This is a genomic window from Streptomyces sp. HSS9-12 (genome assembly GCF_054963655.1).
In genome coordinates this window covers 1-56,629 of sequence record NZ_JBUEGC010000006.1, presented here as the reverse complement: position 1 = coordinate 56,629, position 56,629 = coordinate 1, and the positions used below count along the sequence as shown (strand labels likewise).

The window sequence follows — 56,629 nt, the reverse complement described above, 5'->3', positions numbered from 1 at the left end:
ACGAGCTGCCCGATACGGCGGCTGCGCCAGTTGCGGGCCCGCCAGTCCTCCCCGGCATCGAGCATGGCTCGCAGCCGCTGAGGCGTACTACCGGACAGCAGCTGCGGCTCCTTCTCAGCGAATCTCCGCAACTCCGCTGCCGTGTACAGCCATACGACCGCGCGGTAGCGATTGACGTAGAACTTGACGGGGCTGAAGCAGCCGACCCTGGCGAGACGGGTGAACCGCCCGGGCCCGATCCCCATCAGCTCGGCTCCCTCCGCCGTGCCGACCAGCCGGAGCCGGTCACGCAGCGCATCGGGAAAGCCGTCGGCCGCCCGAAGCCGCTCCACTTCCGCCCGCGGCACCCGCCGTCGCCCGGTCCCGGCGACGGCCACGGTGCGTACCTCTTCCAGTAGCACCGCGGTCTCCAACTCGCGTGGCTTCAGGTCCAGCTCGTCCGCCGCCCTGCCGAAGGCGAGCGTCTCCTCCGCACCCTGCGTCGCGCGCCGTTCCTTCACCGCCATGACGGTCCTCCCCCGCTGCGATCCGATCACTCTCGGTGATGACCGTAGCGGGGAAGGCCGATCTTCCGCTCCCCCTGTGGATAACTCTGGAGTCGGCGGCTCTGGTCAGAGCTCGGCCACGCTCCCGCCGCGTTCCCGGGCGGCGACACCGAGATGTTCACCGACCCGGTTGACCAGCAGTGTCATCTCGTAGGCGACCTGGCCGATGTCGGCGTCCCCGGTGCTGAGCACGCACAGGCAACTCCCGTCGCCCGCCGCCGTCACAAACAGCACCGCGTCCTCAAACTCGATCATCGTCTGGCGTACCCGCCCAGCCCTGAAGTGGCGCCCCGATCCCTTGGCGAGACTATGCAGTCCCGACGCGACCGCGGCCAGATGCTCGCCGTCCTCCCGGGCGAGCCCCGCGCTGGACGCTGTCACCAGTCCGTCGTTCGACAGCACCAGCGCATGCGACACGTACTCGACCCGCTTCGTCAGGTCATCGAGCAGCCAGTCGAGCCCCTTGTCAAGTGCCATGCGCAGCCTCCCCGTTTCGGCATGTCCCCTCACCTGCCGTGCCAGCCTCCATCACCTGGGCCGTCTCGGCAACCCGCCCTGCCGCCGGGAGCTCAGCTCACCGAGTCGAGCAGTCGCAGCAGAGTGGAACCGCCCTGCGTACTCGACCAGCCGGATCAGAACCTCCTTCCCCGAATCGCGGTGTCCCGCGCGTTGCACAGCACTACCGGTGTGCCGCGGTCGAGATCCAAGGCGCGCGACACCTCGTGCGCGCCATACGACCGGGAATCGGGGAAGCAGTTGACCGCCACCACGAAGGGTACGGACCGGCGCTCGAAGTAGTCGACCGCCGGAAAGCAGTCCTCCAGCCTGCGGGTGTCCGCGAGAACCACGGCGCCCAGCGCGCCGGTCGCCAACTCGTCCCCAAGAAACCAGAAACGATCCTGCCCGGGTGTGCCGAAGAGGTAGAGCGACAGGCCGGCCCTGATGGTGATGCGCCCGAAGTCCATGGCCACGGTGGTGCTGATCTTCCGGTCGACGCCTGCCGTGTCGTCGACCGACTACCCGGCCTCGCTGAGCAGTTCCTCGGTACACAGCGGCCGGACCTCGCTGACCGAGCCGACATGGGTGGTCTTGCCCACCCCGAACCCCCTGCCACCAGAATCTTCAGGGCAAGGGCAGGCTCAGCGGCGTCAGAGCGCACGGAGTCCATCAATCACCTCTCTCAGGATGTTCACGTCGGTCAGCCGTGCCAGCGGGGCGGGCCCACTGACGCGGACGTATTCCAGTTCCAGCAGTTCGCTGAGGAGAACCCGCACCATCCCAAGGGGCCGGCCGGCGTCATTGGCGAGGTCGGCCGCCGACCGGCTCTCGTCTCGGCAGAGAGATCCCCGCGTACCGCCGTAGATGGCGCACCGCCAGGATCCCCGGTGGCCACCGGGGAGGGGATGATGGAACCATGGACTACGACCACGCTGATGTGCGGGAGTTCTTCGCGGCCCGCGCCGACGACTGGGATACCCGCTTCCCTGACGATGGCCCGGCCTACCAGGCGGCAGTGGCGGAGCTCGGCCTGCGCGCGGGTGACTGCGTTCTCGACGCCGGCTGTGGCACCGGCCGGGCGCTGCCCGCGCTGCGTGCGGCGGTGGGCCAGGACGGCACGGTGCTGGGCGTCGATCTGACCCCGGAAATGCTGTGCACCGCGGTCCGCGCCGGGCGGGACCACATCGCACGGCTGGCCGTCGCCGACGTCGCCCGGCTGCCGCTGCGGGACGCCTCGCTGGACGCGGTGTTCGCGGCCGGTCTGGTGACGCACCTGCCGGAGCCCGCGGCGGGACTGCGGGAACTGGCCCGCGTGGTACGGCCGGGCGGTCTGCTCGCGCTCTTCCACCCGGTGGGGCGGGCCGCGCTCGCCGCCCGCAAGGGGCATCAGATCACCCCCGACGACCTGCGCGCAGAGCCGAACCTGCGCCCCCTGCTGGCGACCGCCGGCTGGCAGTTGGCCTCGTACACCGACGAGGACACGCGCTACCTGGCGATCGCGGTCCGTCAGCCCGGCTCCTGAGCCCCCTCCACCCGCGCGACGGGGCAACCGGGGCTGCCCGGCCCTGGGAAGGTGCCGAGCTCGGCGATACGGAAGCCGTTCGGGTAGCCCTTGATCTGCGGGTTCTGGCGGGCGTAGTGCGGTGTGCGGCGCGGCGGGAGCAGCCGGACGGCCCTCGCCCGAAGCCGTAGCGCACCCCGCACCAGGGTCTTGGTGACGGGCTTCGGCGGCTCGTAGCGGAAGGCCCACAGCAGAGAGTCGTCGAGGAGCGCCATACTCGCGCCGCGGACCAGCGGTGCGAGGGGGCGCGGGTACCAGGACGCCATCAGATCGAGGGTCGCGTCGGAGACCCTGCGCGCCCCCTCGTCCCAGCCGAAGTGCTCCCGCTCGTAGGCATCCAGACAGCGTTCGAAGTCCTCGTAGGTGTGCGGCAGTTCCTTGATGCCCATGCGTTTGCCGAGGGTGCGGTAGTACGCCGCCGTGGCGCGCAGCTCATGGTCACAGAGGCGGCGCCAGCCGTACGCGTCCAGCCACCGCTTCGGCACCACCACGAACGTGCACAGGACGTAGCGCATGTCGTCGTTGCTGATGTCGTAGCTGCGGTGCATCCGGTTGATGCGGCGGATGGCCGTACGGCCGTCCTCGCTGTCGAAACCGTGCTCCAGGACCGCGTCGAGGAGCAGGGCCGTGTCGTCGTACCGCTTCTGCGAACGGCCGGTCAGCTCGGCGGTCTCGGCGAGCAGCCCTCCGATGCTCGGCACCGCGTAGGTGCGGTAGAGGGCCAGTTCCAGCGCGCGCGTCACATCCCAGGGGAATTCGTACGTCACCATGATGCGGTAGATCCTCAGGAAGTCCTTCTCCGGATCGAGCCGCAGGATCTCCTTGAGCCAGTCGTAGCGCTTCACGCCGACCTCACCCCATTTGTCCGCCAGCTTGTCCAACTCTACACGGTTCACGAGCACTTGACCGTTTTCATGGCATCCCCGCCCGAGGTCCCGGCGCACTGGGGAGCGGGCAGGCAGTGGCTGGGGAAGGCACCCCGGGCCGTTGGGCTTGCGCTGACCGACCGATTCCGGGTAGGTGCAGGTCGGGCTGGTCGCGTCAACCTCTCGACGGCAGGGTTACCCAGTGGTTAGGGTTCGCGCACCACCGAGCGAAGGGATAACCGACGGTGTCCGCGACGGACGACGCCCAGGACAGCGACGACGCGCTGTTCGTGCTGACCGCGGTGCTGCTTACGCCCGCGCAGTTCCCGAGCGTGCTCGGCGACGACTACCCCGAGGCCTGTTCCGCGCTCGGCATCGAACCGTACGACCACGGGTACGGCCTGGTGCTCGGCCAGGACGGTGAAGGCGCCCGGTGGACGGTGATCATCGACGACGTGTCGCTCGTCGCCTGTGCCATCGCGGCCTGGGACTGCGGCATGGAGTACGACCTGTCCCCGGACGAGCGCAGCGTGGTGCTTGCCCTGCCCGGCTGGCCGCTGGCGGTGGCTGTCGCGGCGCCGGGCGTCCCCGCACCCCACGATCCCGCGCCCGACCCGGAGTTCGGCGATGCGGACCGGTCACCGCTCGCGCCGCCGGACTCCGAGCAGTGGGGACCGGCGCAGCGCAGGCTCGGCGCGGACGAGATCGCCTTGCAGTGGGCCATGTGGCGGGAGCAGGTCGACGGCGAGGTGGAGTTCGTCGAGCCGGGCGAGCGGCCGAACAGCGCGGTGCGCAGAGTGCTCGAGGAGGCGCGCGCCTATATCGACACGCCCCCGCCGCCCGGCCGTATCCGCTCGGCCTACGCCTCGGGCGGCGCCAGGACGCTGCGCGTGGACGGGCCGGGCTGGAGCCTTGTGGCGCGTACGGACGACATCGCGTTCGTGCTCCTTGACGACGAACCGGGCGAGGTCCTTCCAGTCGGCCGCGGGCCGGAGTTGCCGGAGCTCCTCAAGGCCCTCGACGAGCTGGCGGTACGGCCTGCCTGACCTCAGGCCCGCGCACAGCGTGCAGTGCATCGGCGTGGCGCGGGAGCACGCCTGGCGGATCGTGCGCTGCGCAGGCCGGCGAGCGCTGATGTGGTCAACTTCCACACGGACGCGGCCGGTGGACGCCCGTCGGCTAGACGCGCTCAAGCGGAAGGTGCGGTCCCTCCGGGAGCTCGACGCCGATCGCGTCACCGGGCCGCACCTCTCCGCCCGCCACCACGATGCCCATGATGCCCGTCTTACGGATGAGGTTGCCGTCCTCGTCGCGCCCCACCACCTGTCTGAGCAAGCCGTCCTGGAAGAAGTCGATCTGGAGACAGGGATTACGCAGGCCGGTCACCTCCACCACGGCCTCGTCGCCGAGGCGCAGCAGCGTGCCGGCCGGGAGCGCCAGCAGGTCGAGGCCGCTCGTGGTGACGTTCTCACCGAGCTGTCCCGGCCGGACGGTGAAGCCCGCGGCGGCCACCTCGGTGAACAGCTGCGCATCGATGAGGTGCACCTGGCGCAGGTTCGGCTGGGTCGGGTCCTGCGCCACGCGGGAGCGGTGCTGAACCGTTTCGCCCAAGTGCGCGTCGCCCTCGACTCCTAGCCCCGCCAGCAGACGGATGCTGGGCTGTCCGGACTTGCTGAACCGGTGCTCCTGGCTGCGGTTCACTGCCATGACCGTTCCGCCCATAAGTTCCCCCACTTTCCCTCACGTCGTCTCTACATTATCTGCCACCGTTGATCACCTCCGACCCTAGCGGGAGACCCGTCGCGGGAAGCCAGAATCCGCAAGTCGGCGTCCGCAGCCATCAGTCGGTCGGCTTCGCGGGCCGGTTCCGGCCGCGACACCCGGACCCGTTTCAGCGCCCCAGTTGCTTGCGGCTCACCCCGCGGAGCCTGCGCCGCTGCGAGGGGTCCAGCAGCAGATAAGCGGCCACCGGCACACCGACCATGACCAGCAGGGCTGCCCAGGTCGGCAGCAGCGACAGCAGCAGGATTCCGACCACCACTCCCCCGATGGCGACCTTGGCCCTGTTCGACATCTCCGACACCTCCTTCGCGGCGGCGACCGCCGCAGTCACCCGGTGAACGGACACGCGCGCGCGCCGTTCCTCGGCACGCTCGGCGCGTCCCACCACCAGTGTCGCCCCGCAGCCGCCGTGACGGTCCTCATGCACGCACTGTTTCCGGCAAGCCGCAATGTTGGGGTACGCCCGGCCACTCCGGCTCCACTGGTCAAATTTGAGGAGTTTGGGCCCCGTGACCCCGCTCCCTGCGGCAACACCCTCCCAGGTCTTTGAACTCTCCCGTTGCGCGGCGGGGTCGCCTTCTGGCACCCCGGCCTCCCCGCTCCGGCCCTGCGGCTCCGTCGAGGAACTGACCGTGGCCGTGCCGAAGGCCGCCGACGTACACCAGCTGACCGTGCGGGCCCTGGTGCTGCCTGTCCGCGAGGCCGTGCCCGTCCTCACCCGGGCCCGCGCCGCGCATGGCGACCCCGCAGCCGTCTTCTGGGGCGCGGCCGCCGCCCTGCTTGCCCTGCAACTCGCGGCCATGGGCCGCCTGCTGCCCGGCCTCACGGCCACGGACCACGACGCCTGGCGGGCCGGCCCGCTGGACGCGGACCTTACTGCCGGGGGAAGACCTCGAACGCAACGGAGAGCCGGCCCCCGAAGCGGGCCGCCGCGGCCTCGGCGTTGGCCGTCAGGAACCTACGGCAGTAGGTCTCCGGGTCCTCGTCCGTGAGCGCTGCGATATAGCTGCGGTGGGCCAGCAGGGACTGCACGCCACGGTCGAGGCCCGCCGTCACATCCGCCGCATGAGTCGGCTCCGGCGAGGCTGCGACGGCCACCCAGCGCACCCCGTCCCACGGCTCCAGGCCGTGCTCCTCGATCGGTTCGGGGAAGATCCAGCGGTTTCCAGCGTCGGCGGCGGCGTCCAAGGCGGCCCGGCCCACCGCGCGGTGGTCCGGGGTGTTCCAGAAGGTGCCGCCCCACGTGTCGCGATGGTTGAGGGTCAGAACCAGTTCGGGCCGGTGCCTGCGGATTGCTGCGGCCAGGTCGCGGCGCAGCGCTGTGCCGTACTCGATGACACCGTCGCGGTGGTCGAGGAAGTCCACCGAGGTCACCCCGACGGCCGCGGCGCCGGCCCGCTGCTCCTGCTCGCGCAGCGGACCGCACTTCGCCGGCTCCAGGCCGTCGATGCCCGCCTCACCGCGCGTGACCAGCAGGTAGCGCACCTCGGCGCCGCGGTCGACCCAGGTGGCGATGGCCGCGGCCGCGCCGTACTCCAGGTCGTCGGGGTGGGCGACGATCGCCAGACAGCGCTCCCAGTCGGTGGGCATCGGCTCCAGTTGCTCGGTCATCAACCTCTCCCGGTCCGGTCTCGCACGGCAGGGCCCGTCGGCGGACGCCCGGTCGTCGAACGATCCATTGTCCAACGATCCCTTCCGGAGCGGCTCGTTCCGTGGACAACGGGCTGTTGTCGTACCCCGTGCCGCGGGCCACGATGTACTCAGCCGCGGTGACTTTCCATCCGAATGTCCCGAGCCGATTGTCCGAACCGACCGGATCTGCGGGGACGACGACATGAATCCATGGATTGCCCTGGAACCGGGCGCCGACCCAACCGAGCGGGTCGACGCCATTCGCCGTGCCCATGACGCCTTCACCACGGCCGGTACCGCCGAGAGGCCCGTACGGTCCGTACGATCCGTGGTCGCCGACTCCTGGCGCCGCTCAGTGCGCGCCCATGTCAGTCCGGACACCACCGCCCGCGTCGAACTCACCGACGGGGACCTGGGCACGTACCGCGCCGACCATCCCCTGGCCCCGTTGATGCCGCTGTTCCGCGAGCTGATGGGCACCTTCGCCATGGACGGCGAGCATCTGCTGGCCGTCTGTGACACGCAGGGCCGGCTGTTGTGGGTGGAAGGCCATGCGGCGGCTCGGCGGCGGGCGGACCGGATGAACTTCGTGCCCGGCGCCCGCTGGGCCGAGACCGCGGTCGGCACCAACGCGCCGGGCACGGCGGTGGCCGTCGACCGGCCCGTGCAGGTCTTCGCCGCCGAGCACTTCAGCCGTCCGGTCCATGCGTGGACGTGCGCGGCCGCGCCCGTGCACGACCCGCGGACCGGTCGGCTGCTCGGCGCGGTCGACATCACCGGCGGCGACCGGCTGGCGCACCCGCACAGTCTCGCGTTCGTGCAGGCAGTCGCCCGCGCCGCCGAGTCCCAGCTCGCTCTGCTCGCGCCGCCGCCGGCCGGCCGGACCCTGAAGCTGACCGCGCTCGGCCGCGACGAGGCGCTGCTGGTGCGTGACGGCCGGCCGCTGCGGCTCAGCCGTCGGCACAGCGAGATCGTGCTGGTACTGGCCTGCCATCCCGAGGGGCTGAGCGGCGAGCAGCTGCTGCTCGCCCTGTACGAGGAGGAGTCGACGACGCCCGTGACGCTGCGGGCCGAACTGTCGCGGCTGCGCCGCCTGCTGGGCCCGGATGTGCTGTGCTCGCGCCCGTACCGGCTGACGGTGCCCGTCGAGACGGATGTCGATATTGTGCGGCGGCGGCTGGGCTCAGGGGCGTGCGCCGAAGCGCTCGCCGCGTACGGCGGTCCGCTGCTGCCCACTTCGCAGGCACCGGCCGTGGTCCGGCTTCGGCGGCACGTCGAGGACCAGTTGCGGGCGGCCCTGATCGCCCGCCGGGATCCGGATCTGCTGGCCGCGTGGACCGGCAGCCCGTGGGGCGAGGACGACCTGGAGGCGTGGACGGCGCTCGCGGCGGCTCTGCCGCTCGGCTCCGTACGCACGCCGTTGGTACGCGCCCGGCTGCGGGCACTCGACGCGGAGCTGGGGTGACCGGCAGTCCGGCCGGGCGTCGTGCCGGCCTGAAGGCGCAACGTGGTTGCAACGTCACGGTCATTAGCGTCCCACCGGACGCCGCCCAACGGGGGGCGGCGATGTTCCGTGGAGGCCACCGAGATGACCCGTTACTCCGCGCCCGGAACCGACGGCGCGATCGTCTCCTATGAGTCCCGCTACGACCACTGGATCGGCGGGGAGTACGTCAGGCCCGCGCTGGGCGGGTACTTCGAGAACCCGAGCCCGGTGAACGGCCGACCGTTCACCGAGGTCGCCCGGGGAACTGAGGCCGATGTCGAGGCGGCCCTGGACGCGGCGCACGCCGCCGCGCCCGCCTGGGGGCGTACCGCCCCGGCCGAGCGGGCCGGCATCCTGCTGAAGATCGCCGACCGGATGGAGGCGCACCTCGAGGAGCTCGCGGTCGCCGAGAGCTGGGAGAACGGGAAGCCGGTTCGCGAGACGCTGGCCGCGGACATCCCGCTCGCCATCGACCACTTCCGCTACTTCGCGGGCGCGCTGCGCGCCCAGGAGGGCAGCCTCAGCGAGATCGACGACGACACGGTCGCCTACCACTTCCACGAGCCGCTGGGCGTGGTCGCCCAGATCATCCCGTGGAACTTCCCGATCCTGATGGCCACCTGGAAGCTGGCCCCGGCCCTGGCAACGGGCAACGCCGTGGTCCTCAAGCCGGCCGAGCAGACCCCGGCCTCGATCCACGTCTGGATGAAGCTGGTGGCGGATCTGCTGCCGCCTGGCGTGGTCAACATCGTCAACGGCTTCGGAGTGGAGGCCGGGAAGCCGCTGGCGTCCAGCCCGCGGGTGGCGAAGGTGGCCTTCACCGGGGAGACCACGACCGGGCGGCTGATCATGCAGTACGCCAGCGAGAACATCAAGCCGGTCACGCTCGAACTCGGCGGCAAGAGCCCGAACATCTTCTTCGACGACGTGTCGGCGGCGGACGACGAGTTCCGCGACAAGGCCCTCGAAGGGTTCACGATGTTCGCCCTCAACCAGGGCGAGGTGTGCACCTGTCCTTCGCGTGCGCTCATCCAGCAGGGCCACTACCAGGAGTTCCTGGAGGCGGCCGTGGCCCGTACCGAGACGATCGTGCCGGGCCACCCGCTGGACACCGACACGATGATCGGCGCCCAGGCCTCCAACGACCAGCTGCAGAAGATCCTTTCGTATCTGGACATCGGCCAGCAGGAGGGCGCCAAGGTCCTCACCGGCGGGCAGCGCCTCGAGCACGGCGGCGAGCTGGCAGGCGGCTACTACGTCCAGCCGACGATCTTCGAGGGCGGCAACCACATGCGGGTCTTCCAGGAGGAGATCTTCGGCCCGGTGGTGTCGGTGACCTCCTTCGCCGACTTCTCCGACGCGATGGAGATCGCCAACGACACGCTGTACGGCCTGGGTGCCGGGGTGTGGACCCGCGACATCAGCACCGCTTACCGCGCCGGCCGGACCATCCAGGCGGGCCGTGTGTGGACCAACTGCTACCACGCCTATCCGGCGCACGCGGCCTTCGGCGGCTACAAGCAGTCCGGCATCGGGCGGGAGACCCACAAGATGATGCTGGATCACTACCAGCAGACGAAGAACCTCCTGGTGTCGTACTCGCCGAAGAAGCTGGGCTTCTTCTAGACGCAGGATAAGGGCGCCTGACCAGGGCAGATGCCCGGCAGGCGCCCCTATCAGGGTCACCCGAGGCCGCGAAGCGAAATTCGGCCTTACTCCCGATTCATTTCGCCCATGTCCCACCTCTGACCAGCTGTTCCGGGGCATTTCCGGGCCAAGCCCGGGCTAACGCGCCCTCTGCAGCGTCCTCGCGCTCGTCCCCCCGCCGCACGGAGTCCTCGATGAGACGGTTCGCGTGATGACGCGCCTCGGCGAGGAACTTGGCGTAGCAGCGGGAGAGAACCTGGATGCTCTGCCCCGCCGGGAGGTCCGCGCCCCACGGTGGATCCATCCCGACCAGCTGCAGCAGCACGCGCCATCGGTGTGGTCAACTCCGCCCTCTCCGCGTGGTCGACCTCTCGCGCCGGGCGCCTGGAGCCGATGGTCGAGCGGATCGCCACCACCCAGTACCTGGCCGCCGCCGCAAGTGTCGAGTTGGAAGCCATCGACGACCCCGACTCGCGAGCTTCAGGAGGAGCGGCGCAAGCTGCGAGAAGCAGCGAAACAGTTCGCGCGTGTCGTCCACGTCCTTGAGGTCGAGAACCAGCAGCTGCGAGAGCAGAGCCGTCCCACAGACACAGTCCGGCCGGTGCCCGGCAGGCGCCGTCCGCAGCCCGTCAGTTAGGGCGTGTCTCAAAGTCAGCTGCCCTACTGCGCAACCTACGGCCCTCGCCTGGCGGCCCGGCCAGGCGAGGGACTGAAATCTCCTCGCCCCTGCTCGCCCCACCCGGTACGGTCGCGAGGGTGTCCTCACTGCAGGGAGCCCATGAGATCCGCCCGCGGCCACCCCGGCAGTTCCCACGCTGAGAGTAGGTTTCGTCAATGGCATGCCGTATCAGTGAGCTGGTGCTCGGTTGCCGCGACCCCGAGGTGCTGGCGCGGTTCTGGTGTGAGGTCCTGGACTTCATCGTGCTCGATCGCGAGGAGGGCTGCATCGAGATTGGGCCGCGCGAAGGGTTCGGCGGCCCGCAGCCGACGATCATCCTCAGCCGCAGGGACGAGCCGGAGAGCGGCAAAGCCCGGCTGCACATCGACGTCAACGCCACCGACCGCGATCAGGACGCCGAGCTCGAGCGCCTCCTGAAGCTCGGGGCGCGTCCGGCCGACATCGGCCAGACCGGCGAGGAGCCCTGGCACGTCCTCGCCGATCCCGAAGGCAACGAGTTTTGCCTGCTCAAGGCCCGCCTCGACCCACTCTGACGGCCCTCGTCGGCAACGAGGGCCGCCCGGGTGGAGGGTGTGTGGGGCGCACCGCCGGCCCGACTACCGCGTGCCGCACTCCGACAGCGACGCCGACCTCCTGGACTTCGCGCAGCACGACCTGCAGACGCTTTACCACCCGCGGGAACATGCGCCATTGGGCCAGTGGTTGACCCCGAGTTGCGGGTGCACGAGGTGACCGGACTCCGGGTGGTCGACGCCTCTGTATGCCGACGGTCGTCCGCGGCAACACCAACGCACCGACGATCTTGATCGCGGAGAAGGCCGCCGATCTGATCCGCGGAGTCGGCCCCCCACGTCCCCCGATGCCACGAACGTATGACGTACCACCATGAGACGAAGAACCTGCTGGTCAGCTACTCCCCGAAGGGCTCTGCTTCTTCTAGGGGTGGCCGTAGGCCCTCTGACACGCAGTGATGCCGGTCAGAGGGCCCTTGCCGTCGTCAACGTGACTGCCGCGCGCCATCGCGGGGACGGTGCGCGGCACGGTGTCCGGACAACGTATACACGTCCGTCAGGCGCAGGTCCTCAGGCGTACGGTGGTACCCACCGCCCCGGTCCGGACGCGCACGATGTCGCACAGCATTCCGACTCCCCAGAGTCCGAATCCGGCTTCCAGGGCGGATTCCGGCGGTGCCCAAGTGAGCAACTCCTCGGGCTGCCAGTGGCCGGAGTCGGTGATCTCGCAGATCAGCCCGTCGTCGGGCCATGCGCGCAGCGTCACCGGCGAGCTGCCGTGGCGGATGGCGTTGGTGGCCACCTCGGTCACGGCGACGAGCAGGTTGTGCAGCGCGTCGCCTGCCACCCCGCAGCGCTTCGCCTGCTCGGCGACGAAGGCCCGCACGGCGTGCAGGTCGGTGGGCCGGATCTGCATCGAGGCGGCGGAGTGCGGGGAGGGCGGCATGGGCTGCCGGTCGATGCCGGCGACGAAGGACTCGGGGTCCCGGTAGTCCGGGTTTTCTCGCAGTGCCCCGCCCTCGTAGATCTTCGGGTGGGTCTGCCGCACCATCGCGATGGCCTCAGGCGACAGGTTCTCGGCGTTGTAACAGCAGAATCCCCGGAATTCCATGCCGGCGAAGGCCAGGTTGACGATCGAGTCGTAGCGCAACCACTCGGCCACATCCGGTTTCGTCGACCAGTCGTCCGCTATCAGCACCCATGCCGGGCGTGGGCCGAGCGTCTTGGCGACGGCGGTGAAGGCGGCCATGGCCCGGACGGGGTTCTTGTAGAGCTCCGACGGCTCCATGAACTGTACGGCGGAGGCGTCCTGTCCGAGCGAGTCGCGCAGTACCTCGGCCTCCCTGCCGGGTGCGACCGCGAACGTGGCATCGCCGGCGTCGACGCCCGCGCGCAGGTGTGGAAGGGCGGCAGCGAGGAACTCCGGCTCGCCGCGGTACAGAAGCGCCTGGTGCTCGAGCGCATACTGCTTCTTCTGGCCGTCTTCCACGGGCAGGTCCGCATGTGCCCCGGTCGTCATGACATCCCCTTCCGCCCCTGGACGAGCCCGGGCAGACGTTCCCAACCCACTGTCTCGATGAGGTTTTCCACATCGGGCGACAGATTGTCCAGGACGAGCCGCACTCCGTTGTCGCGGCGTACCACGAAGCCCGTCAGCACACTGAGAGCGCCGAGGTCGATGAAGCTCAACCTGGCCAGGTCGAGCCGCACTTCACTGCTCTCGGCCACCAGTGAGGACAGCGCCTCGGTGACGTCGCTGTGCCGCGTCGCGTCGAGTTCCCCCTCCAGTCGAAGGCCGGGGGGATCGACCATCCGGGTGATCCGGAGGATTTGCTCGTCCGATTCCGGAATGACTTCCATAAAGGCCTGCCCAGTCCTGGAATGTTGATTTCGAGGTGAGCCGCGCCTGACCGTAGAGGAGGGCGGGGCCTGCCGGAAGTTCCCGAACCGAAGCGCGCGGTGGGACCTCCCGGGGGTTTCGCGGCCGGCAACGGTGTTACCACTGTGCGTACGACCGGTATAGCGGCGGTAGAACCGGTGGACCGAACTCACTGCGCCCCCAGGCTACCTGAGAGATCGTCAAGGTGGCGCGTTCAGGGTTTCCGGCTCGATCAGCGGGCTCAGGCAGGCGGGGAAGAACGCGCTCCACGCGTGCCCGCGCCAACTCACGTACGCCGTGGGGCTGTCTCCGACAACGGCGCCGGCGCGCCCGAGGTACTCCTGTGCCTCCTGGATCCTGCCCTGGTCGATGCAGACCAGGCTGATCTCGCGGAGCGCGAAACCCTGCAGGACCGCGTCGCTGGTTTCCCGCGCGTGCTCGAAGCTCTCCTCCAAGCACGCCAGGGCGTCTTCGGCGCGCCCCAGGCCGCGGTACGCACGCCCGAGGCTGCCCAGGCAGGTCACCAGGGCCAGGCGGTCGCCTGCCTCGCGGGCGAGAGTGAGCTGCCGCGTCTGCACGGCGACGGCCTCCTCGTACAGCTCCCGTTCGGCCAGCGCGTCCGCGAGGTTGCACAGAGAACGCAGCTCTCCGTCGCGGTGGCCGATCTCGCTCCAGATGGCGAGCGCAGACTCGAGGCACTTCCGCATCTCGTCGTACCGACCGTGCAGCCAGTACACCGCGGACAGGTGGTCCAGGCCCCACGCCTCGCTCTCCCGGTCTCCCAGGCGCCGAGCGGTGTGGATGGCCAGCTCGGCCAGCGTCCGCAACTCCCGGGCACGGGCGTGCGGGTAGAGGTACCACTGCAGCGGCCGCGTCAGCCGCACCGCAAGGCGCGCCGTGGTGTCGGATTGCGTGGCGGCGTGGGTGATGGCGGCCATCAGGTTCGCGCGCTCGGTTTCCAGCCATGATTCGGCCTCACGGCCGCTTCTGATCGTCTTCGCCCGGCCGGCGGGCGTGGTGGCGCCGTCGGCGTACGAGGGGTCATCCGCGGGCCGGGTCGGCTGCGGCGGAACGTCGAGGAATGCCACGGCCTGCTGTGCCGTGGCGAGATAGAAGCGCAGTATGCGCTCGAAGGCCCGTTCGCGCTCCCTCGCCGGTTCCTCGGCACGCACCTGCTCGCGCGCGAAGAGGCGCAGCAGGTCGTGCATCTGATAGCGGGAAGGGGCAGGGCTGTACAGCAGATGCGCATCCACCAGCCGCTCGAGTGCGTCCTCGGCCGCCCACTTCTCCACGCCGAGCAGCGCGGCCGCGGCCGGCAGGCTCATGCTCGACCCCGGTACCACCCCTAAGAGACGGAAGGCCCGTGCGGCGGCCTGGTCGACGGAGTTCCCGCTCTGGCAGAGGGCGTCGTAGCTCGCATGGAAGCTCGCGCGTACCGATACATCGCCGACGCGGATCTCGTCGAGGCGGCTCTGGGCGTCGGTCAGCCGCTGGACGAAGGCGCCCAGGGACCAACTGGGGCGGGCTGCCAGCCGGGCCCCGACGAGCCGCAGGGCGAGAGGAAGACCGCCGCACATCCGGATGATCGCGTCCGCCGCCTCGGGGGCGGCCGCGACCCGCTCCGGACCGACGAGCCGCTCCAGCAGGGCTGTCGCCTGGTCGTGAAACATCACGCCGAGGTGGAGGTGGGTGGCGCCCTCCAGGGTGGTGAGCATCTCCCGGCTGGTGATCAGTACGGCGCAGCCCGGCCCGGCGGGCAGCAGGGGGCGTACCTGCTCCACACCGGCGGCATTGTCGAGCACCACCAGCATGCGGCGGTCGGCGACCAGTGAACGGAATTTGGCCGCTGCCTCGTCGGTGCCGGCTGGTACGGCGACATCCGGAATCCCGAGTGTGTTGAGGAAGCGCTCGAGCACCTCAGCCGGTTCCAGGGGCGTCAGCCCGGCGGTGGATCCGTGCAGATCGACGTAGAACTGGCCGTCCGGGAACCGGTCGGCGACCTGGTGGGCGGTGTGGATGGCCAGGGCCGACTTGCCTACCCCGCTGGTGCCGTCGATCGCGGCGATCGTCACCTGCCCCTCGCCACTGCGCTCCAGCAGCCTGTGCAGCACTGAGCTTTCGCTGGTGCGGCCGACGAAGGCGGTGCTGATGTGGGGAAGCTCCCTCGGCACCACGGACGGCATCCGTACCGTGATCTCCGGGCGGTCGGCGGGAGGCTCGGGTTCAAGGAGCAGTGAGGTGTCGGCGGTGAGGATCTGCTGATGGAGCTCCTGTAGCGGCGGGCCCGGCTCGATTCCCAGTTCCTCGGCCAGATGGTTACGCAGGTCCCGATAGGCGGCCAGCGCCTCGGCCTGCCGATTGCCTCGGTACAGCGCCAGCATCAACTGACCCCGCAGGCCCTCCCGGAGTGGATGCTCGGCCACCAGCGCCTCGAGCTCGTCCAGCACCGCCTCATGGCGGCCGAGCCTCAGCCGCGCTTCGATGAGCAGTTCCCGCGCTTGTGTGTGGCATGCCGCCAGGCGCGTTGTCTCGGCCTCTACGGCCGGCGTCGGCGGCACGTCCGCGAAGGGGCTGCCGCGCCACAGGTCCATCGCTTCGCCGAGCCGGGCAGCGGCAGTCTCGGCCGAACCCCGGTCGAGTCCCTGCCCGCCCCGCTTGATCAGTTCGACGAACCTGTGCGCGTCGACCTCGTCCGGTCCGACGACCAGCCGGTAGCCATGGGCCCGGTAACCGTGTACGTGAGTGACCAGCAGCCGGCCTGACTCGTCGCCCAGCGCGCGCCGCACCCGAGAGACATAGCCTTGCAGGAGCTTGCTCACGCTTTGCGGGGGCCGGGTGCCCCACAGTTCCGCGACCAGCCTGTCAGTGGAGACCACCTGGTTGGCGTCGCACAGCAGCACCGCCAGCAGCATCCGCCACTTCGCCGGGGCGAGTGGGATCTGCTCGCCGCCGCGCCACAGCCCGAGCGGCCCAAGGACCCGATACCGCATGCCATGCTCCGTAAGTCGTCACCCGGACAGGGAAGGCGTGGTGCAAGCGCGTTGCGGGATCGGATGCGGGCGAGGGCCGGCTGACCGGACCTGGCCGACCGTCATGTGTCCCTCCCGGGGCGACGAGAACGCGGAGCGCGGCGATCCGGACATTCTCGGGCCGGACTCCGCTGGATAGCAAGCTACTTCGCTTTCATGGGGGTGCACCAACGGCGGCCGCGGCCATAGCGGTTGTGCGTGTGCGGCCGGCGAGCCGGTCGCAGGCACGTGCGATCAACCCGGCTCCGAAACAAAGAGCGGCTCCCGGTCTCCCAGGCACCACTCCTTCGGCCGATCGGCGCTACTGCCGGGCCGGTGACCGGCGGGCGGCCAGCAGCGATCGCACGACCGTGGCGGGCCGCAGGATCGCGCTCGGCGGGGCCAGCAGATTCTGCAGGTCGAGCATGACGCGGTGGACATCCGTTGAGACATGGCTGGCCAGCATCACCTGGCGTACATAACGGTTGATCAGGTCGACACCCGGCGGCTTGGGCCCCACGGTCTCCGGATACATGAAGTCGCCACCCGTCGCCAGCTGCCACGGAGCGGCGATCACCTTGGCGACCGCGCGGTAGTACGCGCGGGCCATCGCCGAGGACGCGGTGCCGAACCGGTCCAGGCAGCGGCCGAGCTCGACCGCCTCCAGAACGGCGACGCTCATGCCCTGCCCGTACAGCGGATTGAAGCTGCACACGGCGTCACCGAGGGCCACATAGCCCGCCGGGGGCTGCCGCAGCCGCTCGAAGTAGCGCCGGCGGGCCTGCGGATAGGTGAACTTGCAGGCATCCTCGTCGCTCACCGGCTTCGCGCGGGCCATGATTTCGGCGATGTGCGGGGTCGGCAGCTCGGCGGCGAACTTGGCGAAACCTTCGGGGTCGACGGGTGCGTGAGCCCGGTGCCAGCCGGCCAGGGTGACCACCCATCGGTCGCCCTCTATGGGGAAGGCGGCGGCTGCCCGCTTGTCGTGCGGCGGGACGGTGGCCATCAGGTAGAGCAGTCCGTCGTCGAGCAGCCGGTCCTCGGGCCGGCGCCGCAGCAGCCGGGTGGTGTACCCGACATCGATCTTGACGGTGACCATCTCGGGGGTCTGGCAGCCGAACGTCCGCAGCCACCGGTCCGTCCGCTCGCCGCTGCTGCCCGTGGCGTCCACGACCAGGTCGGCGGCCAGCTCCTCGCCGCCGTCCAGTTCGACCCCGGTCACTCTGCCTGCGGCGCCGGTCAGGCCGCAGACCGCCAGCCGGTCGCGGACGTCCACACCCGGCGGCGCGGCCACCCGCTTCCGTATCGTGTGCTCCAGAAAGGCGCGGCTGAGACTGATCCCCAGCATGCCGCTGGAAAAACGGGCCCGGTGGGCTCCCATTTGGTGGAATAGCAGGTCCGAACCGGGATCGAAAGGCACCGCACCACCCTCGACCAGCTCCTGGGTGAGACCGGGAAACAGCTCTTCCAGTTTCCGCTGTCCGCTGGTGAGCAATGCGTGCACGTGGCCGCCCTGAGGCACCCCGCGTCGGTCCTGCGGGTCCTCGGGGAGGGCATCCCGGTCCACAACCGTCACCCGGGCGAAACTGCTGCTCAGTACACGCGCTGCGACAAGTCCTGCCATCGAGCCGCCGATAACCACCGCATGCCCACCGACTTCACCCATGCATCCTCCTCGAAATCCGCCTGGCGGCACGGGAATTGGCCGCAGCGGGGGGCCGAGTCTAGGCCTGTCGTGGCGGAGGTGTCACCTCCTCGAAGTCGCCCTGGCGGGCCGGGTATCAGGACCGGTGGTTTCGGACGCATCCGCCGCCACCCGGCCCTTCCCACCGGCTTCCTCAGGGCTTCCACGCCGGGGCGGAACTCGTACGGGACGCACGAGCTCGACCCGATGAGAAAGCTCAGCAGTCGCCTTTGAGGGCTTTGACGAAGAGTTGCCACTGCTCGCGATCGAACCTGAGCGCCGGCCCGTCGGGATCCTTGCTGTCCCGCACATGGATAAAGCTCTCGGCCTCCGCGACCTCGACGCAATTGCCGCCGTTTCCCATGCTGTAGCTGCTCTTCCGCCACGGAAGTTCAGTCGGATTCACGATCTGTTTCCTCTTTCAAATCGCGTATGAAAACGCGAGAGTCGTCTCGGGAGAGTGCTTTGGACTGGATGAGGTTGAAGGCCAGCTTGTGCTGTTGGAGCTGACTGGCGTCGTTGGTCGTCTGGCCGCCGATGAACGTCTCCCCATAGAGGACGTCAGGGCCCTCCCGGAATCCCATGAGGCGGAATGGAGTCATGCCCCCGGGGTGTTCCCTGACATTGAAAGGGAGCACTTGGAGGTGCACTTTGGGCAGGTCAGCGGTCTGCAGCAAATGCCCCAGCTGCTCGCTCATGATGCCGTTCCCGCCGATGCGGCGGCGCAGTACTCCTTCATCCAGCGTGATCATGATCTGGGGTGGTTCACGTCTGGTGAGGAGGCGCTGCCGGTCGATCCGGGCGGCTACGAACTGCTCGATCTGCAGTTTCGAGGCCACCGGGTGGGCCGCGGTGAAGATGGCGCGCGCATAGGCCTCTGTCTGCAGCAGGCCGGGGACGGCCACGGTCTCAAACTCCTGGATGAAGTTGGCCTGTTGCTCGAGCTCTATGACCTGCCAGAACCAGTCCGGGTACGCGGACCGGATGAGCGACGGCCAGAGTTCCACCAATGCCCCGTCGGTGCCGAGAAGCCGGTCGACCTGTTGAGCGAAGACGCGCGGCGGCATCTGCTCGGCGTTCTCTATGCACTGGACCATCGCCTTGGTGCAATGCGCCCGCTCGGCGAGCTCCCCCTGGGTGAGACCGGCTATCAGCCGGTACCGCTGTACCTCGCCGCCGAAACGGGCGAGCAACGACGAGATGCTCTCGCCGGGGGACGCCGCCGGCGTCTCGCTGGGCTCCTCCGCGATGAGCGGCCGGCCGGCATGAGGCAGCCAGGCGACCGTTCCGTCCGGCCCGGGTGCGGCCCATGCGATGGGGGTACGGGGCGACGACGGCGTGAGGTCCTTCAGTCCCGCGGGTATTCGGCTGAGCAGCCCCCAGGCGTACACCCCCGGACCGACGGCGGCGGACAGGGCCGCCTCGATGCACGCGCGTGCGCTGTCCTCAGTCGTGCAGGTGCCGCATGGCCCCTGCTGGTGCCTGCTGTTGGAGACCTGGTGGATGTCCCACCGGTAGAGGCCCCCCTGCCGTGTCGCAGGCACGCTCTGGTCCCTGTCGTTCGTGACGCCGTTCACTTGTCCTCCCTCGGGATCGCCTACGGAGGCGGCGATTGCCCGTTCACCGTGCAGGTGGCAGGGAGAGCAGCGGTATACCGGCGGTAAGAGCGCTCATCGGCCGGGGCTCGATCGGGTCTGCTGTCCAGCACGTCCGTGACCGGCAACGGGGCACACCTCCCCGGCCCGCGCACAGGCATACCCCGGCCGGGCCGCCGAGGGTCACCGGGGTGGGGTCGCGTCGCCGCTGCCGTCGAGAGCGAGAGTGCACCACGTGGTCTTGCCACTGCAGGAGTCCCAACGCGAACCCCACGCCGATGCGATCGCCTGGACGAGGTACATCCCGCGGCCCTGCTCGTCCTCGGAATCGGCCTGCTGGACCGCGGGACGTACGGAGGACGCGTCGCTGACCTCCAGAAGCAGCCGGTCACCGACTTGCAGCAGGTTCACCGTGATTAAAGCGTCAGACCCGTACTTGACCGCGTTTCCGACCAGCTCGCTGGCGAGGAGCACACTGTCGTCGATGGCACAGGGCGGGCAGCCCCAGGCGGACAGGACCGCACGTACTGCCCGGCGCACCTTGCTCACCTCGGTCGGCGCCGGGGGCAGATGGAGGTGCAGATGCCGGTCGAAGGCCAGGTCGCAGTCGGCACAGTGAAGGTTCCGGACGCTCGCCATCCCGGCATCACCGTCGACGGTTCTGCGCAACTCCGCTTCGTGGCCGTCGCTGCCGGCGGACCTCACGGCCTCCCAGGGACCCAGAACCTCCCCGTCGATGCATGCGGAGGAGAGGCGCGCTGCGTGCGGGCGGGGGAAGTCAAGTGATGTCATGTCGGCTCCGTACGCCGGGGTCATTGGGGTGGGGGCGGCCGACGAGCGGGTCGCTTGCTGCGTTTCCAGACATCGATGGCCCTCCGCATGAGGCGCCGTGGACGTGTGTGTCGGGCACGATGCAGGATGCGAGGAGAGCGGTGGTATATCGGCAGTAATTGGCCGACTCGCGGCTGCAACACACTTGCAACGGGCGGTCTGCTTTCCTGGCCCGAGGACAGCCTCCCCAAAGGTCTCGGCCCTCGGTGCAGGTCAGAGGAGTGACGATGCGCGAACCAACAGCTGACGAAGAACTTGATGGTCGGCTACTCCCCGAAGAAACCCCGGTTCTTCCGGGCGGGACCATGACCGACAACGAGCCACCCGCGCGCGTGGAGCTCACGCCCGAAGCCGCCGCTCTGGTGCGTCGGCTCCGGACGTCCCACGGTCCGCTGATGTTCCACCAGTCCGGCGGCTGCTGCGACGGCAGCGCGCCCATGTGCTACCCCGATGGCGAGTTCCGCACCGGCGGCTCGGACGTACTGCTCGCGGAGCTGGCCGTCGACGGGGTGGCGGAGCCGGTCCCGTTCTGGATGTCGGCGAGCCAGTTCGAACGCTGGAGCCATACCCGGCTCATCGTCGACGTGGTGCCGGGGCGGGGCAGCGGCTTCTCGCTGGAAGCGCCGGAGGGCGTACGCTTCCTGATCCGCTCCCGGCTGCTGTCCGGCGAGAGTTGACCCGGCTGGGGGATGTCACGCAGACGCTGTGCCCCTGATCATGGCCGGACGCTGCTGACGACGTCGGCCGTCGCCCACAGCCCGCTCGAGAGGGTCGGCGCGATGCTCGTACTGGCGAGACAGAAGCCCAGCAGGACGCAGACCAGGGCATGCGAGAACTTCAGGGTTCCGCTGCGCATGAAGACAACGGTCAGCATCAGGAGCAAGAGGACCGCTGAGATAGAGATGGCCATGTGCGTACCTCCTTGGCCGCAGGGGCGGAGCGCAGTTCGGCCCAAAGTGTGGCGCATCGCGCACTCCGCACCCGCCGTCCGGGCGTCCTCCGAATGGGTGTTGACTCTTGGTTACGACTCCTGCCGGTCGTTCGTGGTGAGGAATTCCCCGAGTCCTGCGAGCTCATCGGTGTTGAGGTGATCGACATCGGCGGCGAGGGGTTCACGCCAGACGGCGTCGCGGGCCGCGCCCGGCGCGTCGGGTGTCGCCCAGAAGCGGGCGCGCTGGCGGTGCGCGTGCACGGTCTGGACGATGCGGTGGCCGGCGGGGCCGAGGCGCGACGCTCGCGCCTCGGCCCCGCCGGGCGTCTCACACCGTCGGCGCGGGCAGGTCGACCAGAGTGGCGAGCGCGGCCCGGTGCCGGCCCGGGGTGCCGAGGGCGATCTCATCGCTCTTGGCCCGCTTGAGGTAGAGATGGGCGGGGTGCTCCCAGGTCATTCCTATTCCGCCGTGCAACTGCACGCATTCCTCCGCCGCATGCACCGCGGCCCGCGCGCACGACGACTGCGCGACGGCGACCGCCACCGGGGCGTCCGGGCTCCCGGTCGCGAGGGTGTCGGCTGCGTAGCGAGCCGCCGCGCGGGCCGAGACAAGTTCGAGCCACAGCCGGGCCAGGCGGTGCTTGAGAGCCTGGAAGGATCCGACAGGGCGGTTGAACTGGCGGCGTTCCCCGGTGTAGCGGACCGTCTCGGTCAGACACCACTCGGCCAGGCCCAATTGCTCGGAGGCCAGCAGCCCGGCGCCCATCAGCAGCGCCCGGTCGAGCGCGGATTGGGGCCCCCCATACCGCAGGCCAGGGGACGTTTCCGGCCAGGCCAGGCGGCGGCCCCGCGCGCTGTCGAGCGATACACCGGCGATCGGACGGGTCAGGTCGAAGGGCACCAGCGGGGAGACTGCGACCCCCTCCGCCGCCGTCTCCACCGCGTACAGGCCGAGCCCGTCGGGCGCCTGGGCGGGGACCAGCAGCACATCGGCGGCCGCGGCATCCGCGACGCTGCCGATCCGCCCGTCGAGCACGCCATCGGCAGTCGCCCGTACGGAGGTTGCCGCCCCCGCACCGGGCGCGGTCGACAGCGGCAGCGCGAGGGTGCCGACGGTGCGGCCCGAGGCGAGCGCGCCCAGCAGCGTGGCGACCTCGCCGTCCTCGGTGTCGCAGCCGAGCAGCGCTTCGACAGCGAGCACCGCGCTGGTGAGATACGGCGCCGGGGCGACGCTGCGCCCGAGCTCCTCCAGAACGACCGCCGCCTCGCGTGCCGTAGCGCCCTGACCGCCGAGCTTCTCGGGAACCAGCAGCCCGGCGGTGCCCATGTCGGCGCCGAGGGCCTGCCACAGGGCGGGGTCGTACGGCTGGTCCGTCTCGATCCGTGCGAGCACGGAAGCCGCGTCGCAGCGGTCGGCGAGCAGGGAGCGCACGGCTGCGCGCAGGTCCTCCTCGGCCTCCGAGTAGAGCAGATCCGGTCCGGACGCCAGCGCTTCTCCGCTCATCGGGCCAGCTCCTTCCAGGGGATGTCCTTGTCGGTGCGCGGCTCCGGCGGAAGCCCGAGGACGCGTTCGGCGACGATGTTGAGCAGGACCTCGGAGGTGCCGCCCTCGATGGAGTTGCCCTTGGAGCGCAGATAGCGGTAACCGGCGTCGCGCCCGATGAAGTCGACGATGTCGGGCCGGGTCATCGTCCAGTACTCGTACTCCAGGCCCTGTTCGCCGAGGAGTTCGACCTCCAGGCCGCTGATCTCCTGGTTGAGACGGGCGAAGGCGAGCTTCATCGCCGAGCCCTCGTGGCCGGGCTGGCCGACAGCGAGCTGCTGCCGCAGCCGCTCTCCGGCCAGGCGTGACGCCTCGGCCTCTGCCCACAGCTGCACCAGCCGCTGGTGCAGGTCGTGAGTGCGCAGCTCGGGGCGCTCGCGCCAGGTGTCGGCGACGCGCCCGATCATGCCGCCTTCGCGGGGCAGGCGGCCGCCGCCGATGGCGACCCGCTCGTTCATCAAGGTGGTCTGGGCGACCCGCCAGCCGTCGCCGACCTCGCCCAGCCGGTGGCTGTCGGGGATGCGGACGCCGGTGAGGAAGACCTCGTTGAACTCGGCCTCGCCGGTGATCTGGCGCAGCGGGCGCACCTCGACCCCGGGGTCGGTCATGTCGCAGACGAAGTAGGTGATGCCTCGGTGCTTGGGCACTTCGGGGTCGGTGCGGGCGATCAGGATCGCCCAGCGGGCGCTGTGGGCGTTGGACGTCCACACCTTCTGGCCGTCGACGACCCAGCTGTCGCCGTCCCGTACGGCGCGGGTGGCGAGCGCGGCGAGGTCGGAGCCGGCTCCCGGCTCGCTGAACAGCTGGCACCACACCTCCTCGCCCAGCCACAGCGGCCGCAGGAAGCGCCGCCGCTGCTCCTTGGTGCCGTACCTGAGGACGGTGGGCGCGGCCATGCCCAGGCCGATGCCGATCTTGCGGGGGTTGTTGTCCGGCGCGCCCGCGGCCTCGAGTTCGGCGTCGACCACGCTCTGAAGAGCGCGGGGCGCGTCGAGCCCGCCGAGCCCGACCGGGTAGTGCACCCAGGCCAGTCCGGCATCGAAGCGGGCCTCCAGGAACGCGGCGCGCTCGGTGGTGGCGGGGTCGTGGTCGGCGAGCAGGGCGCGGACGCGGCGGCGCAGCTCGTCGGCGTCGACGGCGGTCATCAGCTCTCCTTCGCGGGGGCGTCGGGCACGACGACGATGCGGCCGGTGGTGATGCCGTCGGCCACGCGCTGCACGGCGTCGGCCGCCGCGTCGAACGGCACCCGCTCACTGACCAGGGGCTTGATCGCACCCTGGGCGGCGAGCTTGGTCAGCTCCTCGTGGCAGGTGCGGATGGCGGCCGGGTCATGGGTGTTGTACAGGCCCCAGTGGAGGCCGACGATCGAGTAGTTCTTCACCAGCGCGTGGTTGAGGCCGGGGGTGGGGATGGAGCCGCCGGCGAAGCCGACGACGAGGATCCGGCCCTCGAAGGCGATGCACTTGACGGACTTGGCGTACGCGTCGCCACCGACCGGGTCGTAGACCACGTCGGCGCCCCGGCCGCCGGTCGCGTCCTTCACCGCGGCCACGATGTCGTCGCTGCGCCGGTCGACGACCAGGTCGCACCCGAGCTCCCGGGCGACCGCCGCCTTGTCCGGGCCACCGACCACGCCGATGACCGTGGCGCCCGCTGCCTTGCCGAGCTGGACGGCCGCGCTGCCGACGCCGCCCGCGGCGGCGTGCACCAGCAGGGTCTCCCCCGGCTGGAGGCCCGCGCGGCGGTGCAGCCCGAACCAGCCCGTCTGGTAGCCGATGTGCAGCGCGGCCGCCTCGGCGTCGTCGAGCGCCTCCGGCGCGGGGAGTACGGACTCGGCGTCGGCGAGGACGACCTCCGCGAAGCCTCCCGCCGGCAGCTGGGGCTGGGCGAGCACCCGCGCGCCGACCTCGCCGCGCGCCCCCTCCCCGACGGCCACCACCTCGGCGCACACCTCCACGCCCGGGGTGAAGGGCAGCGGGGGCCGGATCTGGTAGTGGCCGCGGCACAGCAGCGCGTCGGGGAAGTTGACGTTCGTGGCGCGCACCCGCAGCAGTAGCTGCCCCGGCCCGGCCTGGGGCTCGGGAACCTCGTCGAGGCGCATGGCCTCGCGGGGCTCACCGTTCTCGTGCACTCGCCATGCCTTCATCCGAGGGCCTCCAGGAACCGTCGACAGGGCGCGGCGGGATCCGCGCGCCCTGACATACTAAGCGGTCGGTTGGCCCATCGGAAGGGCACACGGCCGGTCAGCGGGGACTCCCGGCGTAAGCCCGGTCGGCTGTCCTGCAGACCGCCGCCCGCCGGGGACGGTCAGTGGGCGCTCCCCGTGTCGCATGCGCCCCGTTGCGCAGCGCGTGCGCCGCACATGCTTCGCCGGTTCATTGCCTCCCATGGAAATCAACTCGCCCACTAACTAGCCTTAACGCACCGATCAAGCCGAACGGGGAGAGGTGTGGTCGATGGCGAGCAGCAGGGCCGCCGAGCGCGCCGTGGACCCCGGCATCGGCCGGCGTGTCCAGCGGCTCCGCACTCAGCGTGGGCTGACACAGCGCCAGTTGGCGGAGCCCGAGTACACCGCCGCCTACATCTCGACCCTCGAGTCCGGGAAGGTACGGCCGTCCGAAGCGGCACTGCGCCACCTCGCCGGGCGGCTCGGCGTCAGCGAGGACGAACTGGCCACCGGCCGCCCCTCTCATCTCGCCACCGAGCTTCGGTCGCGGCTCACCGACGCCCGTCAGCGCCTCGGCGCCGGGGACGCGGAGGAGGCCGCGGCACATCTGCGGGAGCTGCTCGCCACCGCCGAGGAGCACGCCTTCACCGACGAGCAGGCCGATGTGCTGCTCGCCCTCGGCGACTGTTTGCTCGACCTGGGCGATCTGACCGAGGCCCGCGAGTGCTTCGAGACGGCGGAGCGGCTGCTCGCCGGGCAGCCGCTGCCGCGCCGGGTCCCGGCGGTACGCGGCCGAGCCGTCGCCCACCTGCTCGCCGGCGAACTGCGCTACTCCTGCTACCTGCTGGAGTCGGCCATGAACGAGCTGAACAGCAGCGGACTGCACGACCCTGACGCCCTGGTGCTGCTGCACAGCGCCGCCATCGCGCCGTACATGGACATGGGCGCCTACGCCCGGGCCGCGCAGAGCGCCGAACTCGCCCTGGCCCTTGCCCCGGAGGTCAGCGACCCCGCGCTGGTGGCCCGGCTCCACCGCGGCGTGGCCCGCGCCATGATCGCCGAAGGCCGGGCGGCGGAGGCCAACGCCTCACTCGCCAAGGCCCAGGAGCTGTACCGGCAGCTGTACATCCGTACCGAGCTGGCTCACTGCCACTGGATGCGCGGATATGTACACGCGCAGGGCGGGGATCTGGCAACCGCCGAGAGCGAGTTGCGCACGGCACGGCAGATGCTGGCTTGCAAACGGGCCTGGCTGTTCACCGCTCAGGTGGAGGTCGAGCTGGCGGACGTGCTGCGGCGGCGTGGCCGTCGGGAGGAAGCGGCGGAGCTTCTGGCACGGACGCTGGGCGCCCTTGGCGACGGGAACGGGCTGGGCCCGGAGCGCGGAGCCGTCCATGCGGCGGGGGCGCACCGGCTGCTCGGTCTGATCGCCGAGGAGGACGGGGCCCGCGAGGACGCGGAGCGGCACTACTGCCAGGCGCTGTCGCTGCTGGAGAACTCGGGGGCGGCCGGGGACCTGGCTGACATCTGCCGTCTGCTGGGCGATCTGCTGCGCCGTGAGGGACGGATCGAGGCGGCGCTGGACGCCTACCGTACGGGGCTGGGCCATCGGGCCGCGCCGGGCACGACCACGCTCGGCCCTGGTCCGGCACAGCCGATGCTCTGACCACCGGCGCACGGCGGGGAATTAACCACCGAAAATGCGCGGTTGCGCGGCCGCGCGCGGTTTGGCCACGCAACCGCGCATAATGGCCCCGCATTTCACAAGTAATCGCAGTTCAACCCCACTCTTTTGAGCGATTCCAGTGGTCGGGCGCCCGCTGATAGCGTCGCCAGGCGGGTGATCGGGTTATTCGCACCCCACAGCTTTCTCCATACAGAGATTGGGTGGCGTCCATTATGACCACGGTGGATCCGACTTCTGCCACACAGGACGGTCAGCCACAGCTGAGCCTGGCCACGGCGGCCGCGCGCAATTTGGCGACGACGGCCAAGTCCGTACCGCAGATGCAGGGCATCACCTCCCGGTGGCTGCTGCGCCTGCTGCCCTGGGTGCACGTCGGCGGTGGTACGTACCGGGTGAACCGCCGGCTGACGTACACCGTGGGGGACGGCCGTATCGACTTCGCCGTCACCGGGGCCGATGTCCGCGTCATCCCACCGGAGTTGTGCGAGCTGCCGCTGCTGCGCGGCTTCGAGGACGGCGCCGTCCTCGAGGAGCTCGCGGGCCGCTTCGAGCAACGCAGGTACGCGGCCGGGGAGGTGATCGCCGAGGCCGGCCGGCCCGCCGACCACCTCTATCTGATCGCGCACGGCAAGGCGAGCAAGCTGGCGCCCGGCAAGTACGAGAACGACTCCGCGGTGGGTGTCCTGGTGGGTGGCGACCACTTCGGGTCCGAGGCCCTTGCGGCGCCGGGCGCCGAGTGGTCCCACACCCTGAAGGCCGTCACGGCCTGCACGGTGCTGGCGCTGCGCCGGCAGGACTTCGAGGAGGTGGCGGAGCGTTCGGAGTCGCTGCGCAGCCGGGTGGAGCGTGCGAACGCCGTCCCGCGGCAGCGCGTGGACGAAGGCGGGGAGGCGGCCATCGACCTGGCGGCGGGGCACTCCGGGGAGCCGGACCTGCCCGGCACCTTCGTCGACTACGAAATCAGCCCCCGCGAGTACGAACTCAGCGTCGCCCAGACCGTCCTGCGCGTCCACAGCCGCGTCGCCGACCTCTACAACGAACCGATGAACCAGGTCGAGCAGCAGCTGCGCCTGACCATCGAGGCCCTGCGCGAACGCCAGGAACACGAAATGGTCAACAACCGCGAATTCGGACTCCTCCACAACGCCGACCTCAGACAGCGCATCGCCACCCGCAACGGCCCGCCCACCCCCGACGACCTCGACGGACTGCTGAGCACGGTCTGGAAGGACCCGGGGCTGATCCTCGCCCACCCGAAGGCGATCGCGGCGATCGGCCGGGAGTGCAACCGGCGCGGCGTCTACCCGGACCGCGTCGATGTACAGGGGCACTCCATCCCCGCCTGGCGTGGCGTGCCCATTTTCCCCTGCGGCAAGATCCCGGTCAGCGACTCCGGGACCAGCTCCATCCTCGTGATGCGCACCGGAGAGGAGAACCAGGGCGTTATCGGACTGCACCGCACCGGAATTCCCGACGAATACCAGCCCAGCTTGTCCGTACGTTTCACGGGCATCAACGAGAAGGCCATCATCTCGTATCTGGTGAGCGCCTATTTCTCCGTGGCAGTTCTCGTGCCCGACGCACTCGGAATTCTCGAGGACGTCGAAATCGGCAACTGAGAGGCCTCAGACAGCAGCCCCACGGGGCTTGGGAACGTCCGTCGCACAGATCGCACAAGGAATGGGTGAAGCGCTCCGATGACCACGTCAGTGGAAACGACCGTCGCCGAGAACGGACAGCAGCCGCAGCAGAGTCTGGCGACCGCGGCGGCACGGAATCTGGCGACCACCACCAAATCCGTCCCGCAGATGCAGGGGATCTCCTCACGGTGGCTGCTGCGCATGCTGCCGTGGGTGCAGGTCACCGCCGGTACGTACCGGGTGAACCGCCGGCTGACCCACACCCTCGGCGACGGGCGGGTCGAGTTCGTCACCACTGGTGCGGATGTGCGGGTCATCCCCGCGGAACTGCGTGAGCTGCCGCCGTTGCGTGCCTTCGACGACGAGCAGGTGCTGGGCGCGCTCGCGGACCGGTTTGTGCAACGTGAGGTCGCCGCCGGCGAGCTCATTGTGGAATCCGGCCGCCCGGCCGATGAGGTCATCCTTATCGCGCATGGCAAGGGCAACAAGGTGGGCACCGGTAAGTACGGCGATCCCACAGTCCTCGGAGTGCTCGCGGACGGCGACTACGTCGGAGAGAACCTGCTCATCGACGAGGACGGGAACTGGGAGTTCAGCGTACGGGCGGCCACCTCCTGCATCGTCCTCGCGCTGCCCAAGCAGGCCTTCGAGCAAGTCGCGGGCCGCTCGGAGGCTCTGCGGGCACATCTGGAGGCATTCCGGTCCGCGCCCCAGGCACCGCAGAACAAGCACGGCGAGGCGGCCATCGATCTGGCCTCCGGCCACTCCGGGGAGCCGGACCTGCCCGGCACCTTCGTCGACTACGAACTCAGCCCCCGCGAGTACGAACTCAGCGTCGCCCAGACCGTCCTGCGCGTCCACAGCCGCGTCGCCGACCTCTACAACGAACCGATGAACCAGGTCGAGCAGCAACTGCGCCTGACCATCGAGGCCCTGCGCGAACGCCAGGAACACGAAATGGTCAACAACCGCGAATTCGGACTCCTCCACAACGCCGACCTCAAGCAGCGCATCCACACCCGCAACGGCCCGCCCACCCCCGACGACCTCGACGAACTGATCTCGCGGCGCCGCAAGACCCAGTTCCTCCTGGCCCACCCGAGCACGATCGCGGCCTTCGGCCGGGAGTGCAACCGGCGCGGTCTCTACCCGCAGACCGTGGAGGTGCACGGCCAGACCGTACGAGCCTGGCGCGGCATCCCGTTCCTGCCCTGCAACAAGATTCCGATCAGCGACACCCGGACCAGCTCCATCCTGGCGATGCGGACGGGTGAGGCGGACCACGGCGTCGTCGGGCTGCACCAGACGGGAATCCCCGACGAGATCCAGCCCAGTCTCAATGTCCGGTTCATGGGCATCAACGAGAAAGCGATCATCTCCTACCTGGTGAGCGCCTACTTCTCCGCGGCCGTCCTGGTCCCCGATGCACTCGGCATCCTCGAGGACGTCGAGATCGGCCACTACGACGACTAGTGCCGCGAAGCACACGGCGGGCGGGGCCTTCCCCGCCCGCCGTGGCATGCCGGGCGGCGGGCGCCACGGTTCCTCGGCGGCACCTGGGGCGATGCCTGTGACATCCCCATCCCGCGCCGTACGGCCGGGGAGGCGGCGACGCGGATCGACGTGCGCGGCGTGGACGAGTTGTTTCCTCCTCCGACCCGGCCGCCGTACGTTCCGCTGGTAGGCCAGCCCCTTTCGAGCAGAGGAAGCCCAGGCATGCACAACGACCACGCTGTGACCGAGGCCCGACTCAGGCGGGTCCTAGGCGAACGCATCCGCCCCGCCCTCTACCCGCGGTCGGTCCCGCTGGAGGTGGGTGTGTGGCACGCGCCCGGCGAGCCCGTGCCGGTCGCCGAGGGGCTGGCCGCCGAACGCTCCCCGATCGCGGTGGGGCAGCAGTGGGGCGCCCCATGGGGTACCAGCTGGTTCACCGTGTCCGGGACCGTGCCGCGCGAGTGGGCGGGGCGAACGGTCGAGGCCGTCCTCGACCTGGGGTTCGACGAGGACATGCCGGGCTTCCAGTGCGAGGGCCTGGTCTACCGGCCGGACGGCTCGCCGGTGAAGGGCCTCCACCCGCGCAACCAGTGGGTGCGGATCGGGGCCCCGGTGTCCGGCGGAGAAGAGGTGCTGCTGCACATCGAGGCCGCCTCCAACCCCGTCATCCTCGGCTACCACCCCTTCCTGCCGACCGAGCTCGGCGACAAGGAGACGGCGGGCAGCGAGCCGCAGTACCGGCTGGGCCGGATGGACCTCGCCGTCTTCGACGAGACGGTGTGGGAACTGATCCACGACCTTGAGGTGCTGGGCGAGATGACGGCGGAGCTGCCCATGGAGGCACCGCGCCGCTGGGAGCTCCTGCGCGCCGTCGAGCACTGCCTCGACGCGATCGATCTGCAGGACATCGGCGGCACGGCGGCCGTGGCCCGCGAGCGGCTGGCCGGGGTGCTGGCCGCGCCCGCGCACGCCTCCGCTCACCGGATCAGCGCGGTCGGGCACGCGCATATCGACTCGGCGTGGCTGTGGCCGTTGCGCGAGACCGTCCGCAAGGTCGCCCGGACGACCGCGAACATGACGGCGCTGCTGGAGGACGCGCCGGAGTTTGTCTACGCGATGTCGCAGGCACAGCAGTTCGCATGGATCAAGGAACACCGGCCCGAGGTGTACACGAAGGTCAAGAAGGCGGTCGCCGAGGGCCGGTTTGTTCCGGTGGGCGGCATGTGGGTGGAGTCGGACACCAACATGCCCGGGTCGGAGGCGCTGGCCCGCCAGTTCGTGCACGGCAAGCGCTTCTTCCTGGAGGAGTTCGGGATCGAGACACAGGAGGTGTGGCTGCCGGATTCCTTCGGCTACTCCGCCGCCCTGCCGCAGCTGGTGAGGCAGGCGGGCGCGAAGTGGTTCCTGACCCAGAAGATTTCCTGGAGCCAGACCAACAAGTTCCCGCACCACACCTTCTGGTGGGAGGGCCTGGACGGCACCCGCGTGTTCACCCACTTCCCGCCGATCGACACCTACAACGCGCAGCTGTCGGGCAGAGAACTCGCGCACGCGGTACGCAACTTCCAGGAGAAGGGCGCGGCGACCCGCTCGCTCGCCCCCACGGGATGGGGCGACGGAGGCGGCGGCACAACGCGCGAGATGCTGGCGCGGGCGAAGCGGCTCGCCGATCTGGAGGGCTCGGCGAGGGTCTCGTTCGAGAAGCCTTCGGCGTTCTTCGAGAAGGCACACGCGGAGTACGGCCACGCCCCGGTGTGGGTGGGCGAGCTGTATCTGGAACTGCACCGGGCCACGCTGACCAGCCAGGCGCGCACCAAACAGGGCAACCGGCGCAGCGAACACCTGCTGCACGAGGCCGAGTTGTGGTCGGCGACCGCGGCCGTACATGCGGGGTCCCGGTATCCGTACGAGGAGCTGGACCGGCTGTGGAAGACGGTGCTGCTGCACCAGTTCCACGACATTCTGCCCGGCTCGTCGATCGCCTGGGTGCACCGGGAGGCGGAGCGTACGTACACGGCCGTCGCCGAGGAGCTGGAGCGCATCATCGGCGATGCACAGGCCGCGCTGGCGGGCGACGCGTCGGCAGGCACGTCCGTGGTCTTCAACGCGGCTCCGCACGCGCGCGCGGGCATCGCGGCAGGCGGCGCGCGGATCGCCCCGCGGGAGACCCCCGCCGTACATACTGTGCCCCGTACCGGCGGCGGGTTCATCCTGGACAACCGGCTGCTGCGGGTTGAGATCGACGGGCGCGGGCTGGTGGTGTCGGCGTACGACATCGCGGCAGGCCGGGAGACTGTGGCGCCGGGCCGGGCGGCCAATCTGCTGCAGCTGCACCAGGACTTCCCGAACATGTGGGACGCCTGGGACGTCGACCGCTTCTACCGCAACACGGTCACCGACCTGACCGACGTCGACTCCCTGGAGCTGCTGAACGGCGGATCGGTACGGGTGGTGTGGTCGTTCGGTTCCTCCCGCGTGGAGCAGGTGCTGACCCTCGCGGCCGGTGAGCGGCGACTGGACATCGCCACGGAGGTGGACTGGCACGAGACGGAGAAGTTCCTCAAGGCCGCCTTCCCGCTGGACCTCCGTACCGACCGCATCGCTGCCGAGACCCAGTTCGGGTATCTGTACCGGCCCACCCACACCAACACCAGCTGGGACGCGGCGAAGTTCGAGGCGTGCCAGCACCGCTTCGTGCAGCTGGAGGAGCCGGGCTGGGGGGTGGCGCTGGTCAACGATTCGACGTACGGCTACGACGTGACGCGAGCGGCAGGGGATGACGCTCGGCAGGAGGCCGGGGGCTCACCGGGCACCACCACGACCGTACGGCTGTCGCTGCTGCGTGCCCCGCGCTTCCCCGATCCGCGCACCGACCAGGGCGTGCACCGCTTCCGGTATGCGCTGGCGCCTGGCGCGTCCATCGGGGACGCGGTACGTGAGGGGTACCGCATCAACCTCCCGGAGCGGCGGGTCCCGGGCGACGCCGCGGTCGCTCCGCTGGTGTCGGTGGACGACGACGCCGTCGTGGTGACGGCGGTGAAGCTCGCCGACGACGGCAGCGGCGATGTGGTGGTACGGCTGCACGAGGCGTACGGCGGCCGGGCCCGGGCGCGGCTCACCGCGGGCTTCCCGCTGTCCTCGGCGTCGGTCTGCGATCTGCTGGAGCGGCCGGCCGGGCCGGCCGAAATCGACGACGGCCATCTTCCGCTGTCGCTGCGCCCGTTCGAGATCGTCACGTTGCGGCTGGTCCGCCTGGACCTGTGAGCGCAACCACGTGAAGAGCGGGCCGGGAGCGGCCGGCTGGGGCCCTGCTCCGGCCGGCCGCCAGGCCCGCATCGGCAGACGATAGTTTCAGCTGCAAGTAATTGAACACTAATCGCGGCGAAGGCGTGACCATCTGTTGACCAGTTGACACGCGTAGCCCCGCTAATAACAAAACTTCACAATAGCTTTCAGCCGTTTCTGGAGCCACAGTGACCAGCCCATGTACCAGAGCAGCCGCCGTCTTCGGCTGTATCGTCCTCACGGCCCTGAGCCTGACCGCCTGCGGGGCCACGCCCACACCGACAGCCGAGGAACTGTCCGCGGCGACCTCCGCTGAGGATGTGGGCGGCATGGACGCACTCGTCGCGGCGGCCAAGAAGGAGGGCAGGCTCAACGCGGTGGCGTTCCCTCGCGACTGGGCCAGCTACGGCGCCCTGTTCGACGGCTTCGAGAAGAAGTACGGGATCAAGGTCAAGGTCACGAACCCAAGCGGCACCAGCCAGGACGAGATCAACGCCGTGAAAAGGCTGAAGGGCAAGGACAGCGCCCCTGATGTGCTCGACGTCGGCACCACATTCGCCCAGGCCGCGGCCAGAGACAAGCTGCTCGCCCCGTACCGGGTCGCCGCGTACGACAAGATCCCGACGGCCCACAAGGACTGGGGGGCCCGCTGGTACAACAACTACGGCGGCTACATGTCGATCGGCTGCGATGCCAACCGCGTCGATACCTGCCCCGAGACGTTCACCGCTCTGCTGAACCCGGAGTACAAGGGCAAGGTCGCGCTGAACGGCGACCCCAGCACGTCGGGGTCCGCCTTCGCGGGTGTCTCCGCGGCGGCTCTGGCGAACAAGGGGTCGTTCGACGATGTGCGGCCGGGACTGGAGTACTTCGCCAATCTCAAGAAGACAGGCAACTTCAATCCGCTCCAGTCCACCCCGGCCACGGTCGAGAAGGGCCAGACGCCGATCAGCATCGACTGGGACTACCTCAACTCCAGCTACGCCGACGAGTTCCGCAGGAAGGGCGTGAACTGGCAGGTCGCCGTCCCCAGCGACGGCGTCTTCGCCCAGTACTACTCGGACGCCGTCAACAAGGACGCCCCGCATCCCGCGGCCGCGCGCCTGTGGCAGGAGTACGTCTTCAGCCCCGAGGGCCAGAACATCCGCCTCGACGGCTATGCCCGCCCGGTGCTGATGGACGCCATGAAGAAGGACGGCACCCTCGACGAGGTGGCCGCCGCGTGGCTGCCGACGGTCGAGGGCACTCCGGCATTCCCGACGGCGACGCAGATCACGAAGGCGAAGGCCGTCATCGCCCGGGGGTGGAAGAAGGCCGTCTCCGGCTGACGGTCCGCTGCGGCGGCGCGGGCGAGGGCCAAGTCTCAGGAAACGTTGTACCGTTCGGTCGAACACATAAGTGTGGGAGACGAGGTGCGGCACGGTGTCCCGTTCACTGTCCTCAGGCTCCTTGGGCCTGGCCCGGCAAGCCCGCGCCCTCGCCGACGGCGAGGTGTCCTCGCGCGAGCTGGTCGAGCAGTGCCTGGCCCGCATCGAGGCGGCGCAGCCGCTGAACGCCTTCCGTCATGTGCGGGCCGACGCGGCGCTGGCCGAGGCCGAGGCCGCCGACCGGCTACTGGCCACTGGACAGCGGGCGCCTCTGCTGGGGGTGCCGGTGGCCGTCAAGGACGACATGGACGTAGCCGGCCTGCCCACGGCCTTCGGCTGCCCCGGTGACTTCCCGGTGAAGACCGCCGACAGCGAGGCCGTACGCCGCCTCAGAGCGGCCGGTGCGGTCGTCGTCGGCAAGACCAACACCTGCGAGCTGGGCCAGTGGCCGTTCACCGAGGGGCCCGCCTTCGGCGATACCCGCAACCCCTGGAACCCGGGCCACACACCCGGCGGGTCCTCCGGCGGTTCCGCGGCCGCGGTGGCCGCGGGGCTGGTGCCGGCCGCGCTCGGCTCGGACGGTGCGGGCTCGGTCCGCATCCCGGCAGCCTGGACCCACCTGGTCGGCATCAAGCCGCAGCGCGGCCGGATCTCGACGTGGCCGGAGGCCGAGGCCTTCAACGGCATCACGGGCATCGGCCCGCTCGCCCGTACGGTCGCCGACGCGGCTCTGCTGCTGGACGCGGTGAGCGGCAGCCATCCGAGCGATCTCCATCAGCCGCCGCCGGTGTCCGTACTGCCCGCGGCAAGCCGCGAGCCGCGCAGGCTGCGGATCGCCCTCTCCCTCGGCACCGCTTTCACCGGCACGCTGAAGCGGCTTGACCCGGCCGTACGGTCCGCGGTCGTCGGCGTCGCCGAGCGACTGGCCGCGCTGGGACACGAGGTCGTGGCGGAGGAGCCGCGGTACGGGCTGGTCGGGCTGGCATTCGTCCCCCGCGCCACCGCCGGAGTCCGGGACTGGTCCGAACGCGTCCCCGACCGTGCCCTGCTGGACCGGCGCACCCGGAGCGGCGCGCGTCTGGGACAGCTCCTCGGCGGCCGCCCGCTGCGTCTGGCGCGCCACGCCGAGCCCCGGCTGCAGCGCCGGATAGGCAAGATCTTCGACCGCTTCGACGTCGTGCTCACCCCGACCACCGCGACCCCGCCACCGCGCATCGGTGCCCTGGCCGGGCTGCCGGGCGGAAGGCTGGAATGGGCGATGATCGCCGCGTGCCCGTACGCATGGCCCTGGAACGTCCTCGGCTGGCCGGGCATCAGCGTCCCTGCCGGGTTCGCCCCAGGTGGCCTGCCGCTGGGAGCGCAACTGCTCGGCCCGGCCAACAGTGAGCGGCTGCTGGTCTCGCTCGCCGCACAGTTGGAGGCCGACCTGCGGTGGTACGAGCGGTGGCCGGACCTCGGCGCGGCCGGCGGGATGCACCGGCCCGTCGGCCGGACGTAGGGTTGAACCATCCGCGGTCGCATGACCGAAAGGTGTCCGGCATGTCTGGACCGACACGCTCGAGGGTGCCCGCCGGCGCCTCCTGGACGCCTGAGACCGTGACGGCCGAGCCGTACAACGCTCAGACGCCGCTTGCCGCGCTCGCCGAACCGGTCACGCCCGCGGACGCTCTCTTCGTACGCGACCACTTCGGGGTCCCCAGGCTCGATCCCGCCGTCTGGCGGCTGCGGCTCCACGGCGCCGTCGACAGGCCCTGTGACCTCGGCTATGACGAGCTGTTGGCCATGCCGCAGCGGGAGTTCGACGCCGTACTCGAGTGCGCCGGCAACGGACGAACGCTGATGACGCCTCGCCCACGGGGGCTGCGGTGGGGTACGCGGGCTGTGGGGTGCGCCCATTTCGCGGGCGTGCCGTTCCGGGACGTCGCGGCCCGGGCCGGGCCGTGCCCACAGGTTCGGGAGTTGGTCTTCACCGGCGCGGACTCGGGCTGGGAGCACGGCCGTCAGGTTCCCTTCGAGCGCAGCCTCCCGCTCGCCGTGGCGCTCCATCCGGACACGCTGCTCGCCACGCACATGAACGGTGAACCGCTGGCTGCGCAGCACGGCGCACCGGTCCGTCTGGTGGTCCCGGGCCGGTACGGGGTCGACGATGTGAAGTGGCTGGTGGGGGCGCGGGCCGTCACCGAGCCGTTCACCGGCGTCTTCCAGACGCGGGAGTATGTCTACCTCGATTCACGGGGCACACCCGACGGGCCCGTCACCTCGATGCGGGTGAAGTCGCTGATCACCGAACCAGAGCCGGGCACGGTCGTCCGCCGCGGCCGGCGCGTCGAGATACGCGGCCGGGCCTGGTCTGGCGGCGGGGTACCCGTGCGGCAGGTCGAGGTACGGGCCGACGACGGCGACTGGCGGTCGGCTGCGCTGGAGCCGCCGGCGAGTCCGTACGCCTGGTCGGGCTGGTCGTTCTCGTGGCTGCCCCGGCGGTCCGGCGACCACCGGCTTCAGGCCCGCGCGACCGACGCCCACGGCCACAGCCAACCGCCGCGAGCGCCGTGGAACACCCAGGGGTACGGCTGCAACCCGGTCGCCGCGGTCCGGGTCGTGGTCGACTGAGAGCTGACACACCGTCAATACACCGGTCATGAGGAAGAGGAGACGGTATGGGCACCAACGGCTACGCACACCCGGAGACCCTGGTGAGCACACAGTGGCTGGCCGCCCATCTGGACGACGGAACGGTGCGGGTCATCGACGTGGACGAGGACACCAGCGCCTACGCAGCCGGCCACATCCCCGGCTCCGTCGGCTGGAACTGGACCACGGACCTGCACACCCCGGTGGGCCGGGACTTCGTGGACCAGGAGGCCCTCGGCAAGCTGCTGGCGGCGGCCGGGGTGGAGGACGATACGACCGTCGTGCTGTACGGCGGCAACGACAACTGGTTCGCGGCGCACGCCTACTGGCTGTTGAAGCTGCGCGGCTACGACGGAATGAAGCTGCTCGACGGCGGCCGTAAGAAGTGGGAGCTCGAGGGCCGCGAGATGACCCAGGAGGTCATGGACTACCAGCACACTCCCTTCCGGATCACGGGTCCGGAGCGCCCGGAGTTCCGCGCGCTGCGCGACGAGGTTCTGGGAAAGGTCGGAACCGGCGTCGGCATGGTGGATGTGCGCTCGCCCGAGGAGTACCGGGGTGAGCGGCTCGCACCTCCCCATCTGCCGCAGGAGCAGTCGCAGGTGCCCGGACACATTCCCGGGGCGGCCAACATCCCGTGGAGCCAGGCGGCCAACGAGGACGGCACGTTCAAGTCGCCGGAGGAGCTGCGGGCGCTCTACATCGGCAAGGACATCATTCCCGAGCGGGAGGTGGTCACCTACTGCCGCATCGGGGAGCGCTCGTCACACACCTGGTTCGCGCTCACCGAGCTGCTCGGCTACCCCAGGGTCAGGAACTACGACGGCTCCTGGACCGAGTACGGCTCGCTGGTGGGTGCTCCGGTCGAGGTGGGCTGACGCGGGCCGTTCGACCGCGCCACCGAGCGGCGGGCCATGCGGGCGGCGCGAAGGCCGGCCCGACCCACTCGACAGGTCAGCTACATGGTCCAGCTGTTCTCCATAGACGACATCTATCAGCAGCCCGTAGGCTGGGAGCGTGCAGTTCCAGCAGCTCGTCTATTTCGTTGCCGTGGCGGAAACCAGGCACTTCACCCGCGCGGCCGAACGCGTGCATGTCGCGCAACCGTCGCTGTCGCAGCAGATCAAGGCGCTGGAGCGGGAGCTGGGCGCGGAGCTGTTCAGCCGGGCCCGCGGCAACATCGCACTGACGGACGCCGGTGAGGCGCTGCTCCCCCTCGCCCGGCGCATCCTCGCGGACGCCGAGACTGCCCGCTACGAGGTGCAGGAACTGGTCCAGCTGCGGCGCGGCCGGGTACGGCTGGGTGCGACGCCGAGCGTGTGCACAGGCCTGCTGCCGGACGTACTGCGCGCCTTCCACGACCGCCACCCGGGCATCGAGCTGATGCTGGAGGAGAGCGGCTCTCACGACCTGGTGCGGTATCTGGCCCGCGGCGGCCTCGACCTGGCCCTGGTCGTACTGCCGCTGCCCAGCCCCTCCCCCGCCCTGACCACGACCGAGCTGCTGCGCGAGGACCTGGTCGTGGTGTCCTCGACGGCGGCCGAGCCGCCCGGGGGCGGCGCTCCGGTACGGCCGGAGGACCTGCGCGACCAGCCGATGGTGATGTTCCGGCGCGGCTTCGACCTGCGGGATCTGACCGTCGCCGCCTGCCGCGCGGCCGGCTTCGAGCCGACCTTCAGCGTGGAGGGCGGGGAGATGGACGCTGTCCTGGGCTTCGTACGGGCCGGGCTCGGAGTGGCCGTACTGCCGAGCATGGTGGCCGAGCGTGCGGGACCGGGCCTGCGCAGCACCCCCTTCGCACCGCCGGCGCTCCGGCGGACCATCGCGCTCGCCCACCGTACGGATGTGGCACCCCCCCGCGCGGCCCGGGAACTGCGTGCCGTTCTGCTCGCCCATCTGCGGGAGGCGGAGGCGGAAGGTAAGCTGCCGCACGGTACGGAATTGACCGCTCCGGGGTAATTCCGGCCAGGGTGCCGCAGGCTCCGAATGGTCCGAGGCCCCCTTGAGGCCGCGCCCCCCGACGACTTAGGTGGAACGCAGCCCGGATCCAGCCGGACCGGGCGGGGACAGGTCTCTTCAACGGGAGGTTCCGGCCGTGCCGGAGAACCACTGTACGGACCGCCGCCGAGCCATCACCGAAGCCGAGGCGGAAGCCCGGGTGCGCGGTATCTGTTTCAAGACCGGCCCGCCGCGGCGGATCGGCGTCGAACTGGAATGGCTTGTCCGCGATGCCCGGGATCCCGGCAGCATCGTCCATCCCCCTCGCCTCGCCGCCGCGGTCAGCGCGCTGCGGGGCCTGTCGCTGCACTCGGCACTCACCTTCGAACCCGGCGGCCAGCTGGAGCTCAGCACTCCCCCGGCCGACTCGCTCGCGGCCTGCGTACAGTGCGCCGCCTCCGACCTCGATCTCGTCCGCCTGACGCTGGACGAGCACGGCTTGGCGCTCGCGGGCCACGGCCACAACCCCTGGCATCCGCCCTGCCGCGTACTCACCGAACCCCGTTACCAGGCCATGGAGGCCTACTTCGACCGAAACGGACCGGCCGGGCGCTCCATGATGTGCGCGACCGCCTCCGTCCAGGTATGCCTGGACGCGGGCAACGAGGAGCCCGGCCCGCTCGGTTACGGACGGCGGTGGCGGCTCGCCCATCTGCTGGGCGCGGTGCTGGTCGCCGCGTTCGCCAACTCCCCGCTGCGCCAGGGGCGCCCGACCGGCTGGCGCTCCACCCGGCAGGCGGTGTGGAGTGCCCTGGACCCCGGGCGCACGCTCGCCCCGCCCGACGGGCCCAACCCGCGCACGGCCTGGGTGGGGTACGTCCTGGGCGCGCCCGTGATGTGCATACGGGACGGCGACGGGCCGTGGGCCGTCCCGGAGGGGCTCACCTTCCGAGGCTGGATGCGCGGCAACGGGCCCAGACCGCCCACACTGGACGACCTGGACTACCACCTGACGACCCTGTTCCCGCCCGTACGGCCGCGCGGCCACCTGGAGCTGCGCATGATCGACGCCCAGTCCGGCGAGGAGGGCTGGGTGGTCCCGCTGGCCGTCACCGCAGCCCTCTTCGACGATCCGGCGGCCGCCGAAGCCGTCTACCGCGCGGTCAAGCCGCTCGCGGAGATCGCCGGCGACCCGCCCGCGCCTCGCAACCCGCTGTGGCGGCACGCCGCCCGCTACGGCCTGTCCGACCCCGAACTGCACGCCGTCGCCGTCACCTGCTTCGCGGAGGCGCAGGAAGCCCTGCCCCGGATCGGGGCCTCACCGGCCATCGAAGCCGCCGTCGCCGACTTCATCGAACGCTACGTAGCCCGGGGCCGATGTCCCGCCGACGACCTGCTCGACGCCACCGCGGGAAGCCTCCCCGCACGCCAAGGGAAGGACAGCCGCTCATGACCGCGACCGACCCGACCCCATGGGACACCGACACCGAAGCACTGCGCCGGCGCGCCGCCGACGCCCTCATAGCCGCGCGGGAACGCACCCGCACCCTCACCACCTGCGTGGACGAGCCGGAGTTGACCGCCCAGCACTCACCGCTGATGTCCCCCCTGGTGTGGGATCTGGCGCACATCGGCAACCAGGAGGAGCTGTGGCTGCTGCGCGGCGTGGGCGGGCTGGACGCACTGCGCCCCGACATCGACAGCGTCTACGACGCCTTTGAACACCCGCGTGCCGAACGCCCCTCACTGCCGCTGCTGCCGCCCACCGAGGCGCGCGCCTATGTCGCCGACGTCCGCAGCCGGGTGCTGGACGTGCTGGGAGACGTACCGCTGCACGGCGGCGACCGCCTGGTCGACGCCGGTTTCGCCTTCGGCATGATCGCCCAGCACGAGCAGCAGCATGACGAGACCATGCTCATCACCCACCAGCTGCGGCGCGGCCCCGCCGCGCTGACCGCTCCCGAGCCGTCGCCGGCGCCCGCGGACGCCGCCCTGCTGCCGGCCGAGGTGCTGGTGCCGGGCGGGCCGTTCACCATGGGCACCTCCACGGAGCCATGGGCGCTGGACAACGAGCGCCCGGCCCACCGCCGGCACGTCCCCGCCTTCTTCATCGACACCCTCCCGGTCAGCAACGGCGCCTACGCCCGCTTCATCGAGGACGGCGGGTACGAGGATCCGCGCTGGTGGGCCCCGGAGGGCTGGGCCCAGGTGCGCGAACACAACGTGACGGCACCGCTGTTCTGGCGTCGTGAGGGCGGGCAGTGGCTGCGCCGGCGCTTCGGTGTCGTCGAACCGGTGCGGGCACAGGAGCCGGTGCTGCATGTGAGCTGGTACGAGGCCGACGCGTACGCCCGCTGGGCCGGACGCCGGCTGCCCACGGAACCGGAGTGGGAGAAGGCGGCCCGTCACGACCCGGCCACCGGCCGGTCCCTGCGCTTCCCGTGGGGCGATGCCGATCCCACACCCGAGTACGCCAACCTCGGCCAGCGCCATCTGCAGCCCGCGCCGGTCGGAAGCTACCCGGAGGGCGCTTCGCCGCTGGGCATACGGCAGTTGATCGGTGAAGTCTGGGAGTGGACGGCGAGCGACTTCCTGCCGTACCCGGGCTTCGCGGCCTTCCCGTACCGCGAGTACTCGGAAGTCTTCTTCGGCGGCGCGTACAAGGTGCTGCGCGGCGGCTCCTTCGCCGTTGACCCGGTCGCCTGCCGCGGCACCTTCCGCAACTGGGATCTGCCGATCCGCCGCCAGATCTTCTCCGGCTTCCGTACGGCACGCGACGCCGAACCGGAGGAGGCATGATGGCGCAACTTTCCACGAAGGACGGCCGGTTCTCCCTCAGTTCTCGCCGTCGCGACGGCCTCACGATCGGGAGGCGCGGCTGATGTGCCGACATATCGGGTATCTCGGGCCGGACGTCGCCATCGGCGAGGTCGTGCGCGAGCCTGAGCACAGTCTGTACCGGCAGTCGTGGGCGCCGCGCCGGCAGCGCTCGGGGACCGTCAACGCGGACGGCTTCGGCGTCGGATGGTACGCCGCTCCCGATCCCATACCCGCACGGTACCGGCGTACCGGACCGATCTGGGGCGATCTGTCCTTCGCCGATCTCGCCCGGGTGGTGCGTACGGGCGCGCTGCTCGCCGCCGTGCGCGACGCCACCGAGGCCGGCGCCGACGGCGAGGCCGCCGCGGCGCCGTTCGCCTCCGGCCCATGGCTGTTCAGCCACAACGGCGCGGTCGCCGGCTGGCCGGGGTCGGCCGCGCCGCTCGCCGCCGAGCTGCCGGCCGTGGAGCTGCTGGGGCTGGCCGCCCGCTGCGACGCGGCGCTGCTCTGGGCCCTGGTCCTGCACCGGCTGCGCGGCGGCGCCGACCCCAGCCAGGCGCTGGCCGACACGGTCGCCGCCGTTGCCGAGGCCGCACCCGGTTCACGGCTGAACCTGCTGCTCACCGACGGGGTGTCGATCTCCGCCATCGCCTGGGGCGACACCCTCTGGTATCTCGCGCAGCCCGACCGCACAGCCGTCACCGTCGCCTCCGAGCCGTATGACGACGACCCGCACTGGACGGAGGTCCCCGACCGCACCCTCCTCTCCGCAACCCGCACCGTCGTACATCTGACCCCGCTCAAGGAGTCCAGCACGTGAGCTCGTTCGCCGTCACCCGCACCCTGCCCGCCGACGCCGCCGCCGCAGCCCTCCGCGAGGACGTGCTCAACGGGCTCGGCACCGACCCCAAGCAGCTGCCGCCGAAGTGGTTCTACGACGCCCGCGGCAGCGAACTCTTCGAGGAGATAACCCGGCTGCCCGAGTACTATCCAACGCGCGCCGAGCGGGAGATCCTCCTGGAGCGGGCCGGTGAGATCGCCGCGGCCACCGGTGCCCGCACGCTCATCGAGCTCGGCTCGGGCTCCTCCGAGAAGACCCGGCACCTCCTCGACGCGCTCACCGCGCTGGAGGTGTATGTCCCCGTCGACGTCAGCGAGTCCGCGCTGACGCAGGCCGGGCGCGGGCTGCTCGCCGACCATCCGCGGCTGGCCGTACACGCCCTCGTCGCCGACTTCCAGCACGGCCTGGAACTCCCCGACACCCCCGGGCCGCGGCTGCTCGCCTTCCTCGGCGGCACCATCGGCAATCTCCTTCCCGCCGAACGCGCCGCCTTCCTGGCCTCCGTACGGTCCATGCTCGCCCCGGGCGACGCGCTGCTCCTCGGCACCGACCTGGTCAAGGACGAGGCGACGCTGGTGGCCGCGTACGACGACGCACAGGGCGTCACCGCCGCGTTCAACAAGAACGTACTGGCCGTCATGAACCGCGAGCTCGGCGCCGACTTCGACCCGGCGGACTTCGACCACGTCGCCGTGTGGGACGCCGAGCACGCCTGGATCGAGATGCGGCTGCGGGCCCGCGGCGATGTGAGCGTCAAGATTCCGGCGCTGGACCTGGCGGTCTCGTTCATGGCCGGGGAAGAGATGCGCACCGAGATCTCGGCGAAGTTCCGGCAGGAAGGGGTGCGCGCCGAGCTCGCGGCCGCGGGCTTGGAGCTGCGCCACTGGTGGACTGACAGTGGCAGCGAGCGAGCCAAAGGGCGCGCCGGTGCAGAATTCCCCCTGGGGGCACCTCCCGGGCCGTCAGGCCCAGGGGGACTACCGCTGGGGGTGCCCCCAGAGACCAAGCGAGGAACGAGCGCAGCGGTCGTGGGGGCACCTCCCGGCCGAAGGCCGGGGGAGAGCCTCGACGCCGGGTCTGGAGGCTCCCCCAGCGGTAACTGGGGGAGCCCGGAGGCGAGCCGAGCGCAGAATGGGGCCAACCGGTTTGCACTGTCGCTGGCCTTCCCCGCGGAATCCTGAGCCCGCCGTTTCCGCTGTCCCCGCCCGGGCACTCGGGCGGGAGTCAGCATCAGTAAGCGACACCAGTCCCGGGAGGCACACCGTGGCTGACATCTCCGCGCTTGAGCTCGACGCGCTCTGGGACGAGTTCCACCGCGTGGTGAACATGACCTCCGCGGAGCTGAGCGCCTGGCTGCGCATGGAATCGGCAGCCGAGCAGGCCGAGCAGCTCCCGGAGTTCGCCGGATCAGACGACGGCCGCCATGTGCTGGCGATACTCCAGAAGCGCCGCATGGACCTGACCGACGACGACATCCGGGAGATGCGCAAGATCGTTGATGTCGTCACCGAACAGCGCCGCAGCGAGCTGGCCACCAAGGTCGGCGAAGATCACTGGCGGCACCAGCTCATGATGCTCGGACACGATCCGCTGAAACCCGCCTGAACGGCAGGGTAATGCGGCGTGGGACGGCCATCTCCCCGGCGCGACCCGATTCGCCGTCATCGCCGACATCCCCCGGTGCCCACGACCGGCCGGACACCGCCGCTCCGGCCGCACGGGCCAGGGACTGCCGGTCGGCGTGGGCCCCGGGCGGTATGCACGGCAGGACGGTCACCTCGGCGACCAGCCCCCGGGCGGCGACGACCCGGCGCACCGAGGCGAGCAGCGTGTCCTCCCCGACGAACGCCGTCACAGCTGTCGGCACACCGATGACTCCGTCTGCCTCAGACCGGGACGGCTCCAGACGGTAGCGGATCCGGACCGGCTGGACGGGCACGCCCGCGTCAAGCGCGGCCTGGAAGGCGGCGTTACGGAACTGTCCGTGCGCCCGACCGCACCAGGTGCTGCCTTCGGGGAAGGCGACCACGGCCGTGCCCTCGCGCAGCGCGGCCGCCATCCGGGCGACGGTGTCCGGAAGCGTACGGAGGCGTTCCCGGTCGACGAAGATCGTGCCCCCGCGCGCGGCCAGCGGGCCCAGGACCGGCCAGGACGCGATGTCGCTCTTGGCCAGCATCCGGCCCGGGCGGACGGCCGCGGCCAGCGGGATGTCCAGCCAGGAGACGTGGTTGGCGACGATCAGCGCCCCCGCGCCCGCGGCGGCAGGGGCAGCCCCGCCCATCCGTATCCGTATCCCGAAGGCCGCGACCATGCACCGCGCCCACAGGGCGACCAGCCGGTCCCGGCGGGCCGGTGGAAAGCGGCGGACGAGCGGCGAGAGGACGACCCCGGCGAGCACGATGCCGACGACGGCCACCCGCCGGGCGAGCCGGCGAAACCGGCCCACCGCGGGCACGGGGTCGGCCACGCAGTGCTGGGGAGTGCACGGCGCGGTGGGCATCCATGGGCCCAGATCCCGGGGCTCCCCGTGCACCAGCGCATACGAGGGCGCGTTCATCGCGTAGGGCATCACGCGGGGACGAGCGAGAGGAAGTGGCGGAGGTAGCGCGGGTCGGTCCGCTCCAGCGACAGCAGCACATACAGGTCGGCCACGCCGAAGTCGGGGTCGTGGGCGGGCTCCCCGCACACCCAGGCACCGAGCCGCAGGTAGCCGCGGAGCAGCGGCGGCAGCGGCGTGTGCCCGGCCCGCTGGACACCGGTGGGGTCCCAGGGCAGGTGCGGCCGGACGCGGAACTCCTCGGGCGAGAGGTGCTTGGCCGAGACCTTGTCCCACACGCCGGCGGCGAGCGCCCCGCCGTCGGCCAGCGGGATGGAGCAGCAGCCGGCGAGCCAGTTGTGCCCGGCCCGGGTGAGGTAGCGGGCGATGCCGGCCCACATGAGGGAGATGACGGCTCCGTCGCGGTGGTCGGGGTGGACGCAGGACCGGCCGACCTCGACCAGGTCGCTGCGGATGCCGGCCTGGCTGCCGAGGTCGAACTCGGTCTCGGCGTACAGCCGCCCGGCGACGGCGGCACGGTCGGGCGGCAGGAGCCGGTAGGTTCCGACGACCGTGCCCGTGGTCTCCTCCCGGACCAGCAGGTGGTCGCAGTAGGCGTCGAACGAGTCGACGTCCAGCCCGGGCTCGCTGGTGTTCAGCAGCGCCCCCATCTCGCCGGCGAAGACCTCGTGGCGCAGGCGCTGCGCGGCGCGTACGTCCTGTTCATCGCGGGCCAGGGAGACCGTGTAGCGGGGAGGGGCGGCGGCCGGGGCCGGGGCGGGTGCGGGTGCGAGCGGTGGTGTGAGGGTCATGCCTCCTTGATGACCGAGCCGGCTGGACACGACGTGGCCATTTCGGAGAGCCGGAGTGTGCGGCGGCTGAATGCTGGGCAGCGACGGTTCCCGTCTCACCTCGCACGCCGCCGCCCGGTGGGCGATGGTGGAGGAGATATCTGCTTTCCGACCCCCGCCATCCAGGGAGACCGTTATGACCGATCACACCTATCGGGTGACCGAGATCGTCGGGTCGTCGCACGAGGGTGTGGACGCCGCGATCCGGAACGCGATCAACCGCGCTTCTCAGACCCTGCGCAATCTGGACTGGTTCGAAGTCGTCCAGATACGGGGGCATATCGAGAACGGCGAGATCGCGCACTACCAGGTGGGTCTGAAGGTCGGTTTCCGGATCGAGGACGTGGAGTCATCCTGACCGCCGGGTGACCGGGTGGTCCCGTACACCCGAGTGGAGCAACTCAACGAGCGCAGAAACGATCATATGCCGCAGGCTTGGTACGGGGCGGTGTGCCATCCGCTCTCACCGACACCGACCTTCCCGCACAAGGGAGTTCCCCCGTGCCCGTAAGCCTCGAGCAGTTGCGCCGTTGCTCAGTTGCCGTCGACCTCGGTGCCTCCAGAACCCGCGTGTACGTCAAGGACACCGGCCTGGTGGTCGACGAGCCCAGCGTGGCCGCCGTCAACACGCGTACCGGCGCTCTCCTCGCGGTGGGTGGCCTGGCGGAGAAGATGACGGGCCGTACGCCCGAGCACATCCGGGTGGTGCGCCCGATCTCAGGTGGCACGGTCGTCGACATCGACATGGCACAGCGGATGCTCCGCCATCTCATCGGGGACAAGTTGCGCAAGGCGTGGCGCCGCAGACCCACCTCGCGGATCGCCGCCTGCACCCCCCACGACAGCGAGCCGCTGACCCAGCGCGCGGCCATCGAGACGCTGATGGCGCTCGGCGCCCGGCGCGTGGAGCTGGCCGACACGCTCGTCTGCGCGGCCGTCGGGGCAGGTCTGCCCGTCGAGCAGCCCGAGGCGACGATGATCGTGGTGTGCGGGGCGACCACCACGCAGGTCGCGGTTCTCTCCCTGGGCGCGATCGTCGCCGCGGAGACCATCCCGGTCGGCGGCAACTCCATCGACCACGCCGTGGTGGAGCATCTGCGCAACCACCATGAGCTGCTGCTGCCCAGTCAGGCGGTGCGTCCGCTGCATGTGGTGCTGAACTCGGTGGACGAGGCGTCGGAGCGGGCCGAGGTGCACGGCAGGGATGTGGCCACCGGGCTCGCCCGCTCGGTGCTCGTCGACACCGCGAGCGTGCGGCGGGCCATCGGCGCACCCCTGACCGGGGTGCTCGACGGAATCCGTACGGTGCTGCGGCGGTGCCCGCCCGACCTGGTCGCCGACCTCTCCGACCGCGGCATCATGCTCGCCGGCGGCAGTGCACTGCTGCCCGGGCTCGACACGATGCTCAGCCGGGGCACGGGCATGCCGGCCCACACCGCGGAGCGGCCCGACACCTGCGCCGTACGGGGCCTGGGCGCGATGCTCGAGGGCAAGGTGCGGCCGCTGCACCTCGATCCGCTGGCGAGCTGACGGCCGCCGGCCGGGCAAGGCACCCGGCCGGCCGGGGTCAGAAGGCGTCCGCCAGGGTCAGGGTGTGCAGCAGCTCGGGCGGACCGGGGCGGGCGTAGTACCAGCCCTGTGCGGTGTCACAGCCGAGGAGGCGCAGATAATGGGCCTGGGTACCGGTCTCCACTCCCTCCACGGTCACCGCGAGGTTGAGGGTGTGGGCGAGGGAGACGATCCCCTCCACGATCTTGATGTCGACGGGGTCGGCCGGGTCCTGCTGCATCCCACGGGTGAAGCTCCGGTCCAGTTTGAGCGTGCTGAGCGGCATGCGGCGCAGGTTGGAGAGGTTGGAGTAGCCGGTGCCGAAGTCGTCGAGCGCTATGTCGACGCCGAGGTCGGCGAGTTCGCGCAGCGGCCGGAGCAATGTCTCGTCGGCGCCGATGAGCGCGCTCTCGGTGACCTCCAGGCACAGGGCGGTCGGGTCCAGTCCCGCCTCCTTGAGGACCTCGACGGTGTCGGTCACCAGGCCCGGGTGGTGGAGCTGGCACGGGGACAGGTTGACATTGACCCGTAGCGGCCCCTCTCCCGCCCGGTCCTGCCAGTTGCGGGCCTGGCGGACGGCCTCCTCCAGCACCCAGCGGCCGAGTGGCACGATCAGCCCGGTGTTCTCGGCCAGCGGGATGAACTGGTCGGGGCCGAGGGTTCCGCACAGCGGGTGGGACCAGCGCACCAGGGCCTCGGCGCCGTGCACCACGCCGTCGCTGAGCCGTACCAGCGGCTGGTACTCGATGAAGAACTCGCCGCGCTCCAGCGCGGTGGGCAGGCTGTTGGTCAGACCGTGCCGGGTGATCGCGCGCAGATCGGCTTCCGGATCGGCGTGTTCGTAGCGGTTACCCCCCGCCGCTTTCGCCCGGTACATGGTGATGTCGGCGCTGCGCAGCACCTCGGCGGGGCCGAGTTCCCCCGTCGGCCCGTCGACGATGCCGATGCTCCCGCGGACCATGAGGTCACGGCCTTCGAGCCGGACGGGGGTGGCGAGGGCGTCGAGGATCCGGCAGGCGAAGGCGGTCACCTCATCCTGGTCGGCGGGGTCCACGATGAGCGCCACGAACTCGTCACCGCCGATCCGGGCGATCAGCTGGTCCGGAGAGTTCGGGCACGACTGCAGCCGGTCGGCGACCGCGACCAGCATTCGGTCGCCGACGGCGTGGCCGAGGCTGTCGTTGACGGCCTTGAAGCCGTCGAGGTCGAGGTAGCACAGGCCGAAGCGGGTGGCGCCGTCGCGGGCCGTAAGCGCGGCTTCCAGGCGTTCGAAGAACAGGGTGCGGTTCGGCAGTCCGGTGAGCGCGTCGTGCGTCGCCTCGTACCGCAACCGCTCGTGCAGCAGCCGCCGTTCGGTGATGTCCTCCATCAGCGCCAGCTGGTACCGGGGCTCGCCGGCGGCGTCACGCAGCAGGGAGCACGTGAGGTTGGTCCACAACACGGTGCCGTCGCCCCGGTAGTACGGCTTCTCGACGCGGAAGTGGTCACGCTCCCCGCGCACCAGCTCGCTGTGGATCCGCCACAGGCCGGGGGCGTCCTGGGGATGGCCCCAGTCGGTGACCTTCCGGCTGCTCGCGTACTGGTCCATGCCCCCGAACATCAAGTTGAGCGCGGAGTTGACCTCCAGGACGTTGCCCTCGAGGTCCGCGATCCCGATGCCGATCGCCACGCCCTCGAACACGGCCCGGAACCGGGCCTCGCTCTCGTGCAGCGCCTTCTCCGCCTCGGCCTGCGCGGTGAGTGCCGCACGCGAGAGTGCCTCCTGCTCGGCGAGCGTACGGTCCCGGAGGGCTTCGGCGAATCCGGCGGCGAGGGAGTGCTGCAGCCGGGCGCAGCGTGCGCGGCACTCGTCGGCCGGCATAGGTTCCTCGGGCGGGCAGTACAGCACGAGATACGCGTCAACGACGCCGAGCGTATGAGGCAGGGTGCTGGGGGCGGTGCAGTGGGCGGCGACGAGCGCGGATCCGACGCCGGCCGCCGGTGCCGGGTCGAAGTGCCGTGCCTGGAGCGCCCCGGAGAGCTGCCGCGCCAGCGGAACCAGGTACTCCTCGAACTCCACGCGGGTCATCGAGGTGGCGGTGGCCGGGTAGATGGCGCGGCTCCAGATGGTCGCGAAGCGCCGCAGCCGGCCCTCGGAGCTGTCCTCCGCGGCGTTCGGAGGGGCCCCGCGCTGGGTGCTCCCGGTGCCTTCCGGTCTGGCGGTCACGGCTTTCGGCCCACCCCTGCGAAGCCTGTGAACACGATGGGGTCCTCCTGGCCCACCGGGCTGTCTGGGCGCCAGTTGGGCATGGCGACCAGCCCGGGCTCGACCATCTCGAACCCGTCGAAGAACCGCTCCACCTGGGCGCGGGTACGCATGATCAGCGGTGAACTGGCCCTGCGGTAGACCGCTTCGACCTTGTCGCCCGCCTCGCTGGAGACGGGGCCGCCCTCGGTGGAGGCGTGGGTGAGGACGAGGAGGCTGCCGGGGGCGAGGGCGTCCCGCAGTTCGGCCACGGCCTGCCAGGGGTTGTCCTGCTCGACCATGAAGTGCAGGACGGCGACGAGCAGCAGGGCGACGGGCTTGTCGAGGTCGAGGAGCCGGTTCAGCTCGGGGCTGCCGACGATGTCATGAGGCTTGCGCAGGTCGGCCGCGATGATGCCGGCGTTGTCGTTTCCTTCCAGCACGGCCTGGCTGTGTGCCACGGCGACCGGGTCGTTGTCGACGTAGCCGACGCGCGCCTCAGGGCTGGCGGCTTGCGCCACTTCGTGGACGTTGCCGAAGGTGGGTATGCCCGACCCTATGTCGAGGAACTGGATAATGCCATGGTCCACCGCGTACCGTACGGCCCGGCGCATGAACGCCCGGTTGGCTTGCATGATCTTGGGTAGGCCAGGCATGATCTCCAGCGCCTTGCGCGCGGCTTCCCGGTCGACCTCGAAGTTGTGCGAGCCACCCAGGTAGTAGTCGTAGATCCGGGACACGCTCGGCACAGACAGGTCGATGCCCTGGGGGGCCCAGGAGGGACGCTCCATCAGTGGTCTCCAGCTCTTCAGCCATACGGAACCGGCGCTATGTGCCTGCCGGTGTACGCAGCCGAGGCTACTGATCGCCGGTCAACAGCGGTACCTCAAACGGAAATTCGGGATCCGTTCCGGTCACACACCACCGGCAAGTGCGCCGGGCGCGAAAAGGGTTGCGCAGCACGACCGCTAGCGTGTTCGCATGAACCATGTGATCGACGAACCCCATGTCCCCGGCCGCAGTGGGCCGGCCGCGACCACGCAGGTCGATCCGCGCAGAATCGGGCGGGTACGGACCGCCTACGCGCCCGCCCATGACGGCGACCCGGATCCGGGGGAAATCGTCTGGACATGGGTGCCGTTCGAGGAGAACGACGGCCGGGGCAAGGACCGCCCGGTGCTGGTGGTGGCCCGGGAGGAGCACGGCACCCTGCTGGCCGTGGCGCTGTCGAGCAAGCGGCATGACAACGACCGGGAGTGGGCGGCCATCGGGGCCGGTCCGTGGGACCGGGCCGGCCGTCCGTCGTGGGTGGATCTCGACCGGGTGCTGCGGGTGCACGAGGGAGGCATGCGGCGCGAGGCGTGCGCGCTCGACCGCGGCCGGTTCAATCTGGTGGTGAACCGGCTCAAGGAACGCTACCGCTGGACCTGACCGAACCGGCGGCAAACCCGACACGCACCGGATCCATCCGTCGGGGGGAATCCCCGGCGCATTCGGGGTGAAGTCCCCTCCGGCGGCGCACGATCACCGGCGTGAACGCATGGCAGCGGGTGGGAATCGTGGCCGGGGGTGCCGCGCTCGGCGTGGCCGTGGGGGCGGCGGTCGTGGGGCTGGCCGGAGGGCCCGCTGTGGCGACGGATGAGCCGGTGCCATCCCTGCGGGCGACGGCATCGGCCGGCAGCGGCGGTGCGGCCGCCGAGCTGGAGATCGACTGCCCCCCGGGCTTTCCGGGGGATCTGACGGCGTCCGCGGGCTCCGGCTCCGGCGCCGCGGTGGCGAGGCTGAAGTGCCGCAAGGAGCCGTCCCCGCCTCCGCCGCCTCCTCCAAAGCCCCCGCCCTCTCCTGTCTCGCCGCGTCCTGTCCTGCCGCGGCCGGTGCCCACCACGGCCCCGCCTCCGCCGCCACCCCCTGCTCCCCCGCCGCCGTCTTCTCCCCCACCGTCTTCTCCCCCACCGTCCTCGCCTCCGCCGTCCTCCCGTCCGCCCACTCGTACGGCCATGCCGTCCCCGTCCGCGCTGGTTCCCCGCGCGTACCGCAGGCCGGCCCATGAGGAGGCGGCGAACGGCCCCTCACCGGTAGTCCGCGTTCTGCTGATCACTGCCCCTGCCGTGCTGGCCGCGGCGGCCATGCGCCCGCGCTCGCGCCGCTGAAGAACATCCCTCGGAGGTTTCCATGCCCGGATGGCTGGTGCTGACCATCGCGATGGCTGCCGCGTGCTGCGTCGTCCTTGCGATCGTGCTGCTGAGCCAACGCCGTGTCGGCGTCGACGACGATCCCTCCCAGACCCCCGATGTCCTCGAGTACATGACCATGATGATCGGCGTGGTGTACGCGATCGTGCTCGGGCTGGCCATCGCGGGGGTCTGGGAGGCGCGCGGCGCCGCGCAGGACAGCGTGCGGGTGGAGGCGCAGTCGCTGCACGAGGTGCACGAACGGGTCGGGGTCTATCCGGCGCCGGAGCGCGACCGGATCCGCCGGGACGTGGACGCGTACGTCCGGCATGTGGTCACCACGGAGTGGCCGCATATGGCCGAGCACGGAGCCCTGACCGTCCGCGGGGACACGCTGCTGGAGCGGGTACGGCAGGACATCTCCGCACGGGCGCCGCGGACCGAGCTCGAGAACCAGACGTACCAGCCGCTGGTCGATCAGGTGGCCCTGGCCGACGGGGCCCGTCAGGCCCGGGCGGACAGCGCGGAGCCGACGATGCCCGGGGTGGTGTGGGTCGGCCTCGTCACCGGGGCGCTGGTGAGCGTCGGGCTGATCTTCATGCTGCAGATCCGCAGCTCGCGGCGGGAGCTGGTGCTGGCGGGGCTGTTCAGCGCACTCATCGCGTTCCTGCTCTTCCTGATCTGGTACTGGGACGCTCCGCTTGGGCGGGGCATCGAGGACGCGACGGGTCCGTTCCTGGCCCTGTTTCCCGGAGCTGCCGGCGCCGGCTGATCCACTTGCGGCGGACCGGTAGCGGCGGGGTGGGGCCCCGCCGCTACCGCGTCCGGGGCGACTAGCCTCACTCATGTGGAAGACACGGCGCCCGCGCCGTTCGAGCGCGGAACGGACGGCCCCAAGGTGATCGTCGCCGGAGTCGACGGCTCCGAACCGTCGTGGCGCGCGGCCGCGTACGCCGCCGGACTGGCCCGGCGGCAGAACGCGTTGCTGGCGATCGTCTACGTCCAGCCGGTGCTGGCCGCGACTGCCGCGCTGGGCGCCCCCGTTGTGGAGACGACGACCGAAGTCGCCGAGGAGCTGATGGCCGAGATCCGGGAGGCGGCGGAGCGGCTGCGCGGGATCTTCGAGGTGCGCTGGGAGTTCCACACCTTCAGAGGCGACCCGTACACCGGGCTGGTGCAGGCGGCTGACGAGCTGAAGGCGGACGCGGTGGTCGTCGGCGCCTCCGAGCAGGCGGGCCACCGCATCATCGGCTCGGTGGCGGTCCGGCTGGTCAAGGCGGGCCGCTGGCCGGTCACGGTGGTCCCGTAATCCCGGGCCCGCGCGGGCAGTCCACGGCCGGCGCGGGCAGTGCCTCACCTCCTACCAGGAGGTCTCACGCACGGTTGCCTGGGCCGGCTCGCTGGTGGCCCTGATCACGGACTCCTGCCGGTCCCCGGTGAACGTGACACTCAGCTCGGTGGGCTCGGTCTGCGAGGTACGGACCGTGAAGCCCCGCGTCGGCACGGCCGATACCAGGCACACCCCCCGGTCGCCGAAGCGTACGGAGGCCTGCCCTCCGGCCGAGTCGATGGTGTGCACCCCCGAACCGCCCCCGCAGTCGCTGAAGTCTGCGGTCCCGGCCTGTGAGCCCGGTGCCGGCGCGGTGCCCGCGGGGGGCTTCGACGTGCTCGGGCGCGCCGACGTAGGGGTGGGCTTGGGTTTCGGAGCGGGCCGGGCCGGGGTCGTAGTGGCGGAGGGACTCGGCTTGGAGGTCTTTCCGGCCTTGCTGCGCCCCTGTTCGGAGGGCGAGGAAAAGATGGTCGGGGCCGACCGGGCGACGGGTGGGGTCGGCTTCGTCGAACCCACGATGACGTGGATGGTCAGGAGCACGCTCGTCACGCCGGCGGCGGTGCAGGACAGCCATATGAGCAGGTAGCGCAGGTACCGGGACACGACACCATAGTGGCGGAGCGGCTACCGTGCTGGCCCATGGCATCCGTTCTTCTCGTCGAAGACGACCCTGTGATACGCACCGCCCTGATCGAAGTGCTCTCCGCACACGGGCATGTGGTACGCAGCGCGTCCCAAGGCTTCGAGGCGCTGCGCGAGGTGACACAGCGGCCACCGGATGCCGTGGTGCTGGACCTCGGCCTGCCCGACCTCGACGGCACGGACGTGCTGCGGATGCTCAGGGGCATATCGCGAGTCCCGGTGCTGGTCGCCACGGCGCGGGACGACGACGCGGAAGTGATCAAGCTGTTGAACGCGGGCGCCGACGACTACATCGTGAAGCCGTTCTCGGGTGGACAGCTGGCGGCCCGGCTGGGTGCGGTTCTGCGGCGCTCCGCTCCGCCGGGCGCGGCTCCCTATACGGCCCGCGCCATCGACGGGTCGCGTTCCGGAACCGGCTTCGGCCCCGGGGACATCCCGCCCGAGCAACGCGCCGTACGCGTCGGCGAGCTGATCGTCGATCCGCTGGCGCGGACCGCGCATCTGGCCGGGCGTGAACTGCGGTTGACCCGGCGCGAGTTTGATCTGCTGGCGTATCTGGCCTTGCACGCCGACCAGGTCGTCTCCCGGCGGCGGATCCTCGCGGATGTGTGGCGCCAGCCGTACGTGGAGGACCAGACCATCGACGTGCATCTGTCCGCGCTCCGCCGCAAACTGGGCGAACGGGCCGCCCAGCCGCGGTATCTGCATACGGTGCGCGGTATCGGCATAAAGCTGGTGGCGCCGCGATGAGACGCGCCCTCGCCGGGGTCGCACTGGCGGTCACCTCCATGGTGGCGCTCTCCTTCCTGATCCCGCTCGCCCTGCTCGTCCAGTCCGAGGCGCGCAGCCGTGCCACCACGGAGGCGGAGCAGCGCGCCGGGGCGCTGGCGCCCGTACTGGCCCTGACCACCCGTCCCTCCGACGTCCAGCAGGCCGTGTCCGGCCTGGACTCAGGCGACCGGCTGACCGTGCACCTTCCGGACGGGGACGTCATCGGTGCCGAACATGCGCCCGCGAGCGCGCTGGAACGGGTGGAGCGGAAGCGGGGGACACTGTCCCTCGGCACCCCCAGCGGCTGGGTGTATCTGCAGCCCGTGATCCTCGCGGAGAACCGGGTCGCCATCGTGGAGGCGTTCGTGCCCCGGGCCGACCTGGAGCGGGGCGTGGTGCTCTCGTGGGTGGTGATGTCGCTGCTGGCCGTGGTGCTGGTGGCCGGGTCGGTGGCGGTCGCCGACCGACTGGGCGCGCGGGTCGTACGCGGCTCACGGCGCCTGTCGCGGGCCTCGCACGCGCTCGGTTCGGGTGATCTGGCGGTGCGGGTGGAGCCGGACGGGCCGCCGGAGCTGCAGGAGGCGGGTACGGCGTTCAACTCGATGGCGGACCGGTTCGTCCAGCTGCTGGCGATGGAGCGGGAGCTGGTCGCGGATCTGTCGCACCGTCTGCGGACGCCACTGACAGCCCTGCATCTGGAGGCGGAGCGGATGGGCTCGGCGCCGGGTGCCGACCGCCTCACGAGGGCCATCACCCATCTGGAGACCGAGCTCGACTCGATCATCTCGGCCGCGCGCACCCCGCTCGCCGTCGGGGCACTGGGCGGCCCGGGGGCGGCTGACGGTGGGTCAGGTACCGGGACGGGCGGCGGGGCTACGGTGCCGCAGGACCGGTGCGAGGTCTCGGACGTGGTGCGCGCGCGGCTGGAGTTCTGGTCGGTGCTGGCCGCACAGCAGGGGCGGGAGTGCCGGCTGTCGGCCACGGCCGAGCCGACCACGGTCCGGCTGCCGCACGACGACCTCGCGGCGGTCGTCGACGCGCTGATCGGCAATGTCTTCCAGCACACCGCACAGGGCACGGGGTTCGCCGTCCGGGTCGAGCGTACGTCGCTGGCCGTGGTGCTGACCGTCGATGACGCGGGCACCGGGATCGCCGATCCGGGCCGGGCGCTGGCCCGGGGCGTGAGCGTGGGCGGGTCCACGGGCCTGGGCCTGGACATAGCCCATCGCGCCACGCGGGCCACGCGCGGCCAGGTACGGATCACGCGCGCCCCGATGGGCGGGGCGCGCGTGGAGGTGACGCTGGGCCTGGCGGCAGCTGACACGAAGAGGGCCATGGGCCGTGCGACGCGCCGCCGCCGAAGCGCGGGCGTGCTTCGGAAGTAGCCCTGCCCCCGAAGGGCGCGGCTACGGAACGACGCGACGAGCGCGCGTGCCGCTCTCCGCCTTGTGTCGCCGAGGGGTGCCGAACTCCTGGGTCCACCAAGGGCCGCGGACGCCCTGGCGGACGCCGATGCCCAGCTCCCGATAGGCGCAGTTGAGGATGTTCTTCCGGTGGCCGGGGCTCCTCATCCAGGCCCTCATCACCGACTTGGCGTCCGGCTGCCCCTGCGCGATGTTCTCCCCGAGCCCGGACCAGGTATAGCCCTCCCGTTCCACCCGGTCGACGAGCGACGAGCCGTCAGGTCCGGTGTGGGAGAGCACCTGACGCTTGGCCAAGGCATCGCTGTACGTCTGGGCCGCGTCTGTGAGCCGGGAGTCCGGGGCGACCGGCTTGCAGCCGGCCGCGGCGCGCTCCTTGTTGACCAGGCGCATGATCTCGGCGGTCTGGCCGGCGGTGGAGACGCGGGCCTGCACCGGGGCAGGCGCGCGTTTCGGCACGATCTTGACCTGGGGAATCCTGGCCTTGGGGAAGCTGGGACGGGCGGGCTTGGCACTCGCCTGGGGCGCCTTCGACGCCGTACGCACAGCAGACGGCTTCGCCACGCTCTGACCGGCCGACTTGACA

The 56,629-nt window shown here is 70.8% G+C and carries 51 protein-coding genes and 4 pseudogenes (1 of these 55 cut by a window edge); 29 read left to right on the top strand and 26 right to left on the bottom strand.

Features of this window, described 5'->3' with window-relative positions; genetic code table 11:
• From ACY34J_RS05000 to ACY34J_RS04985, 4 genes and pseudogenes are all read right to left on the bottom strand, one after another.
• A protein-coding gene (locus ACY34J_RS05000; protein ID WP_462725251.1) for a DUF6397 family protein crosses the window boundary here: on the bottom strand, nt 1-506 show its 5' portion. The gene continues 415 nt to the left of window position 1, outside the view; 506 of the gene's 921 nt are visible here — the first part of the coding sequence; it begins with the start codon at nt 504-506; its stop codon lies off the left edge, out of view.
• Nucleotides 507-611: 105 nt separating this feature from the next.
• Nucleotides 612-1,022 (bottom strand): roadblock/LC7 domain-containing protein, encoded by a 411-nt coding sequence (locus ACY34J_RS04995; RefSeq protein WP_462725250.1) that lies wholly within the window; start codon nt 1,020-1,022, stop codon nt 612-614.
• A 92-nt stretch (nt 1,023-1,114) separates the two neighbouring features.
• A pseudogene (locus ACY34J_RS04990) lies at nt 1,115-1,713 on the bottom strand (GTP-binding protein).
• Nucleotides 1,694-1,885, bottom strand: a pseudogene (locus tag ACY34J_RS04985) (DUF742 domain-containing protein); the annotation flags it as partial. The pseudogenes ACY34J_RS04990 and ACY34J_RS04985, both read right to left, overlap by 20 nt.
• Before the next feature lie 74 nt (nt 1,886-1,959).
• Here ACY34J_RS04985 and ACY34J_RS04980 point away from each other — a divergent pair.
• On the top strand, nt 1,960-2,565 hold the full coding sequence (locus ACY34J_RS04980) for a class I SAM-dependent methyltransferase (RefSeq protein WP_462725249.1): 606 nt from the start codon (nt 1,960-1,962) through the stop codon (nt 2,563-2,565).
• On the opposite strand, the gene ACY34J_RS04975 is transcribed toward ACY34J_RS04980, so the two are convergent.
• Nucleotides 2,550-3,449, bottom strand: coding sequence for an oxygenase MpaB family protein (locus ACY34J_RS04975; RefSeq protein ID WP_462725344.1), 900 nt, complete (start codon nt 3,447-3,449; stop codon nt 2,550-2,552). The genes ACY34J_RS04980 and ACY34J_RS04975 overlap by 16 nt on opposite strands.
• 266 nt (nt 3,450-3,715) lie before the next feature.
• Between ACY34J_RS04975 and ACY34J_RS04970 the strand changes: the two genes are divergently transcribed.
• Nucleotides 3,716-4,516, top strand: a complete 801-nt coding sequence (locus ACY34J_RS04970) for a hypothetical protein (RefSeq protein WP_462725248.1) — start codon at nt 3,716-3,718, stop codon at nt 4,514-4,516.
• A 133-nt stretch (nt 4,517-4,649) separates the two neighbouring features.
• On the opposite strand, the gene ACY34J_RS04965 is transcribed toward ACY34J_RS04970, so the two are convergent.
• The 3 genes from ACY34J_RS04965 to ACY34J_RS04955 all read right to left on the bottom strand — a co-directional run bounded on the left by ACY34J_RS04965 (nt 4,650) and on the right by ACY34J_RS04955 (nt 6,863).
• Nucleotides 4,650-5,192, bottom strand: a complete 543-nt coding sequence (locus ACY34J_RS04965) for an MOSC domain-containing protein (RefSeq protein ID WP_462725247.1) — start codon at nt 5,190-5,192, stop codon at nt 4,650-4,652.
• A 169-nt stretch (nt 5,193-5,361) separates the two neighbouring features.
• Nucleotides 5,362-5,544 carry a hypothetical protein gene (locus tag ACY34J_RS04960; RefSeq protein ID WP_462725343.1) on the bottom strand — a complete coding sequence of 61 codons (183 nt, stop codon included), beginning with the start codon at nt 5,542-5,544 and terminating at the stop codon, nt 5,362-5,364.
• Nucleotides 5,545-6,125: 581 nt separating this feature from the next.
• Nucleotides 6,126-6,863, bottom strand: coding sequence for a PIG-L deacetylase family protein (locus ACY34J_RS04955; RefSeq protein WP_462725246.1), 738 nt, complete (start codon nt 6,861-6,863; stop codon nt 6,126-6,128).
• Between the two features lie 223 nt (nt 6,864-7,086).
• Between ACY34J_RS04955 and ACY34J_RS04950 the strand changes: the two genes are divergently transcribed.
• The 4 genes from ACY34J_RS04950 (at nt 7,087) to ACY34J_RS04935 (ending at nt 11,502) form a co-directional block, all read left to right on the top strand.
• Nucleotides 7,087-8,349 carry a GAF domain-containing protein gene (locus ACY34J_RS04950; protein ID WP_462725245.1) on the top strand — a complete coding sequence of 421 codons (1,263 nt, stop codon included), beginning with the start codon at nt 7,087-7,089 and terminating at the stop codon, nt 8,347-8,349.
• 123 nt (nt 8,350-8,472) lie between these two features.
• Nucleotides 8,473-9,996 (top strand): aldehyde dehydrogenase, encoded by a 1,524-nt coding sequence (gene adh / locus ACY34J_RS04945; protein ID WP_462725244.1) that lies wholly within the window; start codon nt 8,473-8,475, stop codon nt 9,994-9,996.
• Between the two features lie 855 nt (nt 9,997-10,851).
• Nucleotides 10,852-11,229 carry a VOC family protein gene (locus ACY34J_RS04940; protein ID WP_462725243.1) on the top strand — a complete coding sequence of 126 codons (378 nt, stop codon included), beginning with the start codon at nt 10,852-10,854 and terminating at the stop codon, nt 11,227-11,229.
• Nucleotides 11,230-11,259: 30 nt separating this feature from the next.
• Complete coding sequence (locus ACY34J_RS04935; RefSeq protein WP_462725242.1) at nt 11,260-11,502, top strand: GMC oxidoreductase; 243 nt, start codon at nt 11,260-11,262, stop codon at nt 11,500-11,502.
• Nucleotides 11,503-11,764: 262 nt separating this feature from the next.
• On the opposite strand, the gene ACY34J_RS04930 is transcribed toward ACY34J_RS04935, so the two are convergent.
• The 7 genes from ACY34J_RS04930 to ACY34J_RS04900 form a co-directional block, all read right to left on the bottom strand.
• A complete protein-coding gene (locus tag ACY34J_RS04930) occupies nt 11,765-12,727 on the bottom strand; it encodes an anti-sigma factor RsbA family regulatory protein (protein ID WP_462725241.1) in 963 nt (320 codons plus the stop codon).
• Nucleotides 12,724-13,068 carry an STAS domain-containing protein gene (locus ACY34J_RS04925; protein ID WP_462725240.1) on the bottom strand — a complete coding sequence of 115 codons (345 nt, stop codon included), beginning with the start codon at nt 13,066-13,068 and terminating at the stop codon, nt 12,724-12,726. The genes ACY34J_RS04930 and ACY34J_RS04925 overlap by 4 nt, the downstream gene beginning before the upstream one ends.
• Before the next feature lie 219 nt (nt 13,069-13,287).
• A complete protein-coding gene (locus tag ACY34J_RS04920; protein WP_462725239.1) occupies nt 13,288-16,077 on the bottom strand; it encodes an AfsR/SARP family transcriptional regulator in 2,790 nt (929 codons plus the stop codon).
• Between the two features lie 340 nt (nt 16,078-16,417).
• Nucleotides 16,418-17,761, bottom strand: a complete 1,344-nt coding sequence (locus ACY34J_RS04915; RefSeq protein WP_462725238.1) for an FAD-dependent oxidoreductase — start codon at nt 17,759-17,761, stop codon at nt 16,418-16,420.
• 235 nt (nt 17,762-17,996) lie between these two features.
• Complete coding sequence (locus ACY34J_RS04910; protein ID WP_462725237.1) at nt 17,997-18,185, bottom strand: DUF397 domain-containing protein; 189 nt, start codon at nt 18,183-18,185, stop codon at nt 17,997-17,999.
• Nucleotides 18,172-19,356, bottom strand: coding sequence for a helix-turn-helix domain-containing protein (locus tag ACY34J_RS04905; protein WP_462725236.1), 1,185 nt, complete (start codon nt 19,354-19,356; stop codon nt 18,172-18,174). Before ACY34J_RS04905 ends, ACY34J_RS04910 begins: the two co-directional genes overlap by 14 nt.
• A gap of 201 nt (nt 19,357-19,557) precedes the next feature.
• Entirely contained in the window at nt 19,558-20,166 is a 609-nt protein-coding gene (locus ACY34J_RS04900) for an ATP-binding protein (protein ID WP_462725235.1), read from the bottom strand.
• Nucleotides 20,167-20,510: 344 nt separating this feature from the next.
• Between ACY34J_RS04900 and ACY34J_RS04895 the strand changes: the two genes are divergently transcribed.
• Entirely contained in the window at nt 20,511-20,882 is a 372-nt protein-coding gene (locus tag ACY34J_RS04895; protein WP_462725234.1) for a DUF779 domain-containing protein, read from the top strand.
• 38 nt (nt 20,883-20,920) lie between these two features.
• On the opposite strand, the gene ACY34J_RS04890 is transcribed toward ACY34J_RS04895, so the two are convergent.
• The 5 genes and pseudogenes from ACY34J_RS04890 to ACY34J_RS04870 form a co-directional block, all read right to left on the bottom strand.
• A complete protein-coding gene (locus ACY34J_RS04890) occupies nt 20,921-21,115 on the bottom strand; it encodes a hypothetical protein (protein ID WP_462725233.1) in 195 nt (64 codons plus the stop codon).
• Nucleotides 21,116-21,226: 111 nt separating this feature from the next.
• Nucleotides 21,227-21,409: pseudogene (locus tag ACY34J_RS04885) on the bottom strand (hypothetical protein); the annotation flags it as partial.
• 55 nt (nt 21,410-21,464) lie between these two features.
• Nucleotides 21,465-22,640: an acyl-CoA dehydrogenase family protein gene (locus ACY34J_RS04880; protein WP_462725232.1), complete on the bottom strand. Its 1,176-nt coding sequence runs from the start codon at nt 22,638-22,640 to the stop codon at nt 21,465-21,467.
• Nucleotides 22,637-23,824 (bottom strand): acyl-CoA dehydrogenase family protein, encoded by a 1,188-nt coding sequence (locus ACY34J_RS04875; protein ID WP_462725231.1) that lies wholly within the window; start codon nt 23,822-23,824, stop codon nt 22,637-22,639. The genes ACY34J_RS04880 and ACY34J_RS04875 overlap by 4 nt, the downstream gene beginning before the upstream one ends.
• Nucleotides 23,824-24,825, bottom strand: coding sequence for an NADPH:quinone oxidoreductase family protein (locus ACY34J_RS04870; protein WP_462725230.1), 1,002 nt, complete (start codon nt 24,823-24,825; stop codon nt 23,824-23,826). Before ACY34J_RS04870 ends, ACY34J_RS04875 begins: the two co-directional genes overlap by 1 nt.
• Nucleotides 24,826-25,135: 310 nt before the next feature.
• Here ACY34J_RS04870 and ACY34J_RS04865 point away from each other — a divergent pair, with 310 nt between their 5' ends.
• The 14 genes and pseudogenes from ACY34J_RS04865 (at nt 25,136) to ACY34J_RS04800 (ending at nt 44,154) form a co-directional block, all read left to right on the top strand.
• On the top strand, nt 25,136-26,512 hold the full coding sequence (locus tag ACY34J_RS04865) for a helix-turn-helix domain-containing protein (protein ID WP_462725229.1): 1,377 nt from the start codon (nt 25,136-25,138) through the stop codon (nt 26,510-26,512).
• Nucleotides 26,513-26,745: 233 nt separating this feature from the next.
• Nucleotides 26,746-28,152 (top strand): family 2B encapsulin nanocompartment shell protein, encoded by a 1,407-nt coding sequence (locus ACY34J_RS04860; RefSeq protein WP_462725342.1) that lies wholly within the window; start codon nt 26,746-26,748, stop codon nt 28,150-28,152.
• 78 nt (nt 28,153-28,230) lie between these two features.
• A complete protein-coding gene (locus ACY34J_RS04855; RefSeq protein WP_462725228.1) occupies nt 28,231-29,646 on the top strand; it encodes a family 2B encapsulin nanocompartment shell protein in 1,416 nt (471 codons plus the stop codon).
• Nucleotides 29,647-29,889: 243 nt separating this feature from the next.
• Nucleotides 29,890-32,931, top strand: coding sequence for an alpha-mannosidase (locus ACY34J_RS04850; RefSeq protein ID WP_462725227.1), 3,042 nt, complete (start codon nt 29,890-29,892; stop codon nt 32,929-32,931).
• A gap of 209 nt (nt 32,932-33,140) precedes the next feature.
• A complete protein-coding gene (locus ACY34J_RS04845; RefSeq protein WP_462725226.1) occupies nt 33,141-34,280 on the top strand; it encodes an ABC transporter substrate-binding protein in 1,140 nt (379 codons plus the stop codon).
• Nucleotides 34,281-34,374: 94 nt separating this feature from the next.
• Entirely contained in the window at nt 34,375-35,817 is a 1,443-nt protein-coding gene (locus ACY34J_RS04840) for an amidase (protein WP_462725225.1), read from the top strand.
• A gap of 41 nt (nt 35,818-35,858) precedes the next feature.
• The gene (locus tag ACY34J_RS04835; protein ID WP_462725224.1) at nt 35,859-36,929 is read left to right on the top strand and encodes a sulfite oxidase; all 1,071 of its coding nucleotides are present in this window, start codon (nt 35,859-35,861) and stop codon (nt 36,927-36,929) included.
• 47 nt (nt 36,930-36,976) lie between these two features.
• A complete protein-coding gene (locus ACY34J_RS04830) occupies nt 36,977-37,828 on the top strand; it encodes a sulfurtransferase (RefSeq protein ID WP_462725223.1) in 852 nt (283 codons plus the stop codon).
• Between the two features lie 139 nt (nt 37,829-37,967).
• Nucleotides 37,968-38,909 (top strand): LysR family transcriptional regulator, encoded by a 942-nt coding sequence (locus tag ACY34J_RS04825; RefSeq protein WP_462725222.1) that lies wholly within the window; start codon nt 37,968-37,970, stop codon nt 38,907-38,909.
• 136 nt (nt 38,910-39,045) lie between these two features.
• Nucleotides 39,046-40,341, top strand: coding sequence for an ergothioneine biosynthesis glutamate--cysteine ligase EgtA (gene egtA / locus ACY34J_RS04820; RefSeq protein WP_462725221.1), 1,296 nt, complete (start codon nt 39,046-39,048; stop codon nt 40,339-40,341).
• Complete coding sequence (gene egtB / locus ACY34J_RS04815) at nt 40,338-41,687, top strand: ergothioneine biosynthesis protein EgtB (protein ID WP_462725220.1); 1,350 nt, start codon at nt 40,338-40,340, stop codon at nt 41,685-41,687. The genes egtA and egtB overlap by 4 nt, the downstream gene beginning before the upstream one ends.
• 82 nt (nt 41,688-41,769) lie before the next feature.
• Nucleotides 41,770-42,528: an ergothioneine biosynthesis protein EgtC gene (egtC, locus tag ACY34J_RS04810; RefSeq protein WP_462725219.1), complete on the top strand. Its 759-nt coding sequence runs from the start codon at nt 41,770-41,772 to the stop codon at nt 42,526-42,528.
• A pseudogene (gene egtD, locus ACY34J_RS04805) lies at nt 42,525-43,448 on the top strand (L-histidine N(alpha)-methyltransferase); the annotation flags it as partial. The gene egtC and the pseudogene egtD, both read left to right, overlap by 4 nt.
• Nucleotides 43,449-43,812: 364 nt before the next feature.
• Nucleotides 43,813-44,154: a DUF3140 domain-containing protein gene (locus ACY34J_RS04800; protein ID WP_462725218.1), complete on the top strand. Its 342-nt coding sequence runs from the start codon at nt 43,813-43,815 to the stop codon at nt 44,152-44,154.
• Here the strand turns inward: ACY34J_RS04800 and ACY34J_RS04795 are convergent.
• Entirely contained in the window at nt 44,117-45,106 is a 990-nt protein-coding gene (locus ACY34J_RS04795; RefSeq protein ID WP_462725217.1) for a lysophospholipid acyltransferase family protein, read from the bottom strand. The genes ACY34J_RS04800 and ACY34J_RS04795 overlap by 38 nt on opposite strands.
• A gap of 11 nt (nt 45,107-45,117) precedes the next feature.
• A complete protein-coding gene (locus ACY34J_RS04790) occupies nt 45,118-45,897 on the bottom strand; it encodes a GNAT family N-acetyltransferase (protein WP_462725216.1) in 780 nt (259 codons plus the stop codon).
• Between the two features lie 175 nt (nt 45,898-46,072).
• Between ACY34J_RS04790 and ACY34J_RS04785 the strand changes: the two genes are divergently transcribed.
• Both ACY34J_RS04785 and mreB read left to right on the top strand, forming a co-directional pair.
• A complete protein-coding gene (locus ACY34J_RS04785) occupies nt 46,073-46,294 on the top strand; it encodes a dodecin (RefSeq protein ID WP_462725215.1) in 222 nt (73 codons plus the stop codon).
• Between the two features lie 143 nt (nt 46,295-46,437).
• A complete protein-coding gene (gene mreB / locus ACY34J_RS04780; RefSeq protein WP_462725214.1) occupies nt 46,438-47,466 on the top strand; it encodes a rod shape-determining protein MreB in 1,029 nt (342 codons plus the stop codon).
• A gap of 37 nt (nt 47,467-47,503) precedes the next feature.
• Here mreB and ACY34J_RS04775 read toward each other — a convergent pair whose 3' ends face one another.
• Nucleotides 47,504-49,690: a putative bifunctional diguanylate cyclase/phosphodiesterase gene (locus ACY34J_RS04775; RefSeq protein WP_462725213.1), complete on the bottom strand. Its 2,187-nt coding sequence runs from the start codon at nt 49,688-49,690 to the stop codon at nt 47,504-47,506.
• Entirely contained in the window at nt 49,687-50,499 is an 813-nt protein-coding gene (locus tag ACY34J_RS04770; protein ID WP_462725212.1) for an SAM-dependent methyltransferase, read from the bottom strand. Before ACY34J_RS04770 ends, ACY34J_RS04775 begins: the two co-directional genes overlap by 4 nt.
• A gap of 190 nt (nt 50,500-50,689) precedes the next feature.
• Here ACY34J_RS04770 and ACY34J_RS04765 point away from each other — a divergent pair, with 190 nt between their 5' ends.
• The 4 genes from ACY34J_RS04765 to ACY34J_RS04750 all read left to right on the top strand — a co-directional run bounded on the left by ACY34J_RS04765 (nt 50,690) and on the right by ACY34J_RS04750 (nt 53,188).
• Complete coding sequence (locus ACY34J_RS04765; RefSeq protein WP_462725211.1) at nt 50,690-51,139, top strand: type II toxin-antitoxin system PemK/MazF family toxin; 450 nt, start codon at nt 50,690-50,692, stop codon at nt 51,137-51,139.
• 355 nt (nt 51,140-51,494) lie between these two features.
• Nucleotides 51,495-51,758, top strand: a complete 264-nt coding sequence (locus ACY34J_RS04760; protein WP_462725210.1) for a hypothetical protein — start codon at nt 51,495-51,497, stop codon at nt 51,756-51,758.
• Between the two features lie 122 nt (nt 51,759-51,880).
• The gene (locus tag ACY34J_RS04755) at nt 51,881-52,651 is read left to right on the top strand and encodes a bestrophin-like domain (protein ID WP_462725209.1); all 771 of its coding nucleotides are present in this window, start codon (nt 51,881-51,883) and stop codon (nt 52,649-52,651) included.
• Between the two features lie 75 nt (nt 52,652-52,726).
• A complete protein-coding gene (locus ACY34J_RS04750; protein WP_462725208.1) occupies nt 52,727-53,188 on the top strand; it encodes a universal stress protein in 462 nt (153 codons plus the stop codon).
• A 51-nt stretch (nt 53,189-53,239) separates the two neighbouring features.
• Here the strand turns inward: ACY34J_RS04750 and ACY34J_RS04745 are convergent, their stop codons facing one another.
• On the bottom strand, nt 53,240-53,812 hold the full coding sequence (locus tag ACY34J_RS04745) for a hypothetical protein (RefSeq protein WP_462725207.1): 573 nt from the start codon (nt 53,810-53,812) through the stop codon (nt 53,240-53,242).
• 36 nt (nt 53,813-53,848) lie between these two features.
• Here ACY34J_RS04745 and ACY34J_RS04740 point away from each other — a divergent pair, with 36 nt between their 5' ends.
• Both ACY34J_RS04740 and ACY34J_RS04735 read left to right on the top strand, forming a co-directional pair.
• On the top strand, nt 53,849-54,601 hold the full coding sequence (locus tag ACY34J_RS04740) for a response regulator transcription factor (protein ID WP_462725206.1): 753 nt from the start codon (nt 53,849-53,851) through the stop codon (nt 54,599-54,601).
• Nucleotides 54,598-56,007: a sensor histidine kinase gene (locus ACY34J_RS04735; RefSeq protein ID WP_462725205.1), complete on the top strand. Its 1,410-nt coding sequence runs from the start codon at nt 54,598-54,600 to the stop codon at nt 56,005-56,007. The genes ACY34J_RS04740 and ACY34J_RS04735 overlap by 4 nt, the downstream gene beginning before the upstream one ends.
• A gap of 21 nt (nt 56,008-56,028) precedes the next feature.
• Here the strand turns inward: ACY34J_RS04735 and ACY34J_RS04730 are convergent.
• A partial coding sequence (locus ACY34J_RS04730; protein WP_462725204.1) for a CAP domain-containing protein occupies nt 56,029-56,629 on the bottom strand: 601 nt, incomplete at its 5' end.

Bases quoted from the DNA above. Each gene is read 5' to 3' on its own strand.
- ACY34J_RS04950 (WP_462725245.1), top strand. From the start codon at position 7,087: ATGAATCCATGGATTGCCCTGGAACCGGGCGCCGACCCAACCGAGCGG.
- ACY34J_RS04955 (WP_462725246.1), bottom strand. From the start codon at position 6,863: ATGACCGAGCAACTGGAGCCGATGCCCACCGACTGGGAGCGCTGTCTG.
- ACY34J_RS04785 (WP_462725215.1), top strand. From the start codon at position 46,073: ATGACCGATCACACCTATCGGGTGACCGAGATCGTCGGGTCGTCGCAC.
- ACY34J_RS04925 (WP_462725240.1), bottom strand. From the start codon at position 13,068: ATGGAAGTCATTCCGGAATCGGACGAGCAAATCCTCCGGATCACCCGG.
- ACY34J_RS04770 (WP_462725212.1), bottom strand. From the start codon at position 50,499: ATGGAGCGTCCCTCCTGGGCCCCCCAGGGCATCGACCTGTCTGTGCCG.
- ACY34J_RS04790 (WP_462725216.1), bottom strand. From the start codon at position 45,897: ATGACCCTCACACCACCGCTCGCACCCGCACCCGCCCCGGCCCCGGCC.
- ACY34J_RS04870 (WP_462725230.1), bottom strand. From the start codon at position 24,825: ATGAAGGCATGGCGAGTGCACGAGAACGGTGAGCCCCGCGAGGCCATG.
- ACY34J_RS04795 (WP_462725217.1), bottom strand. From the start codon at position 45,106: ATGAACGCGCCCTCGTATGCGCTGGTGCACGGGGAGCCCCGGGATCTG.
- ACY34J_RS04860 (WP_462725342.1), top strand. From the start codon at position 26,746: ATGACCACGGTGGATCCGACTTCTGCCACACAGGACGGTCAGCCACAG.
- ACY34J_RS04915 (WP_462725238.1), bottom strand. From the start codon at position 17,761: ATGGGTGAAGTCGGTGGGCATGCGGTGGTTATCGGCGGCTCGATGGCA.
- ACY34J_RS04765 (WP_462725211.1), top strand. From the start codon at position 50,690: ATGAACCATGTGATCGACGAACCCCATGTCCCCGGCCGCAGTGGGCCG.
- ACY34J_RS04890 (WP_462725233.1), bottom strand. From the start codon at position 21,115: ATGGCCATCTCTATCTCAGCGGTCCTCTTGCTCCTGATGCTGACCGTT.
- adh (WP_462725244.1), top strand. From the start codon at position 8,473: ATGACCCGTTACTCCGCGCCCGGAACCGACGGCGCGATCGTCTCCTAT.
- ACY34J_RS04965 (WP_462725247.1), bottom strand. From the start codon at position 5,192: ATGGGCGGAACGGTCATGGCAGTGAACCGCAGCCAGGAGCACCGGTTC.
- ACY34J_RS04900 (WP_462725235.1), bottom strand. From the start codon at position 20,166: ATGACATCACTTGACTTCCCCCGCCCGCACGCAGCGCGCCTCTCCTCC.
- egtC (WP_462725219.1), top strand. From the start codon at position 41,770: ATGTGCCGACATATCGGGTATCTCGGGCCGGACGTCGCCATCGGCGAG.
- ACY34J_RS04875 (WP_462725231.1), bottom strand. From the start codon at position 23,824: ATGACCGCCGTCGACGCCGACGAGCTGCGCCGCCGCGTCCGCGCCCTG.
- ACY34J_RS04940 (WP_462725243.1), top strand. From the start codon at position 10,852: ATGGCATGCCGTATCAGTGAGCTGGTGCTCGGTTGCCGCGACCCCGAG.
- ACY34J_RS04865 (WP_462725229.1), top strand. From the start codon at position 25,136: ATGGCGAGCAGCAGGGCCGCCGAGCGCGCCGTGGACCCCGGCATCGGC.
- ACY34J_RS04850 (WP_462725227.1), top strand. From the start codon at position 29,890: ATGCACAACGACCACGCTGTGACCGAGGCCCGACTCAGGCGGGTCCTA.
- ACY34J_RS04830 (WP_462725223.1), top strand. From the start codon at position 36,977: ATGGGCACCAACGGCTACGCACACCCGGAGACCCTGGTGAGCACACAG.
- ACY34J_RS04995 (WP_462725250.1), bottom strand. From the start codon at position 1,022: ATGGCACTTGACAAGGGGCTCGACTGGCTGCTCGATGACCTGACGAAG.
- ACY34J_RS04855 (WP_462725228.1), top strand. From the start codon at position 28,231: ATGACCACGTCAGTGGAAACGACCGTCGCCGAGAACGGACAGCAGCCG.
- egtB (WP_462725220.1), top strand. From the start codon at position 40,338: ATGACCGCGACCGACCCGACCCCATGGGACACCGACACCGAAGCACTG.
- ACY34J_RS04835 (WP_462725224.1), top strand. From the start codon at position 35,859: ATGTCTGGACCGACACGCTCGAGGGTGCCCGCCGGCGCCTCCTGGACG.
- ACY34J_RS04740 (WP_462725206.1), top strand. From the start codon at position 53,849: ATGGCATCCGTTCTTCTCGTCGAAGACGACCCTGTGATACGCACCGCC.
- ACY34J_RS04930 (WP_462725241.1), bottom strand. From the start codon at position 12,727: ATGACGACCGGGGCACATGCGGACCTGCCCGTGGAAGACGGCCAGAAG.
- ACY34J_RS04980 (WP_462725249.1), top strand. From the start codon at position 1,960: ATGGACTACGACCACGCTGATGTGCGGGAGTTCTTCGCGGCCCGCGCC.
- ACY34J_RS04920 (WP_462725239.1), bottom strand. From the start codon at position 16,077: ATGCGGTATCGGGTCCTTGGGCCGCTCGGGCTGTGGCGCGGCGGCGAG.
- ACY34J_RS04880 (WP_462725232.1), bottom strand. From the start codon at position 22,640: ATGAGCGGAGAAGCGCTGGCGTCCGGACCGGATCTGCTCTACTCGGAG.
- ACY34J_RS04895 (WP_462725234.1), top strand. From the start codon at position 20,511: ATGACCGACAACGAGCCACCCGCGCGCGTGGAGCTCACGCCCGAAGCC.
- ACY34J_RS04960 (WP_462725343.1), bottom strand. From the start codon at position 5,544: ATGTCGAACAGGGCCAAGGTCGCCATCGGGGGAGTGGTGGTCGGAATC.
- ACY34J_RS04755 (WP_462725209.1), top strand. From the start codon at position 51,881: ATGCCCGGATGGCTGGTGCTGACCATCGCGATGGCTGCCGCGTGCTGC.
- ACY34J_RS04735 (WP_462725205.1), top strand. From the start codon at position 54,598: ATGAGACGCGCCCTCGCCGGGGTCGCACTGGCGGTCACCTCCATGGTG.